Source organism: Streptomyces sp. T39 (genome assembly GCF_008042045.1).
Lineage (GTDB): Bacteria > Actinomycetota > Actinomycetes > Streptomycetales > Streptomycetaceae > Streptomyces.
In genome coordinates, this window is record NZ_RDBP01000030.1 from 1 (window position 1) to 56,716 (window position 56,716).

50 protein-coding genes and 2 pseudogenes are annotated in these 56,716 nt (G+C 74.4%); 21 read left to right on the forward strand and 31 right to left on the reverse strand.

The window, feature by feature from the left end:
• Window positions 1-549: pseudogene (locus EAO77_RS21315) on the forward strand (hypothetical protein); the annotation flags it as partial.
• 85 nt (window positions 550-634) lie between these two features.
• On the opposite strand, the gene EAO77_RS21320 reads toward EAO77_RS21315, so the two are convergent.
• A complete protein-coding gene (locus EAO77_RS21320; protein ID WP_147989901.1) occupies window positions 635-1,696 on the reverse strand; it encodes a DUF2382 domain-containing protein in 1,062 nt (353 codons plus the stop codon).
• A gap of 133 nt (window positions 1,697-1,829) precedes the next feature.
• Between EAO77_RS21320 and EAO77_RS21325 the strand changes: the two genes are divergently transcribed.
• The 5 genes from EAO77_RS21325 (at window position 1,830) to EAO77_RS21345 (ending at window position 6,301) form a co-directional block, all read left to right on the forward strand.
• Window positions 1,830-2,216, forward strand: coding sequence for a VOC family protein (locus tag EAO77_RS21325; protein ID WP_147989902.1), 387 nt, complete (start codon window positions 1,830-1,832; stop codon window positions 2,214-2,216).
• Window positions 2,213-2,854, forward strand: coding sequence for a TetR/AcrR family transcriptional regulator (locus EAO77_RS21330; protein WP_147989903.1), 642 nt, complete (start codon window positions 2,213-2,215; stop codon window positions 2,852-2,854). The genes EAO77_RS21325 and EAO77_RS21330 overlap by 4 nt, the downstream gene beginning before the upstream one ends.
• A gap of 117 nt (window positions 2,855-2,971) precedes the next feature.
• Window positions 2,972-3,163 (forward strand): hypothetical protein, encoded by a 192-nt coding sequence (locus EAO77_RS21335; RefSeq protein ID WP_147989904.1) that lies wholly within the window; start codon window positions 2,972-2,974, stop codon window positions 3,161-3,163.
• 222 nt (window positions 3,164-3,385) lie between these two features.
• Window positions 3,386-5,644, forward strand: a complete 2,259-nt coding sequence (locus tag EAO77_RS21340) for an MMPL family transporter (protein WP_147989905.1) — start codon at window positions 3,386-3,388, stop codon at window positions 5,642-5,644.
• Between the two features lie 108 nt (window positions 5,645-5,752).
• The gene (locus EAO77_RS21345; protein ID WP_187283344.1) at window positions 5,753-6,301 is read left to right on the forward strand and encodes a VanZ family protein; all 549 of its coding nucleotides are present in this window, start codon (window positions 5,753-5,755) and stop codon (window positions 6,299-6,301) included.
• Between the two features lie 19 nt (window positions 6,302-6,320).
• Here the strand turns inward: EAO77_RS21345 and EAO77_RS21350 are convergent, their stop codons facing one another.
• Window positions 6,321-7,037, reverse strand: a complete 717-nt coding sequence (locus EAO77_RS21350; RefSeq protein WP_187283345.1) for a class E sortase — start codon at window positions 7,035-7,037, stop codon at window positions 6,321-6,323.
• 254 nt (window positions 7,038-7,291) lie between these two features.
• On the opposite strand from EAO77_RS21350, the gene EAO77_RS21355 reads away from it, so the two are divergent.
• Window positions 7,292-7,831 carry a CAP domain-containing protein gene (locus tag EAO77_RS21355; protein ID WP_261994082.1) on the forward strand — a complete coding sequence of 180 codons (540 nt, stop codon included), beginning with the start codon at window positions 7,292-7,294 and terminating at the stop codon, window positions 7,829-7,831.
• Between the two features lie 21 nt (window positions 7,832-7,852).
• On the opposite strand, the gene EAO77_RS21360 is transcribed toward EAO77_RS21355, so the two are convergent.
• Genes EAO77_RS21360 through EAO77_RS21380 form a run of 5 tightly spaced genes read right to left on the reverse strand, consistent with a single transcriptional unit; the run spans window position 7,853 to window position 11,647 of the window.
• A complete protein-coding gene (locus EAO77_RS21360) occupies window positions 7,853-8,911 on the reverse strand; it encodes a serine hydrolase domain-containing protein (RefSeq protein ID WP_147989906.1) in 1,059 nt (352 codons plus the stop codon).
• Window positions 8,908-9,822, reverse strand: a complete 915-nt coding sequence (locus EAO77_RS21365; protein ID WP_147989907.1) for a DUF6895 family protein — start codon at window positions 9,820-9,822, stop codon at window positions 8,908-8,910. Before EAO77_RS21365 ends, EAO77_RS21360 begins: the two co-directional genes overlap by 4 nt.
• A complete protein-coding gene (locus EAO77_RS21370) occupies window positions 9,819-10,751 on the reverse strand; it encodes a DUF6895 family protein (protein ID WP_147989908.1) in 933 nt (310 codons plus the stop codon). The genes EAO77_RS21365 and EAO77_RS21370 overlap by 4 nt, the downstream gene beginning before the upstream one ends.
• Window positions 10,748-11,443 carry a hypothetical protein gene (locus EAO77_RS21375; RefSeq protein WP_147989909.1) on the reverse strand — a complete coding sequence of 232 codons (696 nt, stop codon included), beginning with the start codon at window positions 11,441-11,443 and terminating at the stop codon, window positions 10,748-10,750. The genes EAO77_RS21370 and EAO77_RS21375 overlap by 4 nt, the downstream gene beginning before the upstream one ends.
• A gap of 12 nt (window positions 11,444-11,455) precedes the next feature.
• Window positions 11,456-11,647, reverse strand: a complete 192-nt coding sequence (locus tag EAO77_RS21380; RefSeq protein WP_147989910.1) for a hypothetical protein — start codon at window positions 11,645-11,647, stop codon at window positions 11,456-11,458.
• Window positions 11,648-12,084: 437 nt separating this feature from the next.
• On the opposite strand from EAO77_RS21380, the gene EAO77_RS21385 reads away from it, so the two are divergent.
• Together EAO77_RS21385 and EAO77_RS38760 are read left to right on the forward strand one after the other, a co-directional pair.
• Complete coding sequence (locus EAO77_RS21385) at window positions 12,085-12,477, forward strand: hypothetical protein (RefSeq protein ID WP_147989911.1); 393 nt, start codon at window positions 12,085-12,087, stop codon at window positions 12,475-12,477.
• A 69-nt stretch (window positions 12,478-12,546) separates the two neighbouring features.
• Complete coding sequence (locus tag EAO77_RS38760; RefSeq protein WP_187283346.1) at window positions 12,547-12,714, forward strand: hypothetical protein; 168 nt, start codon at window positions 12,547-12,549, stop codon at window positions 12,712-12,714.
• Window positions 12,715-12,774: 60 nt separating this feature from the next.
• On the opposite strand, the gene EAO77_RS21390 is transcribed toward EAO77_RS38760, so the two are convergent.
• The gene (locus EAO77_RS21390; RefSeq protein WP_147989912.1) at window positions 12,775-13,311 is read right to left on the reverse strand and encodes an ATP-binding protein; all 537 of its coding nucleotides are present in this window, start codon (window positions 13,309-13,311) and stop codon (window positions 12,775-12,777) included.
• A gap of 144 nt (window positions 13,312-13,455) precedes the next feature.
• On the opposite strand from EAO77_RS21390, the gene EAO77_RS21395 reads away from it, so the two are divergent.
• Both EAO77_RS21395 and EAO77_RS21400 read left to right on the forward strand, forming a co-directional pair.
• Window positions 13,456-13,689, forward strand: a complete 234-nt coding sequence (locus tag EAO77_RS21395) for a DUF397 domain-containing protein (RefSeq protein WP_147989913.1) — start codon at window positions 13,456-13,458, stop codon at window positions 13,687-13,689.
• Window positions 13,690-13,780: 91 nt separating this feature from the next.
• Window positions 13,781-14,685 (forward strand): annotated as a pseudogene (locus tag EAO77_RS21400) (helix-turn-helix domain-containing protein).
• 81 nt (window positions 14,686-14,766) lie between these two features.
• Here EAO77_RS21400 and EAO77_RS21405 read toward each other — a convergent pair.
• Window positions 14,767-15,579, reverse strand: a complete 813-nt coding sequence (locus tag EAO77_RS21405) for an SAM-dependent methyltransferase (protein WP_147989914.1) — start codon at window positions 15,577-15,579, stop codon at window positions 14,767-14,769.
• A 335-nt stretch (window positions 15,580-15,914) separates the two neighbouring features.
• On the opposite strand from EAO77_RS21405, the gene EAO77_RS38765 reads away from it, so the two are divergent.
• The 3 genes from EAO77_RS38765 to EAO77_RS21415 all read left to right on the forward strand — a co-directional run bounded on the left by EAO77_RS38765 (window position 15,915) and on the right by EAO77_RS21415 (window position 21,580).
• Window positions 15,915-16,073 carry a hypothetical protein gene (locus EAO77_RS38765; protein ID WP_187283347.1) on the forward strand — a complete coding sequence of 53 codons (159 nt, stop codon included), beginning with the start codon at window positions 15,915-15,917 and terminating at the stop codon, window positions 16,071-16,073.
• A gap of 255 nt (window positions 16,074-16,328) precedes the next feature.
• The gene (locus EAO77_RS21410; protein WP_261994083.1) at window positions 16,329-20,774 is read left to right on the forward strand and encodes an aminotransferase class I/II-fold pyridoxal phosphate-dependent enzyme; all 4,446 of its coding nucleotides are present in this window, start codon (window positions 16,329-16,331) and stop codon (window positions 20,772-20,774) included.
• Window positions 20,771-21,580, forward strand: coding sequence for a class I SAM-dependent methyltransferase (locus tag EAO77_RS21415; RefSeq protein ID WP_147989915.1), 810 nt, complete (start codon window positions 20,771-20,773; stop codon window positions 21,578-21,580). The genes EAO77_RS21410 and EAO77_RS21415 overlap by 4 nt, the downstream gene beginning before the upstream one ends.
• Here the strand turns inward: EAO77_RS21415 and EAO77_RS21420 are convergent.
• Window positions 21,559-22,647 (reverse strand): glycosyltransferase, encoded by a 1,089-nt coding sequence (locus EAO77_RS21420; RefSeq protein ID WP_147989916.1) that lies wholly within the window; start codon window positions 22,645-22,647, stop codon window positions 21,559-21,561. The two genes, EAO77_RS21415 and EAO77_RS21420, sit on opposite strands and share 22 nt — an antisense overlap.
• Window positions 22,648-23,245: 598 nt before the next feature.
• The gene (locus tag EAO77_RS21425; protein ID WP_187283348.1) at window positions 23,246-24,103 is read right to left on the reverse strand and encodes a glycosyltransferase family 2 protein; all 858 of its coding nucleotides are present in this window, start codon (window positions 24,101-24,103) and stop codon (window positions 23,246-23,248) included.
• 150 nt (window positions 24,104-24,253) lie between these two features.
• Between EAO77_RS21425 and EAO77_RS21430 the strand changes: the two genes are divergently transcribed.
• From EAO77_RS21430 to EAO77_RS21440, 3 genes are all read left to right on the forward strand, one after another.
• Window positions 24,254-26,086: a glycoside hydrolase family 15 protein gene (locus EAO77_RS21430; RefSeq protein WP_147989917.1), complete on the forward strand. Its 1,833-nt coding sequence runs from the start codon at window positions 24,254-24,256 to the stop codon at window positions 26,084-26,086.
• Between the two features lie 76 nt (window positions 26,087-26,162).
• Complete coding sequence (locus EAO77_RS21435; RefSeq protein ID WP_147989918.1) at window positions 26,163-27,146, forward strand: DUF3048 domain-containing protein; 984 nt, start codon at window positions 26,163-26,165, stop codon at window positions 27,144-27,146.
• A gap of 94 nt (window positions 27,147-27,240) precedes the next feature.
• The gene (locus EAO77_RS21440; protein ID WP_147989952.1) at window positions 27,241-28,482 is read left to right on the forward strand and encodes a PP2C family protein-serine/threonine phosphatase; all 1,242 of its coding nucleotides are present in this window, start codon (window positions 27,241-27,243) and stop codon (window positions 28,480-28,482) included.
• Between the two features lie 121 nt (window positions 28,483-28,603).
• Here EAO77_RS21440 and EAO77_RS21445 read toward each other — a convergent pair whose 3' ends face one another.
• On the reverse strand, window positions 28,604-29,419 hold the full coding sequence (locus EAO77_RS21445; RefSeq protein WP_147989919.1) for a cytochrome P450: 816 nt from the start codon (window positions 29,417-29,419) through the stop codon (window positions 28,604-28,606).
• Between the two features lie 289 nt (window positions 29,420-29,708).
• Between EAO77_RS21445 and EAO77_RS21450 the strand changes: the two genes are divergently transcribed.
• On the forward strand, window positions 29,709-31,070 hold the full coding sequence (locus EAO77_RS21450; protein WP_147989920.1) for an NAD(P)/FAD-dependent oxidoreductase: 1,362 nt from the start codon (window positions 29,709-29,711) through the stop codon (window positions 31,068-31,070).
• A gap of 50 nt (window positions 31,071-31,120) precedes the next feature.
• Here the strand turns inward: EAO77_RS21450 and EAO77_RS21455 are convergent, their stop codons facing one another.
• The gene (locus EAO77_RS21455) at window positions 31,121-32,299 is read right to left on the reverse strand and encodes a proteinase inhibitor I4 serpin (RefSeq protein ID WP_261994084.1); all 1,179 of its coding nucleotides are present in this window, start codon (window positions 32,297-32,299) and stop codon (window positions 31,121-31,123) included.
• Window positions 32,300-32,509: 210 nt separating this feature from the next.
• Between EAO77_RS21455 and EAO77_RS21460 the strand changes: the two genes are divergently transcribed.
• Window positions 32,510-32,716, forward strand: coding sequence for a hypothetical protein (locus EAO77_RS21460; protein ID WP_147989922.1), 207 nt, complete (start codon window positions 32,510-32,512; stop codon window positions 32,714-32,716).
• Window positions 32,717-32,918: 202 nt separating this feature from the next.
• Here EAO77_RS21460 and EAO77_RS21465 read toward each other — a convergent pair whose 3' ends face one another.
• The 13 genes from EAO77_RS21465 to EAO77_RS21525 form a co-directional block, all read right to left on the reverse strand.
• Window positions 32,919-34,181, reverse strand: a complete 1,263-nt coding sequence (locus tag EAO77_RS21465) for an ABC transporter substrate-binding protein (RefSeq protein ID WP_147989923.1) — start codon at window positions 34,179-34,181, stop codon at window positions 32,919-32,921.
• Window positions 34,178-35,293, reverse strand: coding sequence for a branched-chain amino acid ABC transporter permease (locus EAO77_RS21470; RefSeq protein WP_261994085.1), 1,116 nt, complete (start codon window positions 35,291-35,293; stop codon window positions 34,178-34,180). The genes EAO77_RS21465 and EAO77_RS21470 overlap by 4 nt, the downstream gene beginning before the upstream one ends.
• Window positions 35,286-36,182, reverse strand: coding sequence for a branched-chain amino acid ABC transporter permease (locus tag EAO77_RS21475; RefSeq protein ID WP_147989924.1), 897 nt, complete (start codon window positions 36,180-36,182; stop codon window positions 35,286-35,288). Before EAO77_RS21475 ends, EAO77_RS21470 begins: the two co-directional genes overlap by 8 nt.
• Window positions 36,179-36,970 (reverse strand): ABC transporter ATP-binding protein, encoded by a 792-nt coding sequence (locus EAO77_RS21480; RefSeq protein WP_147989925.1) that lies wholly within the window; start codon window positions 36,968-36,970, stop codon window positions 36,179-36,181. Before EAO77_RS21480 ends, EAO77_RS21475 begins: the two co-directional genes overlap by 4 nt.
• Window positions 36,967-37,818 (reverse strand): ABC transporter ATP-binding protein, encoded by an 852-nt coding sequence (locus tag EAO77_RS21485; protein ID WP_147989926.1) that lies wholly within the window; start codon window positions 37,816-37,818, stop codon window positions 36,967-36,969. The genes EAO77_RS21480 and EAO77_RS21485 overlap by 4 nt, the downstream gene beginning before the upstream one ends.
• A 103-nt stretch (window positions 37,819-37,921) precedes the next feature.
• Complete coding sequence (locus EAO77_RS21490; protein WP_147989927.1) at window positions 37,922-39,532, reverse strand: sodium:solute symporter family transporter; 1,611 nt, start codon at window positions 39,530-39,532, stop codon at window positions 37,922-37,924.
• The gene (locus EAO77_RS21495; RefSeq protein ID WP_147989928.1) at window positions 39,529-39,750 is read right to left on the reverse strand and encodes a hypothetical protein; all 222 of its coding nucleotides are present in this window, start codon (window positions 39,748-39,750) and stop codon (window positions 39,529-39,531) included. Before EAO77_RS21495 ends, EAO77_RS21490 begins: the two co-directional genes overlap by 4 nt.
• A gap of 442 nt (window positions 39,751-40,192) precedes the next feature.
• A complete protein-coding gene (locus tag EAO77_RS21500; protein WP_147989929.1) occupies window positions 40,193-41,473 on the reverse strand; it encodes a PucR family transcriptional regulator in 1,281 nt (426 codons plus the stop codon).
• 102 nt (window positions 41,474-41,575) lie between these two features.
• The gene (locus EAO77_RS21505) at window positions 41,576-44,302 is read right to left on the reverse strand and encodes a helix-turn-helix transcriptional regulator (RefSeq protein ID WP_147989954.1); all 2,727 of its coding nucleotides are present in this window, start codon (window positions 44,300-44,302) and stop codon (window positions 41,576-41,578) included.
• Window positions 44,303-44,646: 344 nt separating this feature from the next.
• Window positions 44,647-45,504 carry an alpha/beta hydrolase family protein gene (locus EAO77_RS21510; protein WP_147989955.1) on the reverse strand — a complete coding sequence of 286 codons (858 nt, stop codon included), beginning with the start codon at window positions 45,502-45,504 and terminating at the stop codon, window positions 44,647-44,649.
• Between the two features lie 311 nt (window positions 45,505-45,815).
• Window positions 45,816-46,670, reverse strand: a complete 855-nt coding sequence (locus tag EAO77_RS21515) for an alpha/beta hydrolase family protein (protein ID WP_147989956.1) — start codon at window positions 46,668-46,670, stop codon at window positions 45,816-45,818.
• 253 nt (window positions 46,671-46,923) lie between these two features.
• The gene (locus EAO77_RS21520; RefSeq protein ID WP_410088631.1) at window positions 46,924-47,721 is read right to left on the reverse strand and encodes an adenosylcobinamide amidohydrolase; all 798 of its coding nucleotides are present in this window, start codon (window positions 47,719-47,721) and stop codon (window positions 46,924-46,926) included.
• A 58-nt stretch (window positions 47,722-47,779) separates the two neighbouring features.
• Window positions 47,780-48,613: a class I SAM-dependent methyltransferase gene (locus EAO77_RS21525; RefSeq protein WP_147989930.1), complete on the reverse strand. Its 834-nt coding sequence runs from the start codon at window positions 48,611-48,613 to the stop codon at window positions 47,780-47,782.
• Window positions 48,614-48,805: 192 nt separating this feature from the next.
• Between EAO77_RS21525 and EAO77_RS21530 the strand changes: the two genes are divergently transcribed.
• Entirely contained in the window at window positions 48,806-49,795 is a 990-nt protein-coding gene (locus EAO77_RS21530; protein WP_261994086.1) for an aldo/keto reductase family oxidoreductase, read from the forward strand.
• Between the two features lie 508 nt (window positions 49,796-50,303).
• Here EAO77_RS21530 and EAO77_RS21535 read toward each other — a convergent pair.
• The 4 genes from EAO77_RS21535 to EAO77_RS21555 all read right to left on the reverse strand — a co-directional run bounded on the left by EAO77_RS21535 (window position 50,304) and on the right by EAO77_RS21555 (window position 54,229).
• Complete coding sequence (locus EAO77_RS21535; protein WP_261994087.1) at window positions 50,304-50,510, reverse strand: hypothetical protein; 207 nt, start codon at window positions 50,508-50,510, stop codon at window positions 50,304-50,306.
• Window positions 50,511-50,572: 62 nt separating this feature from the next.
• On the reverse strand, window positions 50,573-51,142 hold the full coding sequence (locus tag EAO77_RS21540) for an RNA polymerase sigma factor (RefSeq protein ID WP_187283350.1): 570 nt from the start codon (window positions 51,140-51,142) through the stop codon (window positions 50,573-50,575).
• A 682-nt stretch (window positions 51,143-51,824) separates the two neighbouring features.
• A complete protein-coding gene (locus EAO77_RS21550) occupies window positions 51,825-53,189 on the reverse strand; it encodes a DUF2252 domain-containing protein (protein ID WP_147989934.1) in 1,365 nt (454 codons plus the stop codon).
• A 2-nt stretch (window positions 53,190-53,191) separates the two neighbouring features.
• On the reverse strand, window positions 53,192-54,229 hold the full coding sequence (locus EAO77_RS21555) for an NAD(P)-dependent alcohol dehydrogenase (protein ID WP_147989935.1): 1,038 nt from the start codon (window positions 54,227-54,229) through the stop codon (window positions 53,192-53,194).
• 256 nt (window positions 54,230-54,485) lie between these two features.
• On the opposite strand from EAO77_RS21555, the gene EAO77_RS21560 reads away from it, so the two are divergent.
• The gene (locus EAO77_RS21560; RefSeq protein ID WP_147989936.1) at window positions 54,486-55,751 is read left to right on the forward strand and encodes an arginine deiminase; all 1,266 of its coding nucleotides are present in this window, start codon (window positions 54,486-54,488) and stop codon (window positions 55,749-55,751) included.
• Here EAO77_RS21560 and EAO77_RS21565 read toward each other — a convergent pair.
• Window positions 55,726-56,430 carry a pyridoxamine 5'-phosphate oxidase family protein gene (locus EAO77_RS21565; RefSeq protein WP_261994088.1) on the reverse strand — a complete coding sequence of 235 codons (705 nt, stop codon included), beginning with the start codon at window positions 56,428-56,430 and terminating at the stop codon, window positions 55,726-55,728. The genes EAO77_RS21560 and EAO77_RS21565 overlap by 26 nt on opposite strands.
• Between the last annotated feature and the right edge of the window lie 286 nt (window positions 56,431-56,716).

Consider the following 56,716-nt stretch of genomic DNA (forward strand, 5'->3'; position numbering starts at 1 on the left):
CCGCAGACCCGGACCGCGCAGACCCCCTCCGTGCCGCCGCCGCCCCGCGTCCCCGCCGGCCCGGTGCGCGGCGTGATCGCCGCCGTGGGCAGGCCCGTTCATGCGCCGCCGGCCCCCGCCGCAGCGCACGACCCGCACGCCGCGATCCTGGACGCCGCGCGGGCCGGGCGGCATGCGGAGGCCGCCGCGGCCGCCGCCGCGTGCGAGGGGGATGCGCTGCGCACCCACGGGCCGACCTCCGCGCAGGCGCTCCACTGGCTGGAGGTGCGCGCCGATCTCGCGCGTCTCGCCGGCGATCCGGCGCGCAGTTGCGAGCTGTGGATGACGGTCGCCGACGGCCGGCTCCGCCGGCAGCAGACCACCGACGACCCGGACGTCGAGGGCGCCGTCGACCGCGCGCACCACCAGTGGGAGCAGATCCGCGACGTGGCGCGGGCCCGTCGACTCGCGCCGCCCCTGGTGCAGTTGCGCCGCCGCGTGCCGGGACGGCAGCGCGGCGCACTGAAGTTGCTCCAGCACCGGCTGGAGCAACTTCAGCACCTGGGGTGATCCGGCGGCGACGGGCCCGGCGGACCAGGTCCGCTCGTTCGGGTGGGCGGCCTCGGCTTCCGGGGCCCGTCGTCACCGCCTGGCGTCAGGCCGGGCGCTCACGCCCCTTCTCGTCGGGGATGTCGGCCTCGATCATCTCCTTGCGGACACGGCCGGTGACGGTGGTCTCCTCCGTGCGCTCCTCGACGGTGAGCCGGACACGCTCGACGGGCTCGGCGCGGGTCTCGACGACCGCACGCTCCTCGTAGAGCGTGACGTCGTGCTCCGCCTCCGAGATCTCCGGGCCGGAGAGCGCCGAGTCACGGTTGGCCTCGGTGATGGGCTCACGTTCCAGGCGCACCTCGGTGTGGCGCAGCGGCACGCTCTGGCTCTCCTCCTCGGTGACGACGTACTTGCGCAGCCGTGCGTGGCCCACCTCGTGGCGCTCGGTGCCGACGTGCATGTGCTCCTCGGACCGCGTCATCGCCATGTCCGTGTCGCCGGTGCCGTGCGCGGAGGCCGCCGCGGTGTCGCGCCCGGAGGCCGCCGCGGTGTCGCGTCCGGACGCCGTCTCGGCGCCGCCCGGCATCGCGGTCGTTCCGGCCACCGTCGTGTCCTTGGCCCGTGCGTGACGCGCCGTGCCGGCCGCCCCCGCGGCTCCGCCGCCGCCCCGCTTTCCGCGCGCCCCTGCCGCACCGGCGGCACCGGCCGCACCGGCGGCACCGGCCGCGCCTGCGGTGCCCGCGTCGCCGGGAGCGCCCGCGGTGCCCGCGTCCCCCGCGCCGTCCGTGGCCGAACCGTCCGCCGCCCAGCCCTTGTCGGGCCGGTTGGCATCGCGCCAGGCGGCGTCCCAGTCGAGGCTGTAGTGCTGGTAGAGCCGCTCCTCCTCCTGCCGGGAGAGGTGTCCGCTCGCATCCACGTCGACGTCGGGCGCGTCCTTGATCTTGTCCTTCGAGTACGGCACCTCCAAGTGGTCCTCGACCATCGTGGCGTTCTGTATCGGGACGAACGATTCGCCGGTGCCGAGCAGGCCGGTCTGCACGCTGACCCAGTCGGGCTGCCCCGTGGCGTCGTCGACGAACACGTGCTTGGCGTTGCCGACCTTGTTGCCTTCGGAGTCGAACACCGGGTGGTCCAGCACCTTCGGGATCTGCTCTCGCGTGATCATGTCTCTCCCTCTTCCGTGGAGTCCCTCAGCAAGCGGGTAACCATGACAAAACACCCCAAACGCCATATGCGGCCCCGGCGTTCCCGTGTTACGATCCGTTCCGCAACGGAATGGAACTTCGGGGAGGGTCATCGTGCGCGTCAAGGATTTCGATCATGTGGTGCTCAACGTCGAGGACGTCGAGCGTTCGCTCGCGTTCTACTGCGGTCCGCTCGGTCTGGAGCCCGTCCGTGTCGAGGAGTGGCGGGCCGGGAAGGTGCCCTTCCCGTCGGTGCGGATAAGCCCCACCGCGATCATCGATCTGTTCCACCGCCCCCGTGGCACGTCGAACGTCGACCACATCTGCCTGGTCGTCGACCCGCTCGACTGGCAGGAGGTCATCGACTCCGGGCGGTTCACCGTCCTGGACGGCCCGGTCGGCCGGTTCGGCGCGCGGGGTGACGCCCAGTCGGTCTACGTCGAGGACCCGGACGGCAACACGGTGGAGCTGCGCTGGTACCCGCAGGACGTCCCGGCATGAGCCACGTCGCGGCCGGCCGCCCCCGGGACCCGGCGATCGACGCCTCGGTGCTGGCCGCGACACTCGACGTCCTCCGCGAGCACGGGTACGGCGGCTTCACCCTGGAGGCCGTCGCGGCCAGGGCCGGGACCACCAAGCCGACGATCCGGCGCCGCTGGCCGGTCCGGCAGAACCTCGTGATCGACGCGCTCGCCGCGGTCCTCGTCGCGCCTCTTGCCCCGGACAACGGCTGTACTCGCTGCGATCTGACCGCCAGCGTGCGTCTGCTCACCGAGGCGCTGGACGAGCGCCTGCCGCCGGGTGTGCTCGCCCCGCTGCTCGCGGACTGCTCGCGCGACCCGGAACTGCACCGGCGTCTCGTCGAGACGGTGGTGGAACCGAGCCGGCAGGCGGCGGTGACGGCCGTGCGCCGCGCGGTCGGCCGGGGCGACCTGCGTGCGGACGTCGACCCGGACATGCTGGTGGACCTGCTCGCGTCCGCGGTCTATCAGCGGGCGTTGCTCGGCGGCGGCGCGCAACGGCCCGTCCCGGCGCAGCCGTTGGCCGACCTGCTGCTGCGGGGGGCAGCCGTCGACTTCGACCGGCTGGTCCGCATCAGCGAGTTGCCTCCCGAGGAGCGGCACGCCCACCGGCACTGACACGGCCCGTCCCGGGCGTATCCGCCCCCGATCACTGTCCGTATTCGACAGATATGCGAAGAATGCACGGCCGTGCAAGGCTGATCCCGCCCCTACCCCACCTCGAAGGAGAGACTGATGGGTATCAAGGACCAGTTCCAGGACAAGGCCGAGCAGCTCAAGCAGGAAGCGCAGAAGCGCAGGGGCGACGCCCCGGAGCGCGGCCGCCAGGACCGGGAGAACGACCGGCAGGAGCAGGAGCGCGGACGTCAGGAGCGTGAGCCGCGCCAGCAGATGCTGGACGAGGACCAGGTCCGCCACCAGAACTGATCCCGCTGCGCGAAGACCTGGAGGGGCGCACCCGTCACGGGTGCGCCCCTTTCCCGTCCCCGACGCCCCTCCGCGCCGAGCGGACGGAGTCACCCGTTCCCCCGCGCCGGCGTGCCGGCGAGGCCCGGCCGGACTTCACTGTGTGCGTCCCCTCCGTCCCGCCCGCACGGCCCCAGCCCATCCACCGCTTCGCCTGCCGGAGCCCGACGTCCCGGAGCCCCGATGTCGTCAACGGCGTCCGCCCCGACCGAGCGGCCCGGAGCGCCGCGCCCCGGGGGAGCACTGCGGAGTGTCGGTGAATGGTGCGCCCGCCACTTCGTCGTCGTCCTCGTGCTGTGGGTCGCCGCCGTCATCGGCGCGCAGGCGCTCGACCGTGTCTGGGGCGGCGACTACTCGGACAACTTCGCCCTCCCCGGCACCCAGTCGCAGGACGGCCTCGACGTCCTCCAGGCCCATGAACCGTCCGCCGGCGGGTACGGCTCGCAGATCGTGCTGCACGACCCGGACAAACCGCTGACCGACGTCTCGGACCAGATCTCGACCACGGTCGCCGACCTCCAGAAGCTGCCGCACGTGCTGTCCGCGCAGAATCCGCTGCCGCCGCCCGGCACACCGCCCCCGTCCTCCGGCACCGCCGACGTCGGCCCGCTCTCCACCGACGGGAAGACCGCCTACATCACGATCCGGTTCGATCAGCAGCCCTCCGTCCTCGGCTCCTCCTACCTCGGGGGCATCGACGACTCCGTCGAGCCGCTGCGCTCCGCCGGCGTCACCGTGGAGTACGGCGGGTCCCTCGGCGAACTGGCCCGGCCCGAGGCCGACGACCGCACCAGCGAGGCCATCGGCTTCGCCGTGGCGATCGTCGTCCTGCTGATCGGCTTCGGCAGTGTGGTCGCCGCCGTCCTTCCGCTGGTGACCGCCCTGCTCGCGGTGGTCTGCGGCCTCGGGCTGCTCGGTCTGCTCGCCGCGGCGACCACGTTCGCCACCGTCTCGCCCACCCTGGCCACCATGATCGGCCTCGGCGTCGGCATCGACTACGCCCTGTTCCTGATCACCCGCCACCGGCAGAACCTGATGGACGGACAGGATCCGGTCGCGGCCGCCGGACGGGCCGCGGCGACCAGCGGGCACGCCGTCCTGGTCTCGGGGTGCACCGTCGTGATCGCCCTCTCCGGGCTCTGGGTCTCGGGCATCTCGTTCATCGGCAAACTCGGTCTGGCCGCCGCCGTCACCGTGGTCACCGCCGTGCTCGGCGCCCTGACCCTCGTCCCCGCGATGCTCGGCCTGATCGGCCGCCGCATCGACCGGCTGCACGTGCGCAGACCGGTGGCCGAGACGGAGACCTCGCCCGGTGAGGAGGTCCAGGGCACCTGGCACCGCTACGCCCAGCGGGTCGAACGGCGGCCCTGGTGGTTCCTGGGCGGCGGGGTGGCCGTCCTGGCCGTGCTCGCCATCCCGTTGTTCTCCATCCAGCTCGGCCACATCGGCGACGGCGCCGACCCCGAGTCCTTCACCGACCGCCGCGCCTACGACCTGATGTCCTCGGCCTTCGGACCGGGGTCGAACGGCCCGCTGACGCTGGTGGTCGACCAGACCTCGGTGCCCCAGTCGGACCGCTCGGCACTCGCCGGCCAGGTGCAGGACGCACTGAAGAGCGTCCCGGACGCCGCCGTCATCACTCCGCCCGAGGCGACGTCCGACGGCGACGTCCTCATCGCCACCGCGTACTCCGTGGCACCTCCGCAGGACGAGCGCACGACACGGCTCACCGACCACCTCGCGGACGACGTGCTGCCCGGCGCCGTGGCCGGCACCGACGCCACCACCTACGTCACCGGCACGACGGCCGCCCAGGTGGACTTCCTCGACATCGTCTCCTCCCGGCTGCCGCTGATCATCGCCGTCGTCGTGGGGCTGGCCTTCCTGGTGATCCTCGCGGTCTTCCGCGGAGTGCTCGTCGCCGTCAAGGCCGCCGTCCTCAACGTGCTGTCGATCGCCGCGTCCTACGGCGTCGTGGTCGCCGTCTTCCAGTGGGGCTGGGGCGGCCCCGCGCTCGGCGTCTCCGGCGACGTGCCCATCGAGAGCTATGTGCCGATGATGATGTTCGCCATCGTGTTCGGGCTCAGCATGGACTACGAGATCTTCCTGCTGTCCCGGGTCCACGAGGCATGGGTGCGCACCGGGGACGCCAGGGCCGGTGTCGCCCACGCGCTGGAGATCACCGCCCGGGTCATCACCTGCGCCGCGCTGATCATGGTGAGCGTCTTCGCCGCGTTCGTCCTCAGCGACAACATCGTCGTCAAGATGCTCGGCCTCGGTCTCGCCGCCAGCGTGCTCATCGACGCCACCGTGGTCCGGCTCCTGCTCGTCCCGGCCGCCATGACCCTGATGGGCAAGGCGGCATGGTGGACGCCGAAGTGGCTCGACCGGCTGCTGCCCCACATCGACCCCGAGGGCCCTTCGGACACCGGGGCACGCTGAGCGACCCGCTCCCGCAGCGCGCGCCCGTCCCGCCACATACCGGCGGCCACAGGGGGTAACCGCACCCCTGTCGTGGACACAGCACAGCGGGACGAAGTGGGGGCAGTCATGGGGCGCTCGGGAGCGAACACCGGCAAGGACTCGTCAGCGGTCGAAGGGCCACCGGGCGACGCCGCCCCCGCGGGGCCGTGGTTCCGGGCCGCCGCCGTGCTGCTGGCGTTCGCCGGCACGGTGGCGTTCAGTCTGGTGCTCGCCCGGCTGACCCTGGAGCCGTCGGCCGCCTCCGAGCACCTCACGCACAGCAACCTCCAGCCCGGTGACTCGATCCGCGCCTATCTCTCGCAGCCCGCGCTGAAGGACACCGTCAAGCAGCTCGGCGGCAACATCGCCCTGGGCGTGCCGTTCGGGGTCCTGCTCCCGGTCCTCGCGCCCCGCGCCCGCGGCCTGGTCCGGGTGGCGGTGCTGACCGCCCTCGTGATGGTCTGCGTCGAACTGGTCCAGGGCTCGGTGATCACCGGTCGCGCGTTCGACATCGACGACGTCATCCTCAACACCAGCGGCGCGCTGATCGGCTATCTGCTGCTGGGCCGCCGGCTGGGCCGCGCGGTGCACCCGCGCCGGACCCACTGGTGGCACCGCTGGACCCGGCGGGCCTGACGGGCCGCCCCGGCGGCCGTCACGGCTCGCGCAGCACACCGATCTTGTCGATCCGGTGCTCCGGGTTGCCCCGGTCGTCGCGCCAGTGATTGCCCGCCGCGTCGTCCTCGGGGGTGGCGCACGTCGAGATCGTGATCATGGCCCGGGTCGGCTCGCGGCCCGGGTGCCCGGGCACCGCCGCGCGCTGCTCGGCCAGCGAGCGCTCCGAACGGAACGAGGTCTGCCGCGTCCCGGTGATCTCGTACTCGAAGACCTCGCCGCCGAGGGTGACCCGCACGACGTCGCCCTCGTCGAGCGCCGGCAGATCGCGCAGCGGCCCGCCGGCGGACAGCCGGTGGGCGGTGACCAGGTAGTTCCCCACCTCGCCGGGGCCGACGCCGCCGTTCTCGCCGTACGGGGACGCGCCGAGCCCGCGGTTCTGGATCCGGGTGCCGGGCCAGTCGTCCGTCGTCCCCTTGTACGGCACGACCTCCAGGGCCTCCAGTCCGATCTCCGGGATGGACAGCAGCGCCGCCCGTGTCCGGGGGTCGGGGGCGGGGGAGGGCTCGGCCTGCGCCGGCCGGCCGGCCGGTCCGCTCGCCGCGGTGAGCGGCCGCTCGGCGGCCGTGGCCGCGGTACGCGGGGAGGACGCGGCCGGGGCGGGGGACCGCTCGGCGGCGGGCGCGCCGGCGCAGGCGGCCAGCGGCAGCAGCAAGGCGCCCGCGAGGGCGGCGGGAAGGATGCGCAGTGCAGTCATGGGCGTTCCGGATCGGGGCCGGGGACGGTGGCGGCACCCCGCGCCGGGGCGGGTGACCGGGTCTCGCTCAGATGTTCCATCGTATCGGACATCGCGGACATCCGGTTGTCCCTCCATCGGGGGAAGGCCGCCGGGTCGGCGTCGCGCGGGCGCCGGGCGTGCCACGATGACGATCATGCCCGGGGCGGCCCGGGGGCTCCTCCGGTGTGCCTGTCCGTCGCCCGTACGCCTGTGACAGAGAGCGAGCCCGGCCCGTGCAGTGCCGCCGATCCGCCGCCCCCGTACTCGCCGCTCTGCTCGGCGTCATCGCGCTGCTCGGCGGCTGCACGTCACGCGAGCCGGTTCCCGCCGGGAGCGCGGCGGCCCTGCTGACGGTGCCGGGCGCGGGCGCCGGCGGACGGAGCACGGCGGACGAGTACGCCCGCCGCGTCGTGACCCTCGTCAACGCCCACCGCGAGCAGGCGGGCTGCGAGCCGCTGCGGGTCGACGACCGGCTGGCCGCCGCGGCCCGCGCGCACGCCGGCGACATGGCGTCCCGCGGCTACTACGAGCACAGGAGCCCCGAGGGCCGCGACGGAGGAGACCGCATCACCGCCGCCGGGTACCGCTGGAGCCGCTGGGCGGAGAACATCCACAAGGGCCCCGACGGGCCCGAGGCCGCCGTCACGGGCTGGCTGGCGAGCCCCACCCATGAACGGATCGTCGCCGACTGCGCGTTGAAGGACACCGGCGTCGGCGTCAGCCTGGAGCCGGGCGGCCCGTGGTGGGTGCAGGACTTCGCCACGAGCGGCTGACCGCGCGGCCCTCCCGTGCCGTCAGGCCCGTGCTCCGGAGTCCCGGCCCGGGGCGCCGGCGTCCGTGAGCAGGCCGTACGCGACGGGGATAAGCCGGTCCCGCAGCCGGAACCGGCGCGTGGACACGGCCACCAGCGCGGTGCCCGTGTCGGGGCTGAAACCCAGGAACGCCTGCTGCCCGCTGGTCGCGCCGGAATGGAAGTACACGTGACCGTGGTCGGTCGCATGACGGAACCACGTCAGCGTGTGCACATGGCGGTGCCGCGGCCCGCGCCGCAGCACCGGCCGCCGCACCTCGCGCAGCGCCCCGGCCAACGGATGGCCCTCCGGACGGAGATGGGCCTCCAGATAGCCGAGCAGATCGTGCACGGTGGCCCGCACCGCGCCCGCCGCCGCGAAACCGCCGATGTCCAGCGGGGGAGTACGCCGCACCCCGTCCGCGCCGTGGCCCGTGGCGTCCGTCCCCGGTCCGGCGGGCCGCAGCGCGGTCCCGGACAGGCCCAGCGGCCGCAGCACCCGGGAGGACAGCAGCTCGTCCCACGGCGTCGCCTCGGCCACCGACAGCGCGTGCCCGAGGGAGGCGACGGCGAAGTTGGAGTAGCGCCACCGGGTGCCGGGCCGGTGGCGCGGCCTCGCCCGCAGAAAGGCGCGCACCACCCGGTCCGCCGGGTAGTGCGCGTACGGATTCGTCGCCCAGCGGCGCACCGCCTGCGGATAGAAGTCCGCGGGCAGCGGCGGCAGCCCCGAGGTGTGGGTGATCAGATGCGCCAGCGTGATCGGGTTCCGGCCGAGGGCGCGCCGCGGGTCGAAGCACCGCGCCGCGGGCTCCGCCCCCGACAGCCGCCCCGACGCCTCCAGGTGGGCCAGCAGCAGCCCGGTGAAGGTCTTGGACGCCGAACCGATCTCGTACCGCAGCCGCTCACGCGGGACGGCGGGCGCGCGCCCGGTCCCGCCGGTGAGCACCGTGCGGCGGCCGTCGCGCGAGAGGCCGAACACCACGTCCGGGGCGTCCACCGCGTCCACCGCACCGGCCAGCGCCTCCTCGTCGTCGACCGCCCCGGCCCCCGGAGCGGCGGTCATCCGGCGAGCCGGTCGAGCGACCGCGAGGTGGCGAGGACGGAGGCGAACGCGGCGACCAGCGTGGGGTGGTACAGCACGTCGAACACGTCCTGCGGGTCTCCCGTGGGGGCCTCTCCCACCGCCGGCATCGAGCCGTCCGGCAGCTGGGCCGCGGCGAACCCCTCCCACACCCGCTCGTCGAGCGCCGGCCGGGGCAGACAGGCGTCCACCACCAGCAGTTCGCCGAGCAGGTCCCACCGCCGCAGGTCGAGCCAGTCGTCCAGCCACACCGGCAGCCACTCCGCCAGATATCCGGCCAGGTCGTCGGGAAGGCCCTCGGGGCGCTCGCCCCAGTCCGTGAGATGGAAGACCGTGTGGGTGACGGCGTACGCCGTGTGCCCCTCGACGGTCCACGGCTCCGGTCTGCGGCCCAGCCAGGTGCGGCGCAGTGCCTCCGCCGGATCCAGCGAGCACTCCAGCCCGAAGCGCCGCTCGAACGCGGAGAGCCCCAGCCGGCGCACGGCGGTGACCTCCAGCGCCGCCCAGCTCGTCAGCCGGTGGTTGAGCCGCACCGCCTGCTCCAGCTCCGGCTGCGAGTAGCCCAGTTCCCTGAACGGCAGGTAGACCTCGAACGGTACGGGGGAGACGGGCTCGGTCCGCTGGGCGCGCACCAGCATCCGCCCCCCGTCCAGCACCTCGCGCCAGGCGTGGTCGATCAGCGCCCGCGCCATCGCCGACTCCCGCGAGCCGGAGACGCCTTCGCGGAACAGCACCTTGCAGATCAGCGCGAGCTCGCCGACGGGCTTGAAACGCTCCAGGAAGCCGGTCTCCGGGTCGGCGTCGGGCTCCAGACGGAAGCCGTCGCGGTGGGTGTGGAGCCAGGCCACCGCCCGCTGCCCCACGTCGTGGAAGAGGCGGGTGGCGGTGGTCATGACGGGACCTCCGGCCGCTCGGGGGAGCCGGAGCGGGCGAGCGCGAGGGCCGAGGCGAAGACCGCCATCAGCGTGGAGTGGTAGGTGCCCGCGAAGTCGCGGCGCACGGGACGCCCCGTCCGGCCGGGCCCGACCTCCGGGATCGCACCCGACGCGTCCTGCACCCCGGAGAGTTCGGCGAAGGCACCGGACAGCATCCCCGGGTCGGGCACGCTCGGCAGGGCCGCCGCCACGGCCAGCAGTTCACAGCTGAGGTCCCACTGCTCGTCCTCCAGGCACGTGTCGAGCCACGGCGGGAGCCAGTCGTCGAGATAGGCGACGACGTCGTCCGGCACGGCCCCGATGTCGTGGCCCCAGTCGGTGAGATGGAAGACCACGTGGGTCAGCGTGTACCCGGCGGCGCGTTCGAAGGTCCACGGTTCCGGCAGGCCCCCGAGCCAGGTGCGCCGCAGCACGGCCCCGGCGTCGTCGGGCACCGGCAGTCCGCAGCGCCGCGCGGAGTTGAGGAGGCCGAGCCGGCGGTTGGGCTGCTGCTCGGTCAGCCGCCAGCTGCGGGTGCCCGCGAGCAGGGCCGCGTAGGAGTCGTACCCCGGGTGCCGCAGGCCGGCCGAGGCGAAGGCGGCGTAGATCTCCAGGGGATAGGTGGCGGCCGGTTCGAGCCGCTGGAGGTCGAGCAGCAGCGCGCCCTCGCGGGTCTGCTCCCAGGCGAAGGCCAGCAGCCTGCCCGCCCGTTCGTGCAGGGCGGTGCCGGGCGCCGTCCGCGCCTGCACGGTGACGCAGACCTGCGCCAGCTCGCCCAGCGGCTTCCAGGAGCGGTTCACGTCGGCCTCCGGGGCGAGCGCGTCCTCGCCGAGCCGGAAGTCGTCCCTGTTCTCGGACACCCAGCCGAGCGCGGAATCGGCCAGGGCCCTGATGCCGGCAGCGCTCACCGCGGCTCCCCTTCCCTGAGCAGGCGTGCCGCCTCCAGGTGCAGCAGCACGCGGGCGTCCGCGCCGCCCATCTGCCCGACGAACTCCAGCCCGGCGTCGAGGCCGAGCGTGTCGGGGACGCCGTCGGACAGCACCAGCCAGCGCCCGGCCGCCGCGGCCTGGAGCCAGTCGCGCCGCCGCAACGCGCGCACGAAGCCGCGGGCCACGTCCAGGGGCCGCTCCCGGGCCGCCCGGGCGACCGCGGAGGGTGAGCCGGGCAGGGCGAGAGCGCCCAGGACCGCGAGTTGGTGGGTCAGCTGCTGCCAGGGGGCGCCGTCGAGCCAGGAGGCGTCGGGCTCCGCCTCGCCGGCCGGGGCGGCGGCGGACCCGCCGAGACGCGCCAGCGTCCGCGTCATCGCCCAGTGGCTCCAGCGGGTCGTGGGCGCGGCGTCGGGGGCCGGCGGGAAGCCGACGACGGCCTTCTCGAAGCCGGCCAGGTCCTCGGGAGCGGACCTGCCGCCGGGCAGGAGGGCCGGAAGCATGGCGTCCGCCCCCAGTACACGTGTCGCCGCGAGGGCGAGATCCTCGTCGCCGGCCGGACCGGTGGCCGTGCGGAACGCCACCAGGTGGTCCCCGCTCCGAAGAGCGGAGACCACCTGCGAAGCGAGTTCCTGCACTGCCTCCGTCAGACGGGACGTGCCGGGCTGCTCCATTCGTGACTCCCGTCAGCCCTTCTTGGGCCGCGGCGTCGGGGGCGAGAGCAACAGGGCTCCGCCGCCCGAGATGAGCGCCAGAGCCGCGCACTCACGGGTGTCACGGTAGAAGCCCTCGGGCTCGACCGGGTTGAGCGCTGCTTCGAGGTCGGTGTCCAGGGCCGTCGTACGCGGCTGCTGAGTCACAGGCTTCGTGGAAGACATGCCATCCCCTTTCGGGATCCATGAGCAGATGCAGTACCAGTGGAACGCAGTCGGCAGAACCTCGCAAATGGCGCAGACCTGCGCGAATGTCGTGAAATATTCAAACGCCCGGCGGCACTTGGTCGCGTGCGCCCGCGTGCGCCATCGGGTCGCGCGCGAGGCCGCGCAATCAACCACGGCGGAAACAGGCCGAGTTGTCACCGTCCTCCCCAGAGACTCGGTGAGGCGGACGCACGGGGGCTCATACCCCGGGGGCGCTCGCGCCCCGTCGGTTCACGCCCCCCAGCGCCGACACGGACCGTGACGAACCGGCCGGGGCGGCGCGCCGCGCGCCGGGGGTTCGGCCCAACGGCGTCCCCCGATGGAGCGGTTCCGCGGGTGTGCGCGCCGCGGCCCCGTCCGTCTTGGGCAGGGGACGCATGTCCAGGAGGTTCGCCATGACCGCCCCCGTGTCCGCGTCCGTGCCCGCCGTGCCGTGCCCGCGTGCCGCCCGGCGGGTGCGGGGGCCGGCGGCACTGTTCGTCCTGCTGTCCCTTTTCTCCCTGTTCGCCGTCGCCGCCGGCGTAGCCCCGGGTCCGGCTGCTGCGCTCGATGCGCGCGCGCCGGTGCAGGCGCCGCTCGACACGGGCGGTCAGGGCGAGGAGGCCGAGACGGGGCAGGCGTCGGCGCGCCCGGACCGGGCGCGGTCCCGGGCCGCCTGCCCGGCCCGCAGGGTGGTCCGCGCCTCCCGTGACGACCGCCGCTCGGCGCCGGCCGCGAGGCGCCCGGCGCCCGGCGTCACCGCCCGCCCCGCCGCCCGTGCGGTGAGCTGCACGGTGCTGCGCTGCTGAGGGGGCCGGGCCCGGTGTCACCGGGCCCCGCCCGTCCGTCATCCAGCGACAGCAGTGAGGTGTACGCCCATGCCCATCGATCCCTTCGCGGCGCTCCACGCGATGGTGCGCGCCGAAGCCGCCAGGACCGCCGTGCCCGAGGACGCCGACCACCGTGCCGAGCCGCGCGCCGAACGGCGACCGGACGCCCCGGGGGAGCCCCGCCGCGTCATCGGCGGGGAACCGGCGGCGAGTTGACCGCACCGCGCCTCCCGGCCCGTCCCGGGAGGCGCGGCTCCCCGCCGCCGGATACGGGTGTCAGCCGGGGAGGGACAGGGTCGCCCACACCGTCTTGCCGCGTGGTTCGGTCGGACACCAGGACCAGCTGTCGCACAGCGCGCCGACCAGCGCGAGCCCCCGCCCGCCGGACGACGAGGCGTCCGCGGCCCGGGGCCGGGGCGGTTCCGGGCTCGGGTCGGTGACCGCGCACACCACATGGCGCGGGTGCCGGAACAGGCCCAGCCAGACCGGGTAGTCCGACCCCTCCGGGGCGCCGGGTCCGAGGGCGTGCCGGACGGCGTTGGTGACGAGCTCGGTGACGAGCAGATGCATGTCGCCGGTGAGCACCGGCAGCGACCACCCGTCGAGGGTGGCGCTGACGAAGCGCCGCGCCTGCCCCGCGTTGCGCGGGTCGCCGTCCAGACCGCACGCCGCGAACCCGCCGAGCGCGCAGGGCGGCGCGTGCCCGCAGAACTCCGTGGAACGCGCGGGTGCCACCGCCTCCGTGCCGGCGTGCCCGATCGCTTCTCCGTGCCCTGTGCCACTGCTGACGCGGTGCGGCAGATGAATCGTCACGGGTCATGTCTCCCTGGAGGATTCGCTGTTCGACAGCCGGCGCTGGACGAGTATTGTCGACCCGTGTCCCATCATGCAATTGCATCTGGGATTGCACCGGAGGAATGGCGGAACTGGCGTACGACTGGCGAGGGGCTGGTACGAGTGGAGTTCATCAACGGAATGGCGGCCGGGGAGCTGACCGGAGCCGTCTGGGTCAAGAGCAGTCACAGCAACGCCACGGGCAACTGCGTGGAGCTCGCGGCGCTGCCGGACGGGAGCGTGGCGATGCGCAACTCCCGTGACCCGCACGGTCCGGCCCTCGTCTATACGCGGGACGAGGTCGCCTCGTTCGTCGCGGGCGCCAGGGACGGTGATTTCGACGCCATGGTTGGCTGAAATCTTTTCCTGTCGGGGCTGTTCGGCCATTGGTGCGAGCGGCGATGTGCTGGGATACTGGCGCCTTCCATAGTCTCCGCAGGAGTGTGCGATGACTGCCGCCGATCCGAGTCCGTCGCTGTTCGTCCGGCCGCTGGGGGCGGTCGAGAGCAACCCGACCGCCCTGAAGCTCATCCTGGGCGGCAAGTTGCGCGAACTGCGGACCGGCGCCGGCCTCGACCCGGCCGACGTCGACGAGAAGCTCGGCTTCTCGCGGTCCAAGACGAGCCGCATCGAACTCGGCAGGCACGGGTGCAAGCCCTCCGACGCCGAGGCGCTGCTCGGTCTCTACGGCGTGCGGGACGAGGAGGACGTCGCGGAGTTCATGCGGCTGGTGCAGCAGTCGCGCCAACCGGACTGGTGGCGGTCGTTCGGCGACGTGCTCTCCGACTTCTTCACGCCGCTGGTCGCCCTCGAGGGCGCCGCCGCGACCATCCGCACCTATGAACCCTTCTACATCCCCGGACTGCTCCAGACCTCCGCCTACACGCGGGCGGTCATCGAGTCGGGGCCCGGCCATCTGCTGGCGCACGAGATCCGGCGCCGGGTGGACCTGCGGCAGGAACGGCAGCGGCAGCTGGACCAGCCGGACGCGCCGCGGCTGTGGGCCGTGATCGACGAGTCCGTGCTGATGCGCTCGGTCGGCGGGGCCCAGGTGATGCGCGATCAGCTGGTCCATCTCCTCGCGATGATGCGGCGCCCCGGGTGACCCTCCAGATCGCTCCGCTGGACGTGACGGCCGCGGTGGGCGTGGGCACGGGCGTCAGCTATCTCCGCTTCGCCCTCGGCGACCTCAAGGACGCCGTCTACATCGAGCACCTCACCGACAGCACGTTCTCCCAGAAGCCCGCGACCGTCGAGCAGTACCGGGACATGCTGGACCGCCTCGGCGCCTGCGCGCTCACTCCCAAGGAGACGACGGAAAAGCTGGAGGAGCGCCTCTCCTCGCTCGGCTGAGCGCCGCCGCGGCACCCGCACAGCGAGAAGCCGGTCCGGTGGCCGCCCGCCCGGGCGGCCACCGGACCGGCATCCGGGGTCCTACACGATCCGGGCGACGCCGCCCCACTCGATCCACTCGTCCGTCTGCTGCACGGGGGCGAGGTCGGTGTCCGGACGCCAGGTGGACACCTCCACCAGCCCCGGCTCCAGGATCTCCAGGCCGTCGAAGAAGCGCGTCACCTCGTGCTCCTCGCGCACCCGGCCCCAGTGGCCGCCCGTCGCCTGCTCCATGAAGTCGGTCACGAAGGCCCTGATCTCGGGCCGGTCGCTGACCAGCTGACACACCACCAGGAAGCTGCCCGGGGCGAGGCGTTCGGCCACGCGGCGGACCAGCGCGGCCGGGTCGTCCGCGTCCGGGATGCAGTGCATCACCGAGACGAACAGGGCGGCGACGGGCCGGCTGAGATCGATCAGCCGCTTCGTCTCCTCGTGACCGAAGACGGCCTCGGTGTCGCGCATGTCGGCCTGGATGACCGCCGTGCGCTCGTTCTCGTCGAGCAGCGCCCGCCCGTGCGCGAGGACGATCGGGTCGTTGTCGACGTAGACCACCCGTGAGTCGGGGGCCACGGCCTGGGCGACCTGGTGCACGTTGTCCTGCGTGGGGAGGCCGGAGCCGTGGTCGATGAACTGGCGTATGCCGTAGTCGGCGGCGAGCATGCGGACCACCCGCCGCAGGAAGCGGCGGTTGTTCACGGCCAGGACCTTGGTGCTCGGCACCTGCTGGAGCAGCTGCTCGCAGGCTTCACGGTCCGACTGGTAGTTGTCGTCGCCCCCCAGGAAGTAGTCGTACATGCGTGCCACGCTCGGCACCTTGGTGTCGATGGCGTCGGGGCTCCACGACTCGCGTTGCATCCAGTCCTCACCCGCGTCGATAAAGATTCGGCCGTTGGGACGAACATGCTAGGGAGCGCGCGGACACCGGTACAGGTGATTGGCCGAGCCCGGGGCCCTGCCGGTCGCCTTTCGGCCACACACTGGCCGATGCGCGCGCGGCGGCCCCGTCCGCGGCCGTGCGCCCCCCCGGCGCCCGGGGTCGTCCGCCGCCGGGCGGTCCCGGGGTGCGGGGCGGAAGCGGGGGCCGCCGACATGCGGGCAGGTGGGGACCCCGTACACTCGCCGGTGCTCTGACGGCAGGGGGCGATCCCCGTGCCGTCGGGCGAACCCTGCAACCGACGAAAGGACCGACAGTGAGCTCCGCCGACAGGGCTGACGCACCGATCTACGACGGCCTGGTCGAGGAACGCGGCGACGTCCCCGCCGATGTCCGGCGCACCGCGGAGGAAACCCTTCGCGAGGTGGGCCGCACGCTCGACTTCGACCTCCAGGGCGCGGGCGTGCTGCGCTGACGCCGCCCCGGCGCCCGACTGCCCGAACCGGGTCCTTTCGGTCACTCTGCCCCGCCTTGCCCTGCTTTGGCGGGAGGCGCAGAGTGTACATAAAGGACCGAATCGTCACGGAATCGGGCATTCACTGGCGTCGAGACGCACCGGGCGGGCACTGTGCAGCAGCCTCCAACGCGCGACAAGCCGCCCGGCCCCGGTCCTGCGAACCGCCCTGCCCTCCGCACGGGCAGCGACGATCCGCCCGCCGCCCACCGGCGGATGATGCTGATCTACGTCCTGTGCGTCATCCCGCCGACCATCGTGTACCTGGCGGTCCCCGAGCGGCACACCGTGGCCTGGGCGGCCATCGGTCTCGGCAGCGTCGTCGCCATCCTCGCGGGCATCCATGTCAACCGGCCCGCACGGCGCTGGCCCTGGCTGCTCCTGGCGGCCGCCAACTTCACCTTCACCGCCGGTGACACCTCGTACAACATCCTGGAGACGTTCACCCACCAGGAGAACCCGTTCCCCTCCGTCGCCGACCTGCTCTACCTGATCACCTATCCCCTCTTCGCCGCGGGGATCTTCGGCTTCATCCGGTTCCGCTGCGTCTCGCGCGACATCGCCAGCCTCCTCGACGCCCTGCTGCTCACCAGCGGCCTCGCACTGCTCTCCTGGGTCCACCTGATCCACCCGCTGTCCGAGGACAGCTCGATGAGCTGGTACGAGAAGGCGATCACCATCGCCTATCCGCTCGGCGACGTCCTCATCCTCGCCATGCTCGTACGCCTGCTCACCCTCGGCGGGATGCGCGACAGATCCGTCCAGCTGCTCACCCTCGGCACCATCGGAATCCTCGCCAACGACGTCGTCTACGGCCTCCTCCAGCTGGAGGGCACCTGGCGGGTGGGCACCTGGATGGACCTCGGCTGGGTGGTCTTCTTCACCGCCTGGGGCCTCGCCGCCCTGCACCCGTCGATGGTCAGACTCACCGAGCGGGCGCCCGAGCAGCCGCCGGGCATCGCCCACCGCAGGCTCGCCGTCCTGGCCGCCGCCTCCCTCGTCGCCCCCGCGATGCTGCTCTTCCAGTCGCTGCGGGGCAATGCTCAGGACACGGCCGTCACCGCCGCGTTCTCCGCCGTGATGTTCCTGCTGGTGCTGGCCCGGCTGTGGGGACTCGTCACCGACCACCGCAAGGCCGTCACCCGGGAGCGCGGGCTGCGGGTCGCGGCCGCGTCGCTCGTGGGGGCCGTCACACCCGAGGACGTCGCACGCTCGGTGCACGCCGCCATCGGCGCCCTGTTCACCCGGCCCGTCGAGCACAAGGCGCTGCTCCTCGTCGACGTCGGCGGGCGCCTGAGCCCGGTCCCCGCCGAGGACGGCACCTGGCACCGGCATCTGCCGCGCGCCGGGGAGGAGGGCGCCGACGGGGACGGGAAGCCGCCGGCCCTGCCGGCCCGGGGGACGAGGCTCGTCGCCGTCGACGAGCTGGGTCCGGAGATCGCGGCCGCCGCGGCGCCGCTGCGCACCGGGCTGCTGTGCCCGCTCGTGGTCGAGTCGTCCGACTCGCGGTCCGACGTCACCGGCGCCCTCCTGCTCGCCGCCTCGGAAGAGGTCGGGGACCTCGCCGGAGCCGTCGAGTCCCTCGCCTCCCAGGCCGCCCTCGCCCTGGAACGCGTCGGGCTCAGCGAGGAGATCAACCGGCGCAAGAGCGAGGCGTACTTCCGCACCCTGGTGCACAACACCTCGGACGCCATCCTCATCCTGGACGACGACAACACCGTCCGGTACGCGAGCCCCTCCGCAGACGGCATGTTCGGCGGCACCTCCTTCGACGCCACACCGCTGACCCGGCTCGTCGAAGCCCGCGACCGCGAGCGTGCCCTGCGGACCCTCGCCCGGGCCCGCCAGGCGGACGCCCCCGACCTCCACGACGACTGGCGCGTGCTGCGCAACGACGGCTCCGGGGTCGACGTCGAGGTCCGGTGCAGCAACCTCCGTCACGAGCAGACCGTGCACGGCATCGTGCTCACCCTGCGCGACGTGACCGAGCAGCGGCAGCTGGAACGCGAGCTGACCCACCGTGCCTTCCACGACGCGCTCACCGGCCTGCCCAACCGCCTCCTGCTGCTGGAGCGGATCGAACGGGCCCTGCTGCGCGGCCAGCGCAACGCCACCCTGACCTGTGTCCTCTTCGTCGACCTCGACGACTTCAAGGTCGTCAACGACATGATGGGACACTCCGTCGGCGACGAACTCCTGGTCGCCGTCGCCCGGCGGCTCACCGGCACCCTCCGGCTCAGCGACACGGCCGCCCGGCTGGGCGGCGACGAGTTCGCCGTGCTCATGGAAGGAGTGAAGGAGCCGTACGACGCCGAGGTGCTCGCCGCACAGGTCGTCCACGCCCTCGGGCGCCCGTTCCGGCTCGGCAACGGCTCGCACAGCGTCTCGGCCTGCGTCGGTGTCGCCACCGCGGCGGACGGGGCGCAGGCGGAGGAGCTGCTGCGCAACGCCGACCTCGCCCTGTACGCGGCGAAGACCGCAGGCAAACGGCAGTGGCGCCGCTACCGCCCCGACCTCCACACCGGCATGGTGGAACGCCACGAGCTGCAGGCCAGCATGGACACGGCGATCAGCGAGGAGTCGTTCGCCCTGCGCTACCAGCCGATCGTCGAACTGGCCGGAGGCACCGTCGCCGGATTCGAGGCGCTCGTCCGCTGGCCGCACCGCAGGCGGGGACTGGTGCCGCCCGCCCAGTTCATCTCCCTGGCCGAGGAGACGGGTCACATCACCCCGCTCGGCGCCTGGGTGCTGGAGCGCGCCGCCACCGAGGTCGCCCGGTGGCAGCGGGCGCGCCCCGGCTCCGCGCCCTTGTACCTCAACGTCAACGTCTCCCCGCGGCAGTTCGCCGACCCCGGGTTCGTCGACGGCGTGCGGCGCGTCCTGGAGACCTCCGGCCTCGCTCCCGGGTCGCTGGTGCTGGAGCTCACGGAGTCGGTCCTGGTGCGCAACGAGCAGATCCGGGCCGCGATGCAGGTCCTCAAGAGTCTCGGGGTGCAGCTCGCCATCGACGACTTCGGCACCGGGTTCTCGTCGCTGAGCTATCTGCGCGAGTTCCCCATCGACGTCCTGAAGGTCGACAAGTCCTTCATCGACGACATCGTCACCGACGGCCAGCAGGTCGCCCTGGTCGAGGGCATCGTCCGCATCGCCGACGTGCTCGGGCTGCAGGTCATCGCCGAGGGCATCGAGAACGGCGGCCAGCGGGACCTGCTGTCCGCCATGGGCTGCCGCTTCGGACAGGGCTTCCTCTTCGCGCACCCCATGACCGCCACCGAGGCCCAGCGCTTCCTGGACGAGGGGCACACCTGGCAGTCCGCGCGGGTCGCCGGCCGCCAGGGCCACCGGGGCCGCGGCCGCCGGCCCGCCGGCAGCGGCGTGCGCAGCGAACAGCGCTGGCGCGACCTGGCCAGGCTCCAGCAGTCCAGCCGGATGTGCGACGCGGTGATCGACGAGGTGCGGGGCCGGCGCATCCGCAGCGAGGGGCAGTGGCTGATCGACTTCGCCTCGTGCAACTACCTCGGGCTCGACCTGGACCCCGAGATCATGGACGCGGTCGAACCGCAGATCCGGCGCTGGGGCACCCACCCGAGCTGGTCCCGCCTGATCGGCAACCCCCGTCTCTACCCCGAGATCGAGGAGCGGCTCACCGGCCTGCTCGGCGCGCCCGACACCCTGCTGCTGCCGACGATCACCCTCATCCACGCGTCCGTCATCCCCGTCCTCGCGGGCCGCGGCCAGGTGTTCGTCGACGCCAGGGCCCACCGGACCATGTACGACGGCTGCCTGGTGGCCCGTGGCCAGGGCGCGTCCGTCATGCGCTTCCACGCCGAACGGCCAGAGGAACTGCGGCAGTTGCTCGCCGAGGCGCCACGCGGCGTCCCGCTGCTCGTCTGCATCGACGGCGTCAACAGCATGACCGGCAACCTCCCCGACCTCCAGGCGCTGGCCCGCATCTGCCGCGAACGCGACGCACTGCTGTACATCGACGACGCGCACGGCTTCGGGGTGATCGGCGAGCGGGACGCCGAGGAGACGTCCCCCTACGGCGCGAGGGGCAACAGCATCGTGCGGCATCTGGGCATGTCCTACGAGAACGTGATCCTGGTCGCCGGCTTCTCCAAGGCGTACTCCTCGCTGCTGGCGTTCCTGACCGCCCCGCCGGCGCTCAAGGCCCATCTCAAGGTGGCGGCCGCGCCCTATCTGTACTCCGGACCCTCGCCCACCGCGTCCCTCGCGACCGCGCTCGCCGGCCTGCAGGTCAACGACCGGCGCGGCGACGAACTCCGCTCCGACCTCTACCGCAAGACCGCCCGGGTGCTGGACCACGTACGCGGGCTGGGCCTCGCCACCCCGAACACGGACGGACTGCCGATCATCGAGCTCCCCCTCGGCGACGACAGCGACCTCGACGCCGTCGGCGACTTCCTGTGGCACCGCGGCATCTACGTCACCCTCGCCGCCTATCCGCTGGTACCGCACGACCAGGTGGGCTTCCGCATCCAGATGACGGCCCTGAACACCGACGAGGAGATCGACGAACTGAACGAGGTGCTCACGGCGCTGACCGACCGTTTCCCGCTCAAACGGCTCTCCGGCCCCCACGGCGAGCCCCTGGCACCGGTACGGGCCGAACGCTCCGTGGCCCGCCGGCACCTGCCGTGAGCGGCCCCGGACCGGAGCCCCCGGGCGGCCGCGCGCCGCCCGTCGCCGCGCGGCGCAACACCGACGCCGACTGGGACCGCTGGCCCGTGCACGACTACCTGCGGGAGAACTACCGCGCACTGCACCCGTGCGACGCGGCCGTCATCCGCCATCACGCCGCGTTCTACCGCACCCTGCCCCCCGGTTCCGTCGCCGCCTCGGTCGAGTGCGGCGCCGGGCCCAACCTCTATCCGCTGATGTCGGCCGCCGCGGCCTGCCGCCGCATCGACGCCCTGGAACCGGGCGCGGCCGGACGGGCGTACCTCCGCTCCCAGCTCTCCGGACAGGCCGACGCGAGCTGGGAGCCCTTCTACGCGCTGTGCCGCGAGCACGACCCCGCCCTGCCGCCCCGGCTCGACCAGGCGCTGGCCCGGGTGCGGGTGGTGGCGGGAGACCTGTCGGGCGCGCCGGAGGGCGCCTACGGCCTCGCGTCCATGACGTTCGTCGCCGAGAGCGTCACCGAGAGCGGCGAGGAATTCGCCCGCCTGTGCCGTGACTTCGTCCGCCAGGTCCACCCCGGCGGGCTGCTCGTCGCCGCCTTCATGGCCGGGATGCCGAGCTACCGGATCGGCACCGGCCCCGTCTGGCCCGCCTTCCCGGTCGACGCCGCCGCCGTGCGCGACGCCTTCGCCCCCCACACCGAACGGCTGCGCCTCACCCGGGTCCCCAAGGACCCCACCCTGCCCGAGTACGGGGACGACGGGATGGTCCTGCTGCGTGCGGTGCGCCGCGGCCGGCCCGGGCCTCAGCCCAGCAGCTCGCGGTAGAGGCGCGTGTACGCGGCGGCACACCGGTCGGAGCCGAAACGGCCGGCGACCGTGGTGCGCCCCCGTTCCGCGATCCGGTCCCACCACCAGGGACGGTCCAGCAGCTGACGCAGCAGATGACCGGTGTGGTGGGGGTCGGCCGCCGGGGTGCGCAGCACCGTGTCGCTCAGCCCGGCGAACTGCGGCAGATCGCTGAGGATCACCGGCCGGCCCGTCGCCAGCGCCCGCAGCACCATCGGCGGCACGTCCGCCCGCCCCGTCATCCGCCGCGGCACGTACAGCAGCACGTCCGCCGCGGCGAGCAGCCCGGGGAGGTCCCCGATGCACCGCAGGACCTCCATGTCCAGCAGCCCCTCCCGGGCCGCGATGCCGCGCAGCAGGTCCTCGGGCTGCCGGCCGCCCGGACCGTCCCCCGTGAGCGCGAGCACCAGCTGGAACTGGGCGCCCGCCCGCGCCGCGACCCCGGCGGACAGCATGGCCTCCTCCGTGCCGCCGTCGCCGATCGCGAGGACCATGGGCGGCGTGCGGTCCTGCCGCCGCCGCAGCGGCCACAGGTCGAGCCGGATCGAGGGGTTCACCACCCGCACGTCGCCGAAGCCGGCCGCCGTCAACTGCCGGGCGGTCGCGTCCGACAGGGCGACCGTCCTCCCCAGCGGCCGGCAGCCGGCGAGATCGGCGGGCTCCACCGCGGCGGGGACGGTGTGCAGCACCGGGCGGCGGCCCGCCACCCGGGGCCACGTCCGGGAGAAGGCGGCGAAGCCGGGGCCGACGGGCAGCACGGCGTGCACCAGATCGGTGCGCCGGGCCGCCAGCAGGGCCGCGGCGAGGATCTGGAGCCGGACCGAGGCGGACGGTGTGCCCTCGCGGCTGACCACGGACACGCTCTGTCCGCCGGGTGCGTCGTCCGCCCGCCGGGGCCTGCCCCACCAGCGGCGGAACCACGCGTACTCGATGTGCGGCACGGTGCAGAGCAGTTCGCGTGCGAGATCGGTGCCGGGGCTCTCCGGGCCGTCCAGAGGCGTTCCGGTCAGCAGCAGCACCCGGGCGGCGGCACGGTCAACGGACATGCGGCCCACCCCGCCGGTGCGCGGGACCTGACGGTCCGGTGGGTCGTGCCGGCCCCGCGCATCGCCGCGGACCGCGGTCGTCGCCGGTGCGGCGGTGGTGCCGGGTGGTGCGGGGGCCGTGCCCGCCGTAGGCCGGGGCGTACAGGCGGGTCGTGCGGCCCGGGGCAGGGTCTGGACAGCCGTCCGAGTCGTCGGACCCGCGCCCTGCGGCGGAGCGCGCGGCGACCGAACGGGAGCGCCTGCGCCGTGCCGTCGCGCACCGGCCGCGGGCGGCGGGGCGCCGGTCCGGCGCGGCGTGGGGCGGGCGGTCGGTGGCCCGCCGTGCGGGATGCGTCCCCGCCGGCCGGCGCGTGGCGAGGGCAGGATGCGCGGGCCAGTCGGACACCCGGCGCAGCGGGTGCGGGACCGGCGGCGCCGCAAGGCGGCTGACCTGCTGTGAAGGCATCCGAACCTCTTCCCGTACCGCTCGCTGATCCGTACCGGGCCCGAGCAGGAAGGGCCGCGTACGGCACAGAAGCCTGTGATTCAGCCTAAACCCATAGTTTTCCGGGCGTCAATGATGCCGCTTTCCCCGGGAACCCGGGGGCGACCGCGGCGCTCACACCCTGTCGCCGGACGTCGGCACGGTGCCGTCGCCGTGCGGCGCGCTCCGGCCGGGAAAGCGCCCGGGCCGGGCCGGCAGCAGCCGCAGCAGGCGCGGCAGCCCGCTCCGGGGACGTTCGCGCAGCATCGTGCGCAGGATCCGCGTGCCGTCGCGGAAGGTCGCGGCCCGCAACGCCTCCGGGGGACGGGCGTGTTCCATCCCCGGTACCTCCGTGACCCGCAGCCCGTAGTGAAGCGCGTGGACGACCATCTCCGCACCCAGCTCCACGCCGTCCGGCCGCAGGTCGAGCACCGGGACGAACTCGCGCCGGAAGGCGCAGAAGCCGTACCACAGATCGGTCAGCCGCTGGCCGTACAGCCGGCGCGCCACGAACAGCAGCAGCACGTGCCCGGCCCTGCGGACCAGCGGATAGCCCGCGCTGCACCCGCCGGCGATGAAACGCGAGCCCTTGACGAAGTCGTAACCGCTGTCCAGATAGTGCACGTAGTGCGGGATCTCCTTCGGCGACATGCTCCCGTCGGACGCGATGAGCACCAACCGCTCGCCGCAGGCGGCGAGCATCCCCGCGTGCGGCACGTCGCCCTTCCGCGCCCCCGGCTGCTCGACCCTGCGCACGGACGCCGCGACCGCCGCGGGCACCCGGACGCGGTCCAGCGCACGCGCGTCTCCGACCAGGACGATCTCCTCGACGCAGTCCGGCACTTGTCCCAGGAGCCAGGCCGCCCCGCGGGCGTCGCCCCGCACCGGGACGACGAGGGAGACCGAAGGGCGCGACGGAGCGGGGACCGGGGCTGCGGTCGCGGCCGGGTCGGGGGCGCGGTCCGTGGCCCGGCGCAGCGGATGACTGACCAAGGCGATCGCCTCCGGCGGAGCCGGCCCGTGCACCGACTGGTGCACTCGGCCGTTTTCATGATGCTGCCGACGCGCACGGAGGGTCAAGCGGGCCGGGTCCCGCCCGCGCCGAGCGGCGCGGAGGGTGTCGACAGGACTAGAATTCCGGCTATGGCCGGGCGAATCGAGGACTACGCCCTCATTGGTGACCGGGAGACAGCCGCCCTCGTCGGCGCCGACGGGTCGATCGACTGGATGTGCGCGCCCCGCTTCGATTCCCCCGCCTGCTTCGCCGCCCTCCTCGGCGACGAGGAGAACGGTCACTGGTGGATCGGGCCCCCCGACCGCCGGCGGTGCACCCGCCGCGCCTACCGCGGCGACACCCTCGTCCTCGACACCGTGTGGGAGACCACCGCGGGTGCGGTGCGGCTGACCGACTTCATGCCCTCACGCGGCTCCGGCCCCCTGGTCGTGCGCATCGTCGAAGGACTGTCCGGCCGCGTCGAGATGGGCAGCGAACTGCGGCTGCGCTTCGACAACGGGCGGATCGTGCCGTGGACCTGGAGCGCGGACGCCCGGACGGCGGCGGCCGTCGCCGGCCCCGACTCCGCGTTCCTCCGCACCGACCGGACCCTCGGCACGGACGTGGGCAGACGCTGCACCTCGACGCGGTTCACCGTGGCGGCCGGGACGCGGATCGCCTTCGTCCTCGGCTGGAGTCCCTCGCACATCCCGCCGGACATGACGACGGACCCCGCCGAGGCCCTGGAGCAGACCCTGGCGTTCTGGACCGGATGGGCCGCGAACTGCCGCTACCGCGGGCCCTTCTCCGACGCCGTCATGCGCTCCCTGATCACGCTCAAGGCGCTGACGTACGCCCCCACGGGCGGCATCGTCGCCGCCGTCACCTCGTCCGTCCCCGAGGACATCGGCGGCGAACGCAACTGGGACTACCGCTTCTGCTGGCTGCGCGACTCGACCTTCACCCTCTCCTGCCTGCTGCGCAGCGGCTACCGTGAGGAGGCCGTCGCCTGGAAGGACTGGCTGGTCCGGGCGATCGCCGGGGAACCGGCCGACCTGCAGCCGCTGTACGGCGTCGGCGGCCAGCGCCGGCTCGTCGAGAGCAGCGCCGAATGGCTCGCCGGCTACGAGGGCTCGCAGCCGGTGCGCTTCGGCAACGCCGCCGTCGGACAGCTCCAGCTGGACGTGTACGGAGAAGTCGTCAACACCGTCTACTCGGCGATGCGCGCCGACGTGCCCATCGACCCGCACGTCTGGTCCCTGCTCGCCTCCTTCATGGACTACCTGGGCAGGCACTGGACCGAACCCGACGCCGGGTTCTGGGAAGTGCGCGGCCCGCGACGCCACTTCGTCCACTCCAAGGTGATGTCCTGGGTCGCGGCCGACCGCGCCCTGCGGATGGCCCGCGTCGCCGGCCTGCGCGGATCGGCGGAACGCTGGCGGGCGATGCGCCGGGACATCGCCGAGGAGGTCTGCCGGCTCGGCTGGGACGACGAGCGCAACACCTTCGTGCAGTACTACGGCACCCGCCACGTCGACGCCTCCGCACTCCTCCTGCCGCGCCTCGGCTTCCTGCGCCCCGACGACCCCCGGCTGATGGGCACCATCGAGGCCGTGCGCAGGCTCGGCGACGACGGCTTCCTGCGCCGCTACTCGACCGGCGGCGACGGGGTGCACGACGTGGACGGCCTCACCGGCGGCGAAGGCACCTTCCTCGCCTGCTCGTTCTGGTTCGCGGACGCCCTCGCGCTCACCGGCCGGCGGCACGAGGCGCGCGACGTCTTCGAACGCGTGCTGGACGTCCGCAACGACGTGGGACTGCTCGCGGAGGAGTGGGACCCGGCGGTCCGCCGGCAACTCGGCAACACCCCGCAGGCGTTCAGCCACGTCGCCCTGGTCAACGCGGCCTTCGCGCTGCACGGGACCAGGGAGAACGGGCGGCGCCGCGGAGCCCCGCGCCGTCCGGCCGGGGCGCACGCATGACCTGCCGCGTGCCGGGCCGCCGCACGCGGCCACAGCCGCACATCCCCAGGCAATCCCCGAGAGACAGGAGACCCCCATGGGCAGACGGGGCGTACGACAGCGGGGACGCGGCGCCGCCGCGGCCGCCGCGTTCACGGCCACGGCCCTCGCACTGGGGCTGGTGGCCGGATGCTCCGGCGGCGCTCCTTCCCCCACGCCGTCCGGCGAGCAGGACACCTCGTACTTCACCGGCCTGCCCGCACGCCAGGGCCCGGTGCTCGCCGTCAAGATCGACAACGTCCGCCCCGCCCGCCCCCACACCGGACTAGGCCAGGCCGACCTCGTCTACGTCGAACAGGTCGAGGCGGGCCTGACCCGGCTCCTCGCGGTCTTCTCCTCCCGGCTGCCGCCCCGTGTCGGCCCGGTGCGCAGCGCCCGCGAATCGGACCTCGAACTGCTGCGGCAGTTCGACCGCCCGGCCCTCGCCTACTCCGGCGCGCAGTCCGCGCTGCGCCCGCTGATCGACGCCGCACCCCTGGAAGCGGTGCCGCCCGGCCGGGCGCCGCGCGCGTACGAGCGCTCCGGCGACCGGCCCGCGCCGCACAACCTCTATCTGCGCCCCGAACGCGCCCTGGCCGCGGCGGGCGACGCCGGCGACTCCTCCGACATCGGCTTCCGCTTCGGCCCCGCGCCCGCGGAGGGCCGCCCCGCCGCCGCGCACACCGTGCGCTACCCGGCCGCCCGCTACACCTTCACCTGGTCCGCGGCCGACAAGGGCTGGCGCGTCGCCATGGACGGCACGGCGGCGGCCACCACCGACGGCGGACCGCTCGCCCCGGCCACCGTGGTCGTGCAGTACACGACGATCCGCCCCTCCGAATTCGGCGACCGCTTCGGCGGCGTCACGCCCTACACGCAGACGGTCGGCTCCGGCCGGGCCCTGGTGCTGCGCGACGGCCGCGCCGTCGACACCCGCTGGGAACGGCGGACGGCGACGGGGGACACGTCCTTCACCACCGCGCAGGGCGAGCGGATGACCTTCGCCCGCGGCCAGGTCTGGATCGTGCTCGCCCCGGGGTGACCCGCCGACGGCCACGTCGCGGCCCGCCGTGCGGCCGGGGCGCCGATGTGATGACGTCGGAAGAAGGCGGCGCAGGGAGGTGGCCTTGTTCCGGATGCACGGGCGGCGCGACCGCGCGCGGGCCCGCCTGCGGGCGGCCGAGCGCGCGCTGGACGCCATCGGCACCACGCTCGACGAGCGGCAGCTGTGCGAGGAGCTCGCCGGCTTCCTCTGCCCCGGCCTGTGCGACGCCGCCGCCGTCGACGTCCTGCCCGGCGACGACGCCACCGGCACCGGGGCCGCCGCCGAAGCGGCCACCGCGACGGGAACCCGCGCCCCCGGACTTCCCGGTGCCGCGCAGGCCCTGGCGCGCGCCACCGCACAGGGCCGCACGGAACTGCTCGACGCCGAGGGCGCGCGTCCCGCACACGGACGGCTTTTGGACGGCCGCGCGCCCACCGTGCTGCGCGTCCCGATGATCGCCCACGGCCGGGTGCACGGGGTGCTGGTCGCCGCCCGCGCGGGCAAGGCCTTCACCGGGGACGAGACCGAGACCCTCCGCTACGCGGCGCATCTGACGGCCCTGCTGATCGGCCACGCCCGCTCCCACGCCGCCGCACGCGGCACCGCGCTCAACCTCCAGCGCGCCCTGCTGGCCGAGCCCGGCAGACCGCACCCCAACCTGGAGATCGCCACCCGCTACCTGCCCTCCGGGCGCAGCAACCTCGTCGGCGGCGACTGGTTCGAGACGGTCCGTCTGCACTACGGGCGCACCCTGCTCGTGGTGGGCGACGTGATGGGCCACGGCCTCGACGCGGCCGTCGACATGAACGCCTACCGGTCGGCGCTGCGCTACGTGGCCTCTGCGGACCTGCCGCCGCACCGCGTGCTGCGGCACCTCGACGCCACCGTGTCCGCCATGGCGGACCGCCGGCCGGCCACCTGTCTCCTCGTACGGGTGGACCCGGCGCGAGGGACGGCGACCTTCGCCGGCGCCGGCCATCTGCCGCCCGTCCTGTTCACCGCCGACGGCGAAGCCGAGCTGGTGCCGGTACCGGTGGGGCCGCCGCTCGGCACCGGCGCCGGCGGGTACGAGCCCCTCACCCGCGCGCTCACCGGCACCGAGACGCTGCTGCTGTTCACGGACGGTCTCGTGGAGCGCAGGAACGAGGACATCGACGTCTCCCTCGCACGCGTCACCGGACGCTGGGCCGTCCCCGGCATCGGCGCGGAGGAACTCGTGGACGCCGTCCTCGCGCGGTGCGACGCCGAGCACGCAGAGGACGACGTCGCCGTGCTCGCCGCCCGGGTCCGCCGGCGAGCCGCCGGCGGTCCGGCCTGCGCGGGCGCGCACTGAGCCACCGGCCGCGGTATCGGCGTCCGCCGCCGGGCCGGGGACCGCCGTGCCATCCACCCGTCCCCCTAAGCCCGGCGCACGGACGGCAGGAGGAGCAGGAGGCACGTCACCGCCACGCCGATCACCGTGCCGCCCGGCAGCACAGCGCCCCGGGGTCCTCCAGCAGGGCCTGCACCGTGTTGGTGACGGCGTTGATGCTCGTCTCGTGACCGGCGATCAGGATGAGGAACAGGGTCTCCACCAGCTCCTGCTCGCTCAGCCGGTCCTCGTCGTCCTTGGCCTGGATCAGGGCCGTGGTCAGATCGTCCCCGGGCGCTGCGCGTTTGGCGCGGATCAGTGCGCCGAGGGAGGTGTGAATGGCCCCCACCACCTCCTGGATGTCGACGCCGTCGCCCGGGGCGCGGGGGGTGACCAGTTGTTCGAAGCGGTGGCGCAGCTCCGACACCGCCGTGTCGGGCACACCGAGCAGCTCGCAGACCACCCGCACCGGCAGCGGCCACGCGTAGCTCTCCCGCAGATCGATCACCCCGCCGTCGACGCGGTCGGCCGCGTCCAGCAGTTCCCGCGCGATCTCCGCCACCCGCGGACGCATCGCCTCGATCGGCGCCCGGGTGAACGCGGCACTCGCCAGGCCCCGGAGTCTTCGGTGGTCCTCACCCCCCTGATGGAGCATCGCCGCGCCGCGTACCACGGCGATCAGCTCCCAGTCGTCCGGTATCCGCCCCTCCACCAGATCGGGCCAGTGGGCCGCGTCCTTGGTGAGGTCCTCATGGGCCAGCACCCGCTGCGCCGTCACCAGATCGGTCGCCGACCAGGCGGCCACCCTGCCCGGCAGCTCGACCGCGACCAACGGTCCGAGTGCGCGCAACTCCCGCGCCTGGCTGACCGGATCGGCCTGCGGGTCGAGCACGTACGGCTTGCGACGCTTGAGTTCCACGAATGCTCCATGGCTAGAAGTAGACTTTTCCGGCGCAGCGTAATCAGGCCACGGCGGTGATCACAGAGGCCACCGACCCCTGTCGACGCAGACAGGTGGTGCCGGGCGGGCATGGCGGCGCCCGCAGCGGGCACCCGGGCGACTGGGCAGGCAGCGTCGCGTCTGCTGGCGGAGAATCATCGTGCTGGCGGCTCGCCCCACGCCCCGCCCCACGGCCCCCGCCGCCGGGACAGGGGAGACACCGCAGCCGGCGAGGAGACCTCACCGTCGCAGAAGGGACACAGAAACCGTGGCACGACCGACGATTCTCGTGGTGGGCGCCGGCTTCGCCGGCGTCGAGTGCGTACGCCGCCTGGAGCGCGAACTGTCTCCAGGGGAAGCCGAGATCCTCCTGGTGACGCCGTTCTCCTACCAGCTCTATCTGCCGCTGCTGCCCCAGGTCGCGGCCGGCGTGCTGACACCCCAGTCGGTCGCCCTGTCCCTGCGGCGCAGCACCCGCCACCGCACGCGCATCGTCCCCGGCGGCGCCATCGGCATCGACACGGCCGCCAAGGCGGTCGTCGTCCGCAAGATCACGGGGGAGACCGTCGTCCAGCGCTACGACCATCTGGTCCTCGCGCCCGGCAGCATCACCCGGACCTTCGACATCCCCGGACTGGTCGAACACGCGCGCGGGATGAAGACGCTCGCCGAGGCCGCCTACATCCGCGACCACGTCATCGCCCAGCTCGACATCGCGGACGCCAGCCACGACGAGGCCGAGCGGGCCTCCCGGCTCCAGTTCGTGGTCGTCGGCGGCGGCTATGCGGGGACCGAGACCGCGGCCTGCCTCCAGCGCCTCACCAGTGCGGCCGTCAAGCGCTACCCGCGGCTCGACCCCCGCCAGATCAAGTGGCACCTGATCGACATCGCCCCGAAGCTGATGCCCGAACTCGGCGACCGGCTCGGCGCCGTCGCCCTCGACATCCTGCACCGCCGCGGCATCGAGGTCTCGCTCGGCGTCTCCGTCGCACGGGCCGGCGCGGAGACCGTCACCTTCACCGACGGCCGCGAGCTGCCCTGCCGCACGCTCATCTGGACGGCCGGCGTCGCGGCCAGCCCGCTGATGGCCACCCTCGGCACCGAGACGGTCAAGGGCCGGCTGCTCGTACGGCCCGACATGACCGTCCCTGGCGCGGACGGCGTCTTCGCGCTCGGCGACGCGGCGGCCGTGCCCGACCTGGCGAAGGGCGACGGCGCCGTCTGCCCGCCCACCGCCCAGCACGCCATGCGCCAGGGCCGCAAGGTCGCCGCCAACGTCATCGCCTCCCTGCGGGGCGCGCCGCTGACGCCCTACGTGCACAAGGACCTGGGGCTCGTCGTCGACCTGGGCGGCAAGGACGCCGTCTCCAAGCCGCTCGGCATCGAACTGCGCGGCCTGCCCGCGCAGGCGGTCGCGCGCGGCTACCACTGGGGCGCCGTGCGCACCGGCGTCGCCAAGACGCGCGTGCTCACCAACTGGCTGCTCAACGCGGTCGCCGGGGACGACTTCGTGCGCACCGGCTTCCTGGCCCGCAAGCCGGGGACGCTGCGGGACTTCGAGTACACCGACGCGTACCTCAGCGACGACCAGGTCCGCGAGCACACCGCGGCGCTGCGCGCCGGGATCTGACATCCCGTCGGGACGGGCGCCGCCGCGCCCGTCCCGGGTCCGCCGTGCGGTCAGGCGCCGGGCCCGGACGACGGGGCGTACGGCGTGGGGCGGGCCACCCACCCGGCCGACAGCACCAGCGACGACGCGCGGTGCACCGTCAGGAACCCGAACGGACGGTCGTAGACGGCCTCCACCCGCCGGACCACATGCCGTGCCGCCCGGGGACCTCGGCCCGTCCGGGTGCCGACGGCCGACACCGAGGCCGTCTCGAATCCCTCGGCGTCGAACACCGCCATCGCCGACTGCGCCGCGGCGCCGAGCACCGGCGGCCGCGGGCCGATCCCCGGAAAGCGGCCGCCGCCCAAGGCTGCCGACAGCCCCGCCGGCGCGTCCCGCTTCAGCAGGTCGTGGTCCGAGCGCAGCCGGAACGGGCTGACCAGCGCGTGCAGTTGCGGGTTCGGACCGGTGCTGGGAGCGGTGGCGACGACCACACCGGGGCCGGCGTCACCGATCGGCAGCCGGTCGGCCGGCACGGCGGCGCACCGGCCCGACAGCACACCGACACCGCCCTCCAGCACCGCGCCCGGCGCCATGCCCGCGTCGCCCAGCAGCAGATGGACGTCGACCCCGGTGTCGCCCAGCACCCTGAGCACGGACACCGGTCCCGCGTCCGTCGCCGCCACGCCCAGACCGGCGAGCAGTGAGGTCGTCCTGACGAGCCCGGCCAGGGTGCGCCCCGCCCAGGGGCCGTCGGACGGACGCAGCCGGCTTTCCCGGAAGCCCTGCAGCCACCGGGTGCGCAGCGCCTGCGCGGCCGCGAGCACCAGCTCCGTCCGCTCGGTGCGGACCGGCGGCATCGCCCCGATCATCCCGCCGGTGCGCGCCGAGGCCCAGGCGTCCAGGGCCGCACCGTCCGCCACCGGGTCGCCCGTCAGCCGGCCGAGCACGTCCGAGGGCAGTCCCGCCACCCACGCGGGCCGCAGCGGCAGTCCTTCGGCCGCCCACAGTCCGGTCGCCGAGCGCATGCCCCGCACATCGGCCAGAGCGGCCGTCAGTTCCCGTGCCGCGGGGGCCGCGTCGCGGACGGCCATGCCGACGGCGTCCTCCAGAGCGGGCCGGGTCCGTTCGTCGGCGGCGTCGCCGAGGAGGGCGAGCAGCGGCCACAGCCCGGCCGCCGAGAACACCGTGTCGTCGTCCCCGTCCGCGGCCGCCGCCCAGCGGGCCGTCAGCCCGTTCACCGCACGCACAGCCCGCTCCGCCGGTCGCATGGGCGTCCCCCTCCCGTCGCCGCGCGGCCCTCCGGGTGGGGCGCGCGGCAGCACGGTAACCCCCGCGGCCCCGTGCGGCCCAGAGCATTCCCGGCCGTCGCACGCGCATGACCTGCGCGGACGCCGACCGCCCGCGGTTCGTCGCGCGGAGCCCGTGTCCCCGGCGGCGCCCGCGCAGTTGAAAAGGGCATGAAGAAGCGCAGCATCCTTGCCGTCATGTCCTTCGCCACCGGCGCGGTGATCGCCGCCGTGAGCCCGCCGCCCGCGGCCCAGGCCGGCACCCTCGACGAGGCGTTGAACACCGGGGACGGCCTCAGCCGCCTGGACACCCTCCCGACCGACCCCGCGGGCGACACCACCGCGGTCGCCGGCGACACCGTCACCGGCCGGGGCTGACCGACCGGGCTGACCGACCGGGCCGACCGACCGGGCTGACCGATCGGGTGAGCAGGCCGGCGGGGAGCCGAACCCACGGCGGGTGAGAGCGGGCCGGCGGCGCGCGACACCGCCCCCGGGGTGCACCGAGCCCCCGTTCGGCGGAGCGCAGACGGACGCCCCGCCCCCGTGGCGGGGGCGGGGCGTCCGGGGCGCGCAACCGTCAGCCGCGCGACTCGATGTACTCCTTCGACGCGGGCAGCTCGTGGGCGTCCTCCACCAGGACCGTCCCGCCGGCCGCCTTCTTGTCCGGCTTGGTGATGTACGTGTGGTACGTCGCCGGACGCGACACGTCCGAGAAGTTCTGCGGCGTGCCGAGGCCGGTGTCCACCGCCGACTGCGAGCGGTGCGCCTTCACCAGGCCCTCGCGGCTCAGGTCCTTCGCCGCGCAGGCCGCCTTCAGGTCGGCCGCCATCAGCTGCGCCGCGTTGTAGCCCGACAGCACACCGGAGTCCACCGGGGAGCCCGGGTACTTCTTCGTGTAGTCGGCCACCATCTTCTTCACCGCCGGCAGGTCGGAGCTCACCGGCGGGGCGGCGCTGACGACGTGCAGCATCGCCGTGAGCGCCGGCTCGGCCGGGGTCTCCATCAGCTGCGGGGCGAAGCCGGGCGCGCTGGTCACCACCGGCACCTGCATGCCCCGCGAGGCGGCGACACCCACCAGGGACGCGGTCTGCGCCGGACCGGCGCTGATCAGCACCGCCTTGACGCCCTCCTTGCGCAACGCGGTGACCTGGGCGGACAGGTCCGTGTCGGTGGCCTTGATCTTCTGCCCGACCACCGTGACCCCGGCCTTCCCGGCCGCCCAGGTGGAACCCTCCAGGGCATTGGAGCCGTAGTCGCCCTCGAAGTACACGTGGCCGATCTTGTCGCCCTTCTTGACACCCTTGGTGCGTGTCAGGAAGTCGACCGCGCTGATCATGTCGATGTCGTACGTCGTGCCGAGCACCTGGACGGCGTCCTTGCCCAGCAGCGAGGCGGCCCACGCCTGCGGGAAGGTGAGGACCTTGTCGCGCTGGATGTCGTCGAGCAGACCCGCGACCACGGGCGACCCGATGACCTGCGGCATGGCGACGATCGACGGCGAGATCTCGGTGTACGCGGAGACCGCCTTCTGCACGTCGTAGCCGTGGTCCTTGACGGTGATCGCCACCTTGCGGCCGCAGATGCCGCCCTGGGCGTTCACGTCGTCGGCCCACATCTGCTGGGCCTGCACGATGCTCTTGCCCAGGGTGGCGTAGGGACCGCTCAGGTCGGTGAGCGCGCCCAGGGTGATGGCGTCCGCCGTGACCCCGGGGCCGCCCTTGACCCCGTCGGTGCCGGCGTCGTCGGTCGAGCTGCCACCCGACTTGGTGCTGCATCCGGCGCCTGCGAGGACGAAGGCCGCGCAGGAAGCGGCGAGGACGGTTCTTGCGGTGCGGTTCACGAGATGTGCTCCTTGGGTCGGGCGGCGGGGCCGGAGGGTTCGGACGGTGCGGCAGCGGCGGGTGACGGCGTCCCGGAGGGGCCGCGGCGCAGGCGCTGCCGTGCCCTGCGTGCGAGACCGTGCAGGCCGTCGGGGGCGAAGAGCAGGATGAGGATGATCGCCGCGCCGTAGAGGTAGCGGGACGCCTCGGTCGGGCCCACGGCGTGGCCCGGGGCACCCGGCGCGGCCACCAGGGGGAGCTGGTCGGCGTAGCGGGCCATCAGCAGCGGCAGCGCGGTGACGAACACCGCGCCGGCGGTGGCTCCCGCCACCGAGCCGAGTCCGCCGATGACGATCATGGCCAGATAGTCGATGGACAGCGCCAGCCCGAAGTAGTCGGGCACGATCCGGCGGAACGCGAGGGCGAGGAGCACCCCGGCGAGCCCCGCGTACATCGACGACAGGACGAAGGCGGACGAGCGGTGCCGGGCGAGGGAGACGCCCATCACGGCGGCGGCCGTCTCGCTGTCGCGCAGCGCGGTGAGCGCCCGGCCGGGACGGCCGCGCAGGACGCCGCGGGCGGTGAACCAGGTGAGCGCGAGCAGCGCGATCCCGAGGTACCACAGCCGCTCCTCGGCACCGAAGGGCACACCGAGGACGACGAGTTCGGGGTCGGTGGCGGCGAAGGTGAACCCGCCGATCTCCATCGGCGGCACCGAACGTCCGTTGAAGCCGCCGGTGACCGGCTCCGCGCTGAGCATCACATGGTGCCCGATGAACACCAGCGCCAGCGTGGCCACCCCGAGATAGACACCGCGCACCCGCGCCGCGACCGGGCTGAACAGGCCGCCCGCCACCCCGGCGAGCCCCACGGCGAGCACCAGCGCCACGGCCGGCGGAAGACCGGGTCCCGGCTCGCCCGCCAGCCACACGTACCCGTACGCGCCGACGGCGAGGAAGAAGGCGTGGCCGAGGGAGAGCTGGCCCGCGGTGCCCGAGAGCACGTTGAGCCCCACGGCGCCGATCGCGGCCGCCATCGCGAACAGGCCCACCTGGAGCCAGAAGGCGTCGACGTACAGCGGAAGCACACACAGCAGGACCAGACCCGCCGCTTTCACGATGCGGTCAGACACGGACGGACTCCTTCGCACCGAACAGCCCGGCGGGCCGCACCAGCAGGACCAGCACCATCACGGCGTACGGCGCGACGTCGCCGAACCCGTCGCCGAGGACGGACAGTTCGGACTGGTAGCCCGCGACCACGGCCTCGGTGACGCCGATCAGCAGACTTCCGGCGAGCGCGCCGGGCGGCGACGTCATCCCGCCGAGGATGGCCGCGGGGAACGCCTTCAGCGCGATCTGCCCCGTGGTGCGCTCCAGGCCCGGCGCCGGGAAGGCGGCGAGGAACACCGCGGCGAGCGCCGCGAGCAGACCCGCGAGGCACCAGGAGAGCGTGCGGATGCGGTTCAGGCGGATGCCCATCAGCGCCGCGGCCTCCCGGTCCTCGGCCGCCGCCCGCAGCGACAGACCCCAGCCGGTGTACCGGAACAGCGCGAACACACCGCCGATGACGAGGACGGAGGTCACGATCGCGGCGATCCGGCTGTGCGCGACGGTCACCGAGCCGAAGGTGGCGACCGAGCCGCCCCACGGGTCGCCCAGGGTCAGCAGGTCACCTCCGATCCGCCGCGCCAGATCGGTCATCAGGACGATGTCCACGCCGATCGTCAGGATCGTGAGCACGTGTGCGGTGTGCGGGTCGGTGCCGAGCCGCCGCAGCAGCACCCGGTCCACCAGCCCGGCGACCGCCGCGGTGGCCAGCACCGCCACCGCCAGCGCGCCGGCGAAGCCCAGGCTGTCGTGCAGGATCGCGGTCAGGTAGCCGCCGAGCAGCAGCAGGGAGCCGTGGGCGAAGTTCATCACGCCCGAGGCCTTGAAGATGATGACGAAGCCGAGTGCCACGAGGGCGTAGACCGAGCCGAGGGCCAGCCCGTTCAGCACGATGTCGAGCACGGTGTTCATGGGGTTCGCTCCTCGGTGGCGGGGGCGCCGAGATAGGCACGGCGGACCTCCGGGTCGGCCTGCACGACGTCGGGCGCGCCGGCGGCGATCCGCCGCCCGAAGTCGAGGACGGTCACGTCCTCGGCCAGGCGCATGACCAGCGCCATGTCGTGCTCCACCAGCAGTACGGACAGGCCGAGTTCCTCGCGCACGGTGCGCAGGACCTCGACGGTGCGGGCGCGTTCGCCGCCGTTCATGCCGGCGACCGGCTCGTCGAGCAGCAGGACACGCGGTTCCAGACACAGGGCGCGGGCCAGTTCGACCCGCTTGCGGTCCCCGTAGGAGAGCAGGGCCACCGGGCTGTCGAAGAGCGGGCCCAGACCCGTCAGTTCCGCTATCTCACGGGCCCGCGCGCGGTGTTCCCGCTGCTCGCGGACGGCGCTCGGCAGCCGCAGCGCGCTGGCCGCGAAGCCGGCCCGGGACAGGGTGTGCCGCCCGAGCATCAGGTTGTCGCCGACGGTGCCCGCGGTGACCACGATGTTCTGGAAGGTGCGGGCGACTCCGAGGGAGGCGATCCGGTGGACCGGCAGGCCGGTCAGCTCCCGCTCGCCGAGGCACACCGTGCCGGAGTCGGGACGCGTCAGGCCCGACAGGACGTTGAAGCACGTCGACTTGCCCGCGCCGTTGGGGCCGATCAGCGCGTGGATGGTGCCGGGGGCGACCGTGAACGACACGTCGTCGAGCGCGGTGAGCCCCGCGAAGCGCACCGTGATGCCGCGCACGTGCAGCGGCGGAGGAACAGTGCTCACGCTGCGCCCTGCCCTTCGTCACCGGCGGCGGTCACGGGGCCGGTCGCCGCCGCGGCCGGGGCGGCGACCTCGCCGGGGGCCGCGCCCGGGTCCTCGCCGAGGTACAGGCGGCGCACGGCGTCGGTGCGGGCCAGCTCCTCTGCGGGCCCGGACAGCCGCACCTCGCCGACGTCCAGGACGTACGCCTCGTCGGCCAGCGCCAGTGCCATCGCCGCGTTCTGCTCCACGAGCAGCACGGAGGTGCCCTGTGCGTTGATCTCCCGCACCACCTCGGCGATCCGCTCCACCATCAGCGGGGCGAGGCCGAGGGAGGGCTCGTCCAGCAGCAGCAGCCGCGGAGCGGCCATCAGCGCGCGGCCGATGGCGAGCATCTGCTGCTCGCCGCCCGACAGCAGCCCGGCCCGCTGGGCGGTGCGCTCGGCGAGCCGCGGGAACAGCCCGAACACCCGGTCGCGGGCCTCCCGCACCTGTGCCGGAGCCCGGCGGCCGAGACCGAGCCCGCCGGCCCGCAGGTTGTCGTCGACGCTCAGGCCGGCGAACACCCGCCGGCCCTCCGGCACCTGGACCACGCCGGCCCGCACGGCGGCGACCGGGTCCTGGCCGTCGAGCGTCACTCCGCCGTAGCGGATGGTGCCGCCGGTGACGGCCCCGTGGTGCATCCGCAGCGTCCCGGAGACGGCGCGCAGCAGAGTCGTCTTGCCCGCGCCGTTGGCGCCGAGCAGGGCCACGACACCGCCGTGCGGCACGTCGAGCCGCACACCGTGGAGGGCGGTCACGGCCCGGCCGTACTGCACGTCGAGGGCGTCGACGTGCAGGGCCGGACTGCTGTCGGGGGGTGGTTGGGGCATCACGGCTCCTCGGTTCCGCGCGGCGGCGGAGTCGGACGGAGGGGAGTGGGACGGCGCTACGAGAACACGCCCGCGACGACCCCGTACAGGCGCATGAGCAGCCTCAGGGCCGGTTCCCAGACTCGGCGGCCGGCTGCTGTGCGGCTGCCCAGTCCGCGGGGTCCCGCCCGGCCCGTCCGCCACGGCGCGCGTGCCACCGGGAGCCGAGCACGCACAGCGCGAAGCCGACGGGAACGGTGATCAGCCCCGGCGTCTGCAACGGGAACACATGGAAGTCCCGATCGGGGAAGAGCGCCGTGGGGATGCCCGACGTGGCGGGGGACAGGGCCATCAGGACCGCCGTGAGCACCGGCGTCCCGTACAGCGCCCACCGCACCCCGCGCGCGGTCGTCCCCGGCAGGAAGAGGGTGCAGAGCACCACCGGGGCGATGGCCGAGGCGGCGACGGCGAACGTGAAGGAGAACAGGATCTGCGGATTGCGGTGCTGCGCCAGGACGGACAGCAGGACCGCGAGGGCGCCGACGGCCAGGACCGCGCGGCGGGCCCGCCCGGTCTCCGGCATCCCCGCGGGCCGGCCCCTGCGCCGCACGGCCGGGGCGAGGTCGTGGGCGAGCGAGGCGGCCGCCGCCACGGCGATGCCGGCGACGGCGGCCAGGGTCGTCGCGAACACCGCGATCGCCACGAACGCGAACAGCACGCTGTGCGCGGGCGCCACGCCCGGGTCCAGGGCGCCCGTGACCATCAGCAGCGCCGTCCCGCCGGCCGGGTCGGCCGCCCGCAGCGCCTCCGCGCCGACCAGGGCCGCGGCTCCCATGCCGACGACCACGATGCCCGCGCACACGACGGCCACGGCGCCCACGGCCCACCCCATGGTGGCGCGGACATGGCGGTCGCCGCGCATGGGGTGCAGGCGCATCATCACGTGCGGCATGCACGCCGCACCGAGCGCGAGGGTCATGTGGAAGCCGATCAGATCGAGCGTGCCGACCGCCGAATCGCCGAACTGGAGCCCCGGCGTTCCGTACGCGGAGCCCTGTCCGCTGCCACCGGCGGCAGCGTCCCACAGGTTCAGCGGATTCCAGTCGAAGCGGCTCAGCACGAGCCCGGCGAGCAGCAGGACCGCCGCCACCAGGACCACCGTCTTCAGGATCTGGACGTAGCCCGTGCCGCGCATGCCGCCCGACGCGGAGAAGCAGACCATCAGCGCCCCGGTGGCGATCGTGCAGCCGGTGAGGGCGTCGTCGGGGAGGTCGAGCATCACGGTCATGATCTCGCCCGCCGCGGCCAGCTGGACGACCAGCAGCGGCAGCACGGTCACCAGGACGGCCACGCCCATCGCGACCCGCACCGACCGGCCGCCCAGCCGCTGGGTCAGCAGGTCGCCGAGGGTGAAGCGGTTCCTGCCGCGCAGGGGCCTGGCCAGCACCACGCCGAGCAGCGCCAGCGACAGGACGGTCGCGAACGCGAAGAGGATGCCGTCGTAGCCCACGAGCGCGACCGAGCCGGTGGTGCTCAGGAGGGTGGCGACCGAGATGTAGTCGCCGGCGACGGCCAGACCGCTCGCCGCCGGCCGGGCGGTGGCGCTGCCGGTGTAGAACTGCGCGGGGTCGTCGGAGTCCGCCGCGGCCAGCCCGCACAGCAGCAGCGACACGGACACGAAGGCGACGAACAGGACCAGTGCCAGGGCGTGCCCGTCGATGCTTCCGCCGGTCACGACGCCTCACCGTCCGCGCCGCGGGCACCGCGGCCCTCGTTCACGAAGGCGAGGACGCACCACACGAGCAGGCCGGCGTCGGCCACGGTGAGCAGGAACAGCAGGGGCGCCGTGAGACCGCCCGTCACGGCGCCGGCCGCGATCAGGGCGAGGTGGAACGCGAGCAGGCGGGCCGCCCACCGGAGTTCGCGCGGGTGGCGCGCACGGGGTATCGACATGACGGTCACGGCACCACGCGCCCGCCGCGCCGACCAGCCCCCGGCGCGCCGACGGTGCACCCGCACGGCACGTGCGCTGCCGTGCTGTGCGGGCTCACAACGGGCTTACGCGGCAAGGACGTTGGCCTCTGACGCTCTGACGCTCTGGCGCTCTGGCGCGCTGGCGCTCGGGCCCGGTGCGCAGGAGCGGCGGGAGCGTGCCGCGCCCGGCGCGGCCACGCGGTCGGCGGCGGGGCCGGGGTGCGCGGCGGCCGGTCCTGCCGTCGGCCGGTGGGGTGGGGTGCGCGTGGGCCTGCCCCGCGGTCGGCGGTCGGCGGTTGGCGGTCGGCGGCGGGGCCGGGCCGCGCGCCCGGCCGGCCGTGCAGCCGTCGGGTGGCGGTGTGCCCCCGGTGACCGCGCGGTGGCGGGTCGTGCCGCGCCCCCGCCGGCCGCGCATCGAGGGTCAGACGCGCAGCAGACGGCGGGCCGTCAGGGCCAGGGAGATCTCGACGACGTCGGCCGGGCGGGCCAGCGAACGGCCGGTGAGCTGTTCACAGCGGCGGAGCCGGTTGAGGACGGTGTTGCGGTGGCAGTACAGCCGGCTGCTCGCCCGCTGGGCCGAGCCCTCGCAGTCGAGCCACACGGCGAGCGTGTCCAGCAGCAGGTCCCGGTCGGACGGGTCGAGCCGCAGCAGCGGTCCGAGCACCCGGTCCGCGAGCGCGGCGCCGAGCGCCGGCGCGGACACCACCAGCGCGGCCGGCAGATGCTCGTCGAGCAGCACCGTCCCGCCGCCCTCCGGGCAGGCACGCAGTGCGGTCTCCGCGAGCCGGCGGGCGTCCCCGACCGAGGCGAGGCCGTCGACGGCGGAGCTGATGCCGATCCGCGCGCCCGGCGGGCCGGCGACGTCCCGGGCCAGTCTGTCCAGCGGACAGTCGGCGCCCTCCTCGCCGGAGAGCAGCACGATGCCGAGTTCCACGTCGGCCCCGGTGTGCCACACCACACGCATCCCCGGCAGCACGGCGGCGGTCCGGGCGCCCGCGTAGGCCGCCCCCGGGCCGTCGACGAGCACCACCGCGTACCGCCCCTGCTCGGGCAGGTCGAGCGCCGCGGAGACCTCGGCGAGATCGGCGATCCGGGTGGTGCCGTCCAGGAGCGCGGTGGTCATCACCCGCAGCCGGTTCTCCCGGCGCCAGGTGAGGCGGCGCTCCACCTGGCGGTACGCCTCGGCGACGAGCGTGCAGTGCTCGTCCACGAAGTTCCACACGTCGGCGGCCACGTGCACGAGCAGCCGGACGTCGTCGGGGCGGTGACGGGCGGTCTCCTCGACCAGGCCCTGCCACACGAGCGCCCCGCCGAGCCGGAAGGCGTGCAGCAGCGCGTCGAGCGGCAGCCCCTGTTCCGCCCGGCTCGCGCCGATCTTCCACGAGCACCGTCGGGCCGCGTCGCGGCTGCTGCGCGGGTCGATGAGGGAGTTCACGCTGTGCCGCAGCGACCGGTGCACCTCCTGCCACACCTCGGCCGCGTCGGACTCGATCGCCGCCTGGTAGGCCGGCTCCTGGTCGCGCAGCTCGGCCACCAGCCGGTCGGTGAGTTCGGGCAGGTCGTCCAGGAGCACCCGGGCGGCCCGGTGGAGCACGCCGAGCGCCTCGGCGTTGACGAGTGAGCGGACACGCGCCGTGCCGTGTGCGACAGCGGACGGGATGTCGGGCAGCGCCCGGATCCGGCTTCGTACGACGTGCTGCATCGCGGCCCTCCACCGAAATCGGTTCCGTCCGGCGTGGGGGAGCGATCCCGCGAACCGGACAATGCGTCGAACCCGAAGGATCGCATACCGTCCGGTCGGTCCCTAGGGGTGTGACCGACTCTTTTCGGCACGGTCGACCAGACGGGACAGCTCGACACGCGAGCGCACACCGAGGGCGGCGAACACGTTCCGCAGGTGGTGGTCGACGGTGCGGGGGCTCACCGACAGCCGCAGAGCGACCTCCCGGTTCGTCGCGCCGTCGGCGACGCAGCGCGCGATCCTCAGCTGCTGCGGGGTGAGACGCTCCAGCGGCCCGGCGCTCTCGCCCGTCGCGCCGCCGGTCGCCCGCAGCTCCGACCGGGTCTGATCGGCCCACACCAGCGCCCCGCAGCGTTCGAAGGCGCACAACGCGTCCCGCAGGCGCCCCCTCGCCTCCCGCAGCCGCCGCCGGCGACGCAGCCACTTCCCGTACAGCAGCAGCGTCCGCCCCCGCTCGAAGTCGCCCCCCGCCAGCTCGTGCCGGGCCAGCGCCTGCGCCCAGTACTCCTCGGCCGTGGCCACCGGTGCCAGCAGCGCCCGGCAGCGGGCCAGCTGCGCGGACGCCTGGGGATCGGCGCCCTGGGCCGCCCAGAGGGCGAACTCCTCCACGGCGGCGGCCGTCTCCTCCCGCTCACCGGCCAGCACGGCGGCCTCCACGAAGCACGGCAGCGCCAGCCAGCGCAGCGCGAAATGCCCGGTACGGTGCCCCGGCCGCACCAGCGGCCCGAGCCGCGCCACCGCCTCCGCGGCCAGCCCCCGCCCCAGGTCGGCCAGCCCGCGCGCCCACTCGGCGAGCGTCGCCGCCTGCGCCAGACCGTGCGGGCCGGCCACGGCCAGCGCCGCGTCCGCGTGCCGGGCGACGGCCGCCGCGTCCCCCTCCACCGCCGCCACGAACGCGAGCACGGAGTGGTGGTGCGCGGCGGTGTTGCGCTGACCCGCCCGGTGGGCCACCCGCAGCCCCTCCTCCGCATGGGCCCGCGCCCGCGTGTGCCGGCCCGCGCGCAGTTCCGCGTAGGCCAGCTGCTCCAGCGCCCGGGGCACGAACGCCGCGACGTCGTGCGACCTCGCCGCCGCGAGCGCCCGCGCGCCCAGGTGACACGCGCCCGCGATGTTCCCCAGCACCAGCGCCGCGCTGCCGGCCTGGACCAGGCGCTCCGGGTCGTTCTCCGCCTCGGCGCGCTCCATCACCCGCCGCAGCGGAGCCCGCGCCTCGTCCAGCCGGGCGCTCAGCGCCGCCAGCATGCCGGTGCGGTAGTCGTCGGCCGGCCCCCGGCCGACCCCGGAGAGCGCCGCGACGCAGGCCGCCGGGTCACCGGCGGACCAGGCCGCCGCCAGTGCCGTGAGCCGCGCCACGAGCGCGCGTTCCGGATCGTAGGGGCCCAGCAGCGACGCGGCGAGGAGCAGACTGCCGTAGGCGTCGCCCACCGGACCGTCCTGGAGCGTCAGCGTGCCGCGCACCAGCTCGGCGGAGCCGCGCACCGCGTCGTGGGCCGGCCCCTCACCCGCCGCCGCGAGCAGCTCCCGGGCCCGGTGCGGAAGCCCGGCGAGCCGGGCGTGCTCGGCCGCCGCCGTGAACCGGGCGGTGCGCGCGCTGCCGGCGGCCGACAGCTCACCCGCCCGGGAGAGGGCGACCGCCAGCTCCCCGTGACCCGCCCGGATGTCGGGCGACGACGCGACGGCCGCGAGGACCGCGGCCAGCCGCGGGTCGGGCCCCTGGGCGGCCATCGCCCGGTGCAGCAGGCGCGGCAGCCGGTGCCGCACTCCGTGGAGCGCCGCGGCGAGCAGACTGTGCGCGGCCCGCCGGCGCGACACCGGCGCACCCGCGTGGACCGCGCGGCGCAGCAGCGGGTCGTCGAAGCGGATCCGGCTGCCGGCACTCCGGACGATCCCGGCCGCCTCGGCCGCGTCCAGCGCCCCCGCCGGCACCCCGGCGGCCTGCGCCGCCCGCAGCACGAGCGCCGCGTCCGCGCCGGGGCCCTCGGGAGCGAGCTCCTGGGCGGCGGCCACCAGCAGCAGCAGCGTCCCCGCGTCCGGCGGGAGTTCCGCGAGCCGTCCGCCGGCGACGCGCATCAGGACACCGCCGTCGGCGAGCGGCCGGGGGAGCGGCGCGACCCCCGACAGCTGGGCCGCCGTCAGCCGGTCCGCCAGCGCGGTCAGCAGCGCGGGGTTGCCCGCGGCCTCGTGCAGCAGCTCCTCGCGGACGGCCGCCGGGCACGCGCCGCCGGTCAGCTCGTCGAGCAGCTCCCCGGCCGCGCCGTCGTCCAGCGGACGCAGCCGCACAGCGGGCACCCCGGCGAACTCGGGACTGTCCACCTCCCGGCCCGCCACCGTCAGCAGCAGACCCACGCCCCGCAGCCGGCCGGCGCGGCGGGCGGCGAACCCGAGCGCGGCGCGGGAGCCGGCGTCCCACAGGTCGGCGTCGTCGACGCACACCAGCAGCGGCTCCCCGGAGCCCTGCCGGTTCCCGAGCGCGTCGAGCAGGTCGGCGGGTTCCGGCGGACCGTCCGGGGAACGCGGCGGCGGGCCGAGCACCTGGGTGTGGGAGGCCAGCAGCGACCTCAGCCCGCTCGCGGGCAGATGGCGCTCGCCCGGCTCGGCGCGGACCAGCATCGCCGCTCCGGTGCCGAAGTCGCGCATCGCGCGCTCCAGCAGGGCACTGCGCCCGAGCCCGGGGTCTCCGGCGACGACGAGGGCGCCGCCCGGGCCGGACCGCAGCCGCTCCAGCAGGGCGGCCACATCGGCCAGTTCGGTGGTGCGGCCGTACAGCCGCAGGGAATCCTGTGCGGTCATGTTTCCGGTCACGCCCGGTACGTTACGTCCGCGTAACCATTCGGGGAAGCTGCTGCTCCGCATGCCCGTTGGCCGATAGCACCCCGGCTGACCTGCGTCGACGGCCGCGGTCGCCGTCCGGGTGCTGGCCGGACTCCCAAGCCGGACGGGGCAACTCTGTGCGCCGGCACAGGCGTTCCACGCCCCGCGGCGGATGCCGGCCCGGGCGCCGCCGGCGGTGTCCGGACGCACGAAGGCGGCGGGCGCGCGCGGGGCGCGGCCGCCGCCTGGCGGTGTGCGGTGGTTCAGGTTGGTCAGGTGGTGCGGTGGGTCAGGTGGTGCCGTGGTTCAGGTGACGCGGTGGGTCAGGAGGTGTGCGGGCAGGTGCCGCGGTATTCCTCGATGGTGAGGCTGGGGCGGGGGATGGGGCAGAGGAACTGCTCGTAGCGGGTGTCGTTGTCGATGAACCGCTTGAGCCAGGAGATGCTGTACTTCGCGATCGTCGTGTCCGACGTGTTGGGTGCGAAGTGCGTGGCGTTGTTGAGTTCCAGGTACGCCTTGTCCAGTGAGCTCGGCAGCGACTGGTAGAACGGCTCCGAGTGCGAGGAGACCGGCGCGACGGAGTCGCCGTCCGCGCCGATGACCAGGGTGGGTGTCCTGACCTCGGGCCATGACTTGTCGAGGTTCCAGGGGGTCAGCGGGATGGCGGCCTGGAGGGAGGGCCGGCTCTTGGCGGCCTCCAGCGTGCCGCCGCCGCCCATGGAGTGGCCCATCACACCGAGGCGGGAGGAGTCCACCCGGGAGCGGACCAGGCTGCGGTCCGTCAGGTAGTCGAGGGCGGCCAGCAGTTGACGGCCGCGGCTGTCGGGCTGGTCGAGGGTGGTGTTGGTGTCGATGGTGAAGACGACGAAGCCCTGCGAGGCGAGGCGCGGTCCGAGCCAGGCGATGGACGACTCGTACGCGGTGAACCCGGGCGAGACGACCACGGCGCCGAACGTGCCGTCGGAGGTCGTCGTCGGGTAGTAGATGGTGCCGCCGCCGAAGCCCGTGACGCTCAGCGAGGAGACGCTGGTCTGGGACACGGAGTACGGGCCGCGCAGGGCCTCGATGCTCGACGTCGACGGCGCCGGGCCGCGCTCGTAGGGGTTGTCCGCGGCCTGCGCCCCGGGCACCGCGACGGTGGTGAGGGCGGCCGCGGCCGCCGTGGCCAGCAGCCCGGCCATGAGCCTGCTGCGACGGCGCCGTCCGGCACGGTCTGCCGGCACGGGGGAGGCGGTGGGTCTGGCGGTGTCGTCCTTGTCCTGCACGGGGGTCGTCCTCTCGGGAAGGCGCCGCGGCGGCCCCGGCACGTCCCGGCTGCGTGCCGGAGGGCGTGGAGGGGCCGCGCACGGCGTCGCGGCGGGTGTGCGGGGAGGCCACTGTCGGGGTGCCGCGGCCCTGGCGGCATCGGCGTATTCGCCGGTCCCCGTGCCGGGCGGCGGGCGCGTGGGGCGCGGCCGCCACCCGGCGGTGGTGGGTCAGGTGGTGCGGTGCGTCAGGAGTGCGGGCAGGTGCCGCGGTATTCCTCGATGGTGAGGCTGGGGCGGGGGATGGGGCAGAGGAACTGCTCGTAGCGGGTGTCGTTGTCGATGAACCGCTTGAGCCAGGAGATGCTGTACTTCGCGATCGTCGTGTCCGACGTGTTCGGCGTGAAGTGCGTGGCGTTGTTGAGTTCCAGGTACGCCTTGTCCAGTGAGCTCGGCAGCGACTGGTAGAACGGCTCCGAGTGCGAGGAGACCGGAGCGACGGTGTCGCCGTCCGCGCCGATGACCAGGGTCGGGGTGCTGATCTCCGGCCAGCTGGTGTCCAGGTTCCAGCCGGTCAGCGGGATGGCGGCCTGGAGGGAGGGCCGGCTCTTGGCGGCCTCCAGCGTGCCGCCGCCGCCCATGGAGTGGCCCATCACACCGAGCCGGGTCGTGTCGATGCGCCCCCGCACCGAGCTGCGCTGGGTCAGGTAGTCGAGGGCGGCGAGCAGCTGACGGCCGCGGCTGTCGGGCTGGTCGAGGGTGGTGTTGGTGTCGATGGTGAAGACGACGAAGCCCTGCGAGGCGAGGCGCGGTCCGAGCCAGGCGATGGACGACTGGTAGGCGGTGAACCCCGGGGAGATGGCCACGGCGCCGAACGTGCCGTCCGCCGTGCTGGTCGGGTAGTAGATGGTGCCGCCGCCGAAGCCCGTGACGCTCAGCGAGGAGACGCTGGTCTGCGAGACCGCGTACGGGCCGCGCGTGGCCTCGATGCTCGACGTGGTCGGCGCCGGGCCGCGCTCGTAGGGGTTGTCCGCGGCCTGCGCCCCGGGCACCGCGACGGTGGTGAGGGCGGCCGCGGCCGCCGTGGCCAGCAGCCCGGCCATGAGCGTCCGGTGACGGCGCCGTCCGTGACGGGACCCGGGGGATGTGGGGGAGGTGGTGGGGGTGAGCTGCACGACGGAGTCGTCCTCTCGGTCGTGGCGGCTTCACGGGGAACGGCCGACCGGCCGGGGAGGACCGGGGCCGTCGGGGATCCCGCGAGTGGCGCCGCCGTGTTCGATGGCGGTGCCACTGTCAGGGCGCGGCGGACCGGTGGGCATCGGCGTAATCACCGGTGTCGCGTGAGCCCCGAGACCCTCAGCGGACGTGCCGCTCCCGCGATGCGCAGGCGGCGGCGGGGCCGCCCGCCGGACGTCGCACGCGGGGCGACTCCTCGCGGCAGGCATCCGTCACGGCCCGGTGCACGGCGCGCGCCACCCGGGCGCCCCAGACGGACCGGGGCCCGGCGAACGGCTCCGGCGGCCGCCCGTCGACGGGCCGGACGGCGGCCACGCAGACCGCGTCGGTCGGGGTGCCGGAGGCGTCGGCACCCGTCTCCAGCAGGGCCTGCACCTTGGCCTCGGTCGCGGTCGCGACCGCGTTGACGAGGGCGGCGTCGCTCAGCGGCACGGGCACGGAGACCACGATGTTGATGGTGCCCGCCCGCTGCGGGCCCGGTTCGCCCGGCGCGGGTACGGCGGCCCAGCCCCGCACCCCGATCCCGGCGGTCACCAGGGCCTCCACACCCTCGTCCGCGGCCCAGCGGCGCGCGCGGACGTCGGCGGCCGTCATCAGGCCGACCCCCGGCCCGGTGGCGCCCGCCGCACGTGCCAGTGCGGCGAGGTGGGCCGCGGGATCCATCCGCCGGTAGCCGGGCGGCACCTGTGCGTTGAGGACCCACTCCCGCTCACCGGTGCCGCCGCCGAGGAGGGCGCTGGAGATCATGCGCATGCCCCGGCCCGGGGCCCAGAGCAGCATCGGCCACCGGCCGCCGCTCTCCTCGCGGGTCAGCAGAAGGGCGTCGCGCAGCGCGGTGACGGGGGGTGCCGCGGCGCCGTCCGGCGGCGCGGCGCCGGCGGGGCCGCGCACGGGAACCGGCGGGGGCGAATCAAGCACCCCGCACCCTAACCCGGCGTGCCGGACCGCCGCCGGGGTGGCCCCGCCCGGCCGCGGATCAGGCGCTGCGGCGGGCGGTGACCAGCAGGTACTCCCATTCCATGGCGCCCGAGGGGCCGGCGTGCCGGCGGGCGAGATCGGTCAGTTCGCGGTCGAGTGCCGCGGTCCGCTCCCGGTCGTCGGCGATGTTGCGGTAGACGGCGATGGTCGGCCCGTAGAACGTCGTGAAGAAGTCACGGAACGCCTCGGGCGTGGCGAACCGGTCCACCGTGACCGTCTCGCGCCGCATGTCGAGATCCGTCACCCCGTCGCCGAGGAGCGCGCGCACATGCTCCTCCTGCCCCCACAGCGGCGGCGGCTGGGCACCGGGCGGCGGCGCGGGGGCGTACGGCTTCATCGCCGCGAACATCTGCCCGATGAAGCCCTCGGGGGTCCAGTTGATCAGGCCGATGGTTCCCTCCGGGCGGCACACCCGGACGAGTTCGGCGGCCGTGGCCGCGTGGTGCGGCGCGAACATCACGCCCACGCACGACATCACCGTGTCGAACTCGCCGTCGCCGAACGGGAGGGACTCCGCGTCGGCCTCCCGCCATTCCAGCGTCGCGCCGGCCCGGTCCGCCGACTGCCGCCCCACCTCCAGCAGTTCGGGGGTCAGATCGCTCGCCACGACGTCCGCGCCCGCGAGGGCGGCCGGAATCGCGGCGTTGCCGGATCCGGCGGCCACGTCCAGCACGCGCTGTCCCGCGCCGACGGAGCAGGCGGCGACCAGCCTGCGGCCGAGTTCGGGGATCAGCTCGGCGGCCACCACCGGGTAGTCGCCGAGGGCCCACATCGCACGGTGCTTGCTCTTGAGGGCACGGTCGGCCTCGACCGCGTCGATCGCTCCGGTCATGACAGCTCTCCTCACGGGGCCCTGAGCGGCCACCGCCCGACAGCCGTCAGAAGTCACAGGTCGCGTATGCACTCGTTCCTCCAGCGTAGGAGCGTTCGCGGATCGGCCCCACCGCACGAGCGCAGCGCCACCGTCACCGCACGCCCCGTCACCGTTTCCGGGGTGCGCCCACGCCCGCATAGGCTGACCGCCGTGACGATCAACGGGACGGACGGAACGCACGACGTGACGGGCCACCAGGGCGGACGCGGAAACGGCCTCCTCTACGGCTGCATGGGACTCGGCGGAAGCTGGGACCCCGGGCCGTACGGCGCCGAGGACATCGACCACGCCGAGGCGGCGGTGTCCGCGGCGCTGGAGAGCGGGATCACCGCGTTCGACCACGCGGACATCTACCGGCACGGCAAGGCCGAGGCGGTCTTCGGTGAAGTCCTGGCACGCACTCCCGGCCTGCGGTCCGGGATCGTCCTGCAGACCAAGTGCGGCATCCGGCTCGCCGACGGGGAACGCCCCGGCATCTACGACCTGCGGGGCGCGAGCATCACGCGCCGGGTCGAGGAGAGCCTGACGCGGCTGCGCACCGACGTCCTCGACGTCCTGCTGCTGCACCGCCCCGATCCGCTCGCCGACCCGGACGACATCGCGGCCGCCCTGACCGCTCTGCACCGCCAGGGCCTGGTGCGCGCCTTCGGGGTGTCGAACATGGACGCGGCGCAGATCGAGGCCCTGCGGACACGCCTCGACGTGCCGCTGGTCGCCGACCAGTTGGAGATGAGCCTTCACCGGCGGGACTGGCTGGAGGCGGGGGTCCTGGTCAACACCCCGGCGGCGGCCGGGCTCGGGATCGCCCCGGGCACGGTCGAGTACTGCGGGGCGCACGGAGTCGGCCTCCAGGCGTGGGGCGCCCTCGCCCAGGGCCGCTACTCCGGCCGGCAGGAGACGCCCGCGGAGCATGCGACCGCCCGCCTGGTCGCGGCGCTCGCGGAGGCGAAGGGCACCACGCCGGAGACCGTGCTGCTGTGGTGGCTCCAGCGCCACCCGGCGGGCATCGTGCCGGTGATCGGCAGCGCCCGCCCCGAGCGGATCCGCGCCTGCGCGGACGCCGCGCAGGGGGAGGCCCGGCTGACGCACGAGGAGTGGTACGAGCTCTGGATCACGGCCCGCGGCGAGCCCCTGCCGTAGGCGCCTTCGCGGGGAGCGGGCCGCCGGGGGCGGCCGCCCCCGGGTGCGGCCCTGCCCCTTCGCGGGCGGCGGTGCGGCTCGGGTGCGCTCCGGCCTCCGCCTCCGGCTCCGCCTTCGCCTCCGGCCTTCGCCTCCGGCACGGCTCTCCCCGGCCGGCGTGTGGCTCCTGAGCCCACAGCCTGCAGCCCGGGCCCGCCGGGCGGCGCCGGCGGTGGAGCGCACCCGGGGTCCTCGTGGGGCCCGCGGCGCACCCGGGGCCCTCGCGGGCCCGCCGGCCGGCTCGGGGCCCGGCTCGGGGTCCGGCGAAGCAGCGCCGTCCGCCCGGAGGGCGTGCCCGCGGCGTCCGGTGGGCGTGTCCGCGAGGCGGAGGGCCGTCCGCGTACGGGGGCGTACCGGGACGACACCACGGCTCGGGGGCATCCCCCGACGGCAGCTGGGGCACGCCCGACCCGCCCTCGGGGCGGGGTTGCCCCGCCCCTCCGCGGGCGGCCCCGCGGAGGGGCGGGGCTCAGCCGCGCAGCGGGGCCGCCGCCAGCCAGCCGATCACGCTGTTCACCACCCTGAAGTCCAGCCCGGCGATGTCGGCGACGGCCTGCCGGTCCGACTCGGTGAGCCGGATGCCGGCCGCCTCCAGCGCGCAGTGGAGCAGCACCCGGTGCGCGTCGGCCGGCGGCAGCTGCCGCCCCGGTTCGACCGCGAGGCCGGGCACGGTCACGGGAAGCACCGGCGTACGCGCCGGGGGCTCCTGCGGCGACGGGCGCGAGCGCCCACGCCACCTCATGAGGGCCGGTCCGGCCGTGGCGCCGAGCCCGGCGACATGTCCGGCCCGAGAACGGTGCCGAGGCGGCTGAGGGCACGGCGGCGCAGCGCCTTCACCGCGCCGGGCGTGCGCCCGCCCAGGGCCTCGCCGATGCGGTCGTTGGGCCAGCCCGCCCAGTACTGGAGCACGATCGTCCTGCGGTGCTGGGCGGGCAGCGCCGCCACCGCGTCGCGCACCGGCTCCCGCAGCAGCACGGCGAGCGCGCTGTCCTCGGCGGAGGCTGCCGTGGTGGTGCTGAACACCCGGCAGTCGGCGACCAGCACCTCCCGGCGCACCCGCGACGACCGGTAGTGGTCGATGACCAGGTTGCGGGCGATGGCGCAGAACCACGCGCCGATGTCCGCGCCGGTGGGGGAGTAGCGGCCGATGGCGCCCAGCGCGCGCAGAAACGTATCGCTTGTGAGGTCCTCGGCGAGGTGCGCGTCGTGCACGCGGGCACGGACGAATCCCAGGACCTCCTGGCGGTAGGCGCCGTACAGGAGCGCGAACGCCTGCTCGTCGCCCTCGCGGGCGTGCTGGACCGTCATATCGGGCGCTGACCGGGGGGTTCTTCGGATAACCTGTTGATTCAAGGCCTTCCCCATTTCTGGTTGCGGGGTGGTCGATCAGGGGTCGCCGGGTCGCATCCGGCGGCCCCCTTCGCTGTGTCCGGCGGGGGCCGGACATCTGACCTGTGCTGTCGCGAACGCATCGCGCCCGAGGAGTGAACCCCGGGCGTCGCGGCGGCTGTTGGACGTGTCCGTGGATGCTCCGGAGCCGCCGCCGGCGTCGTGCTGCGGAACAAAATGTCTGAATCTTGTGGACTATGCCCCGGGAAACATTGATTCGTTATCCGATGGATACTTTGCGGGTCTGTACAGGCGGTCGGTGCGCCCCGCGCGCGTCTCGCCCGTTGGAGAGGCATGCACCCGACACCGCCCCCGCAGGGGCCGCCCGGACCGCCCCGCCCCTCACCGCGACCGGAACCCCCCGATCCCGCGCATCCGCCGCAGCGGCAGGGGGAGTCGCAGCCACCGGTGACGCTGTGCGGCGCACCGATCCACGACGCGCTGGTGCGCTCGTGGCGCGAGGACGGCCGCAGCGTGCCCGGCCGGAGCGGCGGCCCTTCCGCGCGGCACCCGGCCGGGGCGGAGGCACCCCGCCGGAACGCCCGCGGGGTCCGGCGTCCCGTCTACGAGATCAGGCCGTACGGCGTGGCCCTGGCCAGCTTCAGCGACGGGTGAGCAGGTCCGGCACCGGTGGCCCCGCCCCGCCGGGATCCGCGGCGGCCGGAAGTCTGCCCGCCGCCAGGGCGGCGCGGAGAGCGGCATGGTCGGCCGCCGTGCGGTCCGCGTACCGCAGCGCGAAGTCGCAGACCGCCCGGTCGAAGACGTCCCCGCCGCCCAGATAGGCCGCCAGCGCGATCCGGTCCCCGCCCCGGGCGTGCGCCCGCCCCAGCGCCGCGCCGCAGAGCGCCGCGTGGCGCCGCAGCGCCGCGGGGGACATGCCGGGCACGTCCGCCGGCCCCCGGACGTCGCGCAGCCGGGACCACGAGAAGTGCCGTCCCAGCGGGCCGGTGACCCACCCCGTGAGGAGGTCGTCCTGCGCCTGGAGCAGCCGTCTGCCCGCCACCACCCGCCGGCCCGCGTGCGGGTGCGTCCCCGGCCCCAGATGGGCCTCCAGCATCGCTGCCCGGGCCTCCTTGAACTGCAGGAACAGGGTGTCGTCGGCGTCCCTGCCCTCCAGCAGCAGGACGAAGCACCGGACGCCGACGCCGGCGACTCCCGTCGCCGTGCGCGCCGCGCCGACCGCGTGGAAGCGGTCGAGGAGGCGCCGCCGCTCCCCGCCGAGCGTGGAACGGTGGTCGGCGAAGACCTTGAGCAGCACCGAGCGGTCCGCGTCCCCGGCCGGCACCAGCAGCGGCGGCACCGGGACGAAGCTCCGCCGCCCGTCCACCACCCCTGTCAGGCGGCCCAGCGCGGGGAGCTCCGTGCCCCGCCCGGCGGCGTCCGCGCGGGCGGGCGGCACCGGCGGCATGCCGCCGGTGTCCACCTGCGTGCACCAGGCCGCGAGTTCGCCGAGTCCGGCCAGCCGGCGCACCGTGCGCCGGTACGCGAGGACCGAGGCCCGCACGCCCCGCCGGGCGGCCTCGTGGCCGTGTCCGTTGTCCAGGGCGGCGACCGCGACACTCGCCGCCAGCCGCTTGACGTCCCACTCGAACGGGCCGCGCAGGGTGTCGTCGAAGTCCTCGACGTCGAACACCGGCGGCCGCTCCGGCGTCGTGTGCAGCCCGAAGTTCTGCAGATGGGCGTCGCCGCACAGCTGCACCATGAGACCGCTGTGCGGCAGCGCGGCGAGGTCCGCGGCCGTCACGGCCGCCGCACCCCGCAGGAAGGCCGCGGGCGACGCCGCCATCCGCGCGTAGCGCAGCGGCAGCAGCTCCTGCACCCGCCCCGCGTCGTGGCGGGTGAGGACCCCGACCGGGTCGGGGCGGTCCGCCGACGGGATCCAGGCGCCGTGCGCGGAACGGGACAGCCGCTTGCGCGCGGCCCTGCCCGCCCGCGCCCGCTCCTCGGCGCTCCGGTGCGGCGTCATGCCTACGGCACGATCACCGCCCGGCCGCGCACCGTGCCCGCGGCCAGCCGTTCGTACGCCCTGGGGGCGTCGTCGAGGCCGTACGTCTCGACCTCCACGGACACCTGACCGCGCCGGGCCAGCTCGAACACCTCGATCAGCTCGCTGCGCGAGCCCCAGTACGGCGCGCGCACGTCCACGTCGTAGGCGATCGTGCCGAAGCCCACCGGCAGCATCCCACCGCCGATGCCCACGATGGACACGTCGCCCTCGACGGCGGCGGCCGCCCCGGCGGTGGTCACCGTCTCCGGCCGGCCGACGAAGTCGAAGACCGCCTCGGCGCCGAGCCCGTCCGTGAGCTCGCGGATGCCGGCGACGGCCTCGCCGTCGCTGAGCAGGGCGTGGTGGGCGCCGACCTGCCGCGCGAGCTCCAGCTTCTCCTCGTTGACGTCGAGCGCGACGACCACCGCCGCGGACAGGACGCGCAGCAGCTGGATCGCGACATGGCCGAGGCCGCCGGTGCCGATCACCACGGCGGTGGTCCCCGCACCGAGTTTCGGCAGGGACTTCTTGACGGCGTGGTAGGGCGTCAGCCCCGCGTCCGTCAGCGAGACGTTCTTCACCGGGTCCAGGCCGTGCAGGGGGACGAGATGCCGGGCGTCGTCGATCAGCATGTACTCGGCCATCGCCCCCGGAGCGCCCAGCCCCGGCGGCAGGATGCCCTCGGCTGCTGCCCGGGTGCAGTAGTTCTCCTTGCCCGCCGAGCAGTTGAGGCACCGGCCGCACCCCCATGGCCCGTAGACGGCGACGTCGTCGCCGACCGAGACATGGGTGACGCCCGCCCCGGTCCCGGCGACGATCCCCGCGCCCTCGTGCCCCAGGGTCAGGGGCAACTCCCCGAAGGCCCACTGCTCCTCGGGGACGTTCATGACGAACTCGTCGGAGTGGCAAACGCCGGCCGCGGTGACCTTCAGCAGGACCTGCCCCGGCCCCGCCGTGGGCTTCGGGACGTCCACCACCTCGGGACGGCTGCCGATCGTCCGGTACTGGAGTGCTTTCATGCGCGGCTCCCATGCTCGAGCGTGCGTGCCCGGACGGGGACGCGTATCCGCGGGACCGGATACGGCGGCGCCCGCCCGGTGTCGAACCCCTGTTCATGCTGGCAGGCCCCCGCCCACCGTGCATGTCCGGGACGGAGGGGCCGCCCGACGGCGCGCTGATCGGGCATCCGGGACATCGGGTGGCAGAATCCGCAGAGATGTGCAGGGCGGGCTGCGCGGTCCTGTCCGGCCCTCGTAGGGAAGGAAGGTCCTCGCGATGGCGAGTGCAACGAACACGGCCGCCGGGCGGGTGCACGGGGTGCATTCGGAGGTCGGCAGACTGCACAAGGTGCTCGTCTGCGCCCCCGGGCTCGCGCACCGGCGTCTCACCCCGACCAACGCGGACGATCTGCTGTTCGACGACGTCATGTGGGTGGACAACGCGCAGCGCGACCACGCCGACTTCGTGAACAAGCTCGTCGCGCGCGGGGTGGAGGTCGTCGAACTGCACGATCTGCTGGCGGCGACGATGGCGCTGCCCGGGGCGAAGGACTGGCTGCTCGACCGGAAGATCGTGCCCGACGAGGTCGGCCTCGGACTGGTCGACCCCACCCGGGCGTTCCTGGAGACCCTGGAACCGCGCCGGCTGGCGGAGTTCCTCATCGGCGGGCTCGCCACCTCCGACCTCCCCGACGACTTCCGGCCCGGCTACGTCGCCCTGGCCCGTGAGTCCACCGGCGTCCGCGAGTACCTGATGCCGCCGCTGCCCAACACCCTCTACACCCGCGACACCACCTGCTGGCTCTACGGCGGCGTCACCCTCAACCCCCTCTACTGGCCCGCCCGCCACGACGAGACCCTGCTGATGAAGGCCGTCTACCGCTTCCACCCCGACTTCAAGGACTCCACCGTGTGGTGGGGCGACCCCGAACGGAACTGGGGGCAGGCCACCTTCGAGGGCGGCGACATCATGCCCGTCGGCGGCGGTGTGGTCCTCATGGGGATGAGCGAACGCACCTCCCGCCAGGCCATCACCCAGGTCGCGGCCGCCCTGTTCGAACAGGGCGCCGCCGAGCACGTCGTCGTCGCCGGGATGCCCAAGCTGCGGTCGGCGATGCATCTCGACACCGTGTTCACGTTCGCGGACCGCGACATCGTCACCCTGTACCCGCGCATCATGGACGGCGTCCACACCTTCTCGCTCCGGCCCGGCGGCGGCCGCGTCCCGGTCGACATCACCGACGAGGGCTCCCGTCCCTTCACCGACGTGGTCGCCGGCGCGCTGGGACTGCCCGGCCTGCGGGTCATCGAGACCGGCGGCGACGTCTACGCCTCCGAACGGCAGCAGTGGGACAGCGGGAACAACGCCGTGGCGCTGGAGCCCGGTGTGGTGTTCACCTACGACCGCAACACCCAGACCAACACCCTGCTGCGCAAGGCCGGCGTCGAGGTCGTCACCATCGTCGGCGCCGAACTGGGCCGCGGCAGGGGAGGCGGGCACTGCATGACCTGTCCCCTCATCCGGGACCCTGTCGGCTTCTGACCGCGGCGGGCACGGGGACGCCCGGCAGGCACCGGTCGTGGGTCTCCTCGTCGTGGAGCCCGGGCGCGCCCGCGGGCGCCGCGGCGGGACGCGGGGCGACGAAGTACTCGGCGTCCTTGGGGCGTTCGTCGGGCGAGAGCCGCGGACGCGGGGCGGGTTCGAGGTGCGGGATGTGCTTCGAGCAGTGCACGTACGCCTCCTCGACCGTGATGTGCACCCACAGCTCGGGCCGCCGGCCGGGCGCGGTGTCGGTGCGCAGCTGCGGGTGGGCGCGCCGCTGCTCCTCGTCGGTGCGCAGCCGGGCGGTGCCGTTGACGTGCAGTCCGATGTGGTGGTGGGTGAAGTCCATGAAGAGCATGCCGAGGTGGGGGTTCTCGGCGATGTTGCCGGCGCTCGCCATCACGCCGTTGCCCCGGTACTCGGGGTAGGTCAGGGTGTGCCGGTCCAGGTCGACCACGAATCCGGGCGGGCCCGCCCGGAAGGTGGAGTCGCATTCGCCCCGGGCGTCCGCGGTCGAGAGGAAGACCATGGACTGCTGCTGTATGAAACGGCGCATCCGCGGTGTGAGCTGGGGCTGCACCTGTCGCCCGTAGAAGGCGTCGGCCCGTTCCGTGTTGCCGAGATGGTTCTGCAGCATGCGCTCGCCGGCGGATCCGAAAGGGCTGCTGTGGGGGGTCACGTGCGGTCGTCCTCTTCCTGTGGGCACCGGCGGAGCCCGGCCGGAAGGGGATCACCCGGCGGCCGGGCCGATGGGTCCATCGTGCCCCCGGCGGGACTTTCGATGGGGGCGAAGCCGTCGCACAGTTGTGAAGATCCATCGGAGCACCGCGCCCCGCGCCCGGGTGCCACAGCGGGCGGCACCCAGCCCTCACCGGGCACGATGGTAGGGGAATGTCCGTTGTGCGGTCGTTTCCACCGTGGCCGGACGCACGCTCACGTCGCCCGGCGCGTCGACGGCGAGGAGA

Coding starts and splice junctions, on each gene's coding strand:
- EAO77_RS21320 (WP_147989901.1), bottom strand. CDS start 1,696: ATGATCACGCGAGAGCAGATCCCGAAGGTGCTGGACCACCCGGTGTTC.
- EAO77_RS21330 (WP_147989903.1), top strand. CDS start 2,213: ATGAGCCACGTCGCGGCCGGCCGCCCCCGGGACCCGGCGATCGACGCC.
- EAO77_RS21335 (WP_147989904.1), top strand. CDS start 2,972: ATGGGTATCAAGGACCAGTTCCAGGACAAGGCCGAGCAGCTCAAGCAG.
- EAO77_RS21340 (WP_147989905.1), top strand. CDS start 3,386: ATGTCGTCAACGGCGTCCGCCCCGACCGAGCGGCCCGGAGCGCCGCGC.
- EAO77_RS21345 (WP_187283344.1), top strand. CDS start 5,753: ATGGGGCGCTCGGGAGCGAACACCGGCAAGGACTCGTCAGCGGTCGAA.
- EAO77_RS21350 (WP_187283345.1), bottom strand. CDS start 7,037: ATGACTGCACTGCGCATCCTTCCCGCCGCCCTCGCGGGCGCCTTGCTG.
- EAO77_RS21360 (WP_147989906.1), bottom strand. CDS start 8,911: ATGACCGCCGCTCCGGGGGCCGGGGCGGTCGACGACGAGGAGGCGCTG.
- EAO77_RS21365 (WP_147989907.1), bottom strand. CDS start 9,822: ATGACCACCGCCACCCGCCTCTTCCACGACGTGGGGCAGCGGGCGGTG.
- EAO77_RS21375 (WP_147989909.1), bottom strand. CDS start 11,443: ATGGAGCAGCCCGGCACGTCCCGTCTGACGGAGGCAGTGCAGGAACTC.
- EAO77_RS21380 (WP_147989910.1), bottom strand. CDS start 11,647: ATGTCTTCCACGAAGCCTGTGACTCAGCAGCCGCGTACGACGGCCCTG.
- EAO77_RS21385 (WP_147989911.1), top strand. CDS start 12,085: ATGACCGCCCCCGTGTCCGCGTCCGTGCCCGCCGTGCCGTGCCCGCGT.
- EAO77_RS38760 (WP_187283346.1), top strand. CDS start 12,547: ATGCCCATCGATCCCTTCGCGGCGCTCCACGCGATGGTGCGCGCCGAA.
- EAO77_RS21405 (WP_147989914.1), bottom strand. CDS start 15,579: ATGCAACGCGAGTCGTGGAGCCCCGACGCCATCGACACCAAGGTGCCG.
- EAO77_RS21410 (WP_261994083.1), top strand. CDS start 16,329: ATGATGCTGATCTACGTCCTGTGCGTCATCCCGCCGACCATCGTGTAC.
- EAO77_RS21420 (WP_147989916.1), bottom strand. CDS start 22,647: ATGTCCGTTGACCGTGCCGCCGCCCGGGTGCTGCTGCTGACCGGAACG.
- EAO77_RS21430 (WP_147989917.1), top strand. CDS start 24,254: ATGGCCGGGCGAATCGAGGACTACGCCCTCATTGGTGACCGGGAGACA.
- EAO77_RS21435 (WP_147989918.1), top strand. CDS start 26,163: ATGGGCAGACGGGGCGTACGACAGCGGGGACGCGGCGCCGCCGCGGCC.
- EAO77_RS21440 (WP_147989952.1), top strand. CDS start 27,241: ATGCACGGGCGGCGCGACCGCGCGCGGGCCCGCCTGCGGGCGGCCGAG.
- EAO77_RS21460 (WP_147989922.1), top strand. CDS start 32,510: ATGAAGAAGCGCAGCATCCTTGCCGTCATGTCCTTCGCCACCGGCGCG.
- EAO77_RS21475 (WP_147989924.1), bottom strand. CDS start 36,182: ATGAACACCGTGCTCGACATCGTGCTGAACGGGCTGGCCCTCGGCTCG.
- EAO77_RS21485 (WP_147989926.1), bottom strand. CDS start 37,818: ATGCCCCAACCACCCCCCGACAGCAGTCCGGCCCTGCACGTCGACGCC.
- EAO77_RS21495 (WP_147989928.1), bottom strand. CDS start 39,750: ATGTCGATACCCCGTGCGCGCCACCCGCGCGAACTCCGGTGGGCGGCC.
- EAO77_RS21500 (WP_147989929.1), bottom strand. CDS start 41,473: ATGCAGCACGTCGTACGAAGCCGGATCCGGGCGCTGCCCGACATCCCG.
- EAO77_RS21505 (WP_147989954.1), bottom strand. CDS start 44,302: ATGACCGCACAGGATTCCCTGCGGCTGTACGGCCGCACCACCGAACTG.
- EAO77_RS21510 (WP_147989955.1), bottom strand. CDS start 45,504: ATGGCCGGGCTGCTGGCCACGGCGGCCGCGGCCGCCCTCACCACCGTC.
- EAO77_RS21515 (WP_147989956.1), bottom strand. CDS start 46,670: ATGGCCGGGCTGCTGGCCACGGCGGCCGCGGCCGCCCTCACCACCGTC.
- EAO77_RS21525 (WP_147989930.1), bottom strand. CDS start 48,613: ATGACCGGAGCGATCGACGCGGTCGAGGCCGACCGTGCCCTCAAGAGC.
- EAO77_RS21540 (WP_187283350.1), bottom strand. CDS start 51,142: ATGACGGTCCAGCACGCCCGCGAGGGCGACGAGCAGGCGTTCGCGCTC.
- EAO77_RS21550 (WP_147989934.1), bottom strand. CDS start 53,189: ATGACGCCGCACCGGAGCGCCGAGGAGCGGGCGCGGGCGGGCAGGGCC.
- EAO77_RS21555 (WP_147989935.1), bottom strand. CDS start 54,229: ATGAAAGCACTCCAGTACCGGACGATCGGCAGCCGTCCCGAGGTGGTG.
- EAO77_RS21560 (WP_147989936.1), top strand. CDS start 54,486: ATGGCGAGTGCAACGAACACGGCCGCCGGGCGGGTGCACGGGGTGCAT.